The organism is Nostoc sp. (assembly GCF_036919815.1).
Classification (GTDB): domain Bacteria; phylum Cyanobacteriota; class Cyanobacteriia; order Cyanobacteriales; family Nostocaceae; genus Nostoc.
Genome location: NZ_JBALCE010000019.1, coordinates 1 through 57671 on the forward strand (window position 1 = coordinate 1; position 57671 = coordinate 57671).

At 41.8% G+C, this 57671-nt stretch carries 46 protein-coding genes and 4 pseudogenes (1 of these 50 running past the window's edge); 30 read left to right on the forward strand and 20 right to left on the reverse strand.

The features are described 5' to 3' along the window. Positions 1 to 94: 94 nt before the first annotated feature. A pseudogene (locus V7K15_RS05805) lies at positions 95 to 430 on the reverse strand (ammonium transporter); the annotation flags it as partial. Positions 431 to 1499: 1069 nt separating this feature from the next. After that, entirely contained in the window at positions 1500 to 1823 is a 324-nt protein-coding gene (locus V7K15_RS05810; protein ID WP_334903930.1) for a YnfA family protein, read from the reverse strand. Between the two features lie 162 nt (positions 1824 to 1985). Between V7K15_RS05810 and V7K15_RS05815 the strand changes: the two genes are divergently transcribed. From V7K15_RS05815 to V7K15_RS05830, 4 genes are all read left to right on the forward strand, one after another. Then, the gene (locus V7K15_RS05815) at positions 1986 to 6725 is read left to right on the forward strand and encodes a GAF domain-containing protein (protein ID WP_334903836.1); all 4740 of its coding nucleotides are present in this window, start codon (positions 1986 to 1988) and stop codon (positions 6723 to 6725) included. 157 nt (positions 6726 to 6882) lie between these two features. Next, on the forward strand, positions 6883 to 7308 hold the full coding sequence (locus V7K15_RS05820; RefSeq protein WP_334903838.1) for a DUF4363 family protein: 426 nt from the start codon (positions 6883 to 6885) through the stop codon (positions 7306 to 7308). A gap of 123 nt (positions 7309 to 7431) precedes the next feature. Beyond that, a complete protein-coding gene (locus V7K15_RS05825) occupies positions 7432 to 7713 on the forward strand; it encodes a peptidase (protein WP_334903840.1) in 282 nt (93 codons plus the stop codon). Positions 7714 to 8718: 1005 nt separating this feature from the next. After that, on the forward strand, positions 8719 to 9717 hold the full coding sequence (locus V7K15_RS05830) for an RNA polymerase sigma factor, RpoD/SigA family (protein ID WP_334903841.1): 999 nt from the start codon (positions 8719 to 8721) through the stop codon (positions 9715 to 9717). Between the two features lie 531 nt (positions 9718 to 10248). Here V7K15_RS05830 and V7K15_RS05835 read toward each other — a convergent pair. The 3 genes from V7K15_RS05835 to V7K15_RS05845 form a co-directional block, all read right to left on the reverse strand. Beyond that, on the reverse strand, positions 10249 to 11745 hold the full coding sequence (locus V7K15_RS05835; RefSeq protein WP_334903843.1) for an aldehyde dehydrogenase family protein: 1497 nt from the start codon (positions 11743 to 11745) through the stop codon (positions 10249 to 10251). A gap of 94 nt (positions 11746 to 11839) precedes the next feature. Beyond that, the gene (locus V7K15_RS05840) at positions 11840 to 12562 is read right to left on the reverse strand and encodes a cyclase family protein (RefSeq protein ID WP_334903845.1); all 723 of its coding nucleotides are present in this window, start codon (positions 12560 to 12562) and stop codon (positions 11840 to 11842) included. 352 nt (positions 12563 to 12914) lie between these two features. Continuing rightward, complete coding sequence (locus tag V7K15_RS05845) at positions 12915 to 15308, reverse strand: PAS domain S-box protein (protein WP_334903847.1); 2394 nt, start codon at positions 15306 to 15308, stop codon at positions 12915 to 12917. 899 nt (positions 15309 to 16207) lie between these two features. Here V7K15_RS05845 and V7K15_RS05850 point away from each other — a divergent pair. The 3 genes from V7K15_RS05850 (at position 16208) to V7K15_RS05860 (ending at position 23203) form a co-directional block, all read left to right on the forward strand. Further along, positions 16208 to 18748, forward strand: a complete 2541-nt coding sequence (locus tag V7K15_RS05850; RefSeq protein WP_334903849.1) for a proteasome protein — start codon at positions 16208 to 16210, stop codon at positions 18746 to 18748. 198 nt (positions 18749 to 18946) lie between these two features. Then, positions 18947 to 21922, forward strand: a complete 2976-nt coding sequence (locus V7K15_RS05855; protein ID WP_334903851.1) for a molecular chaperone — start codon at positions 18947 to 18949, stop codon at positions 21920 to 21922. Between the two features lie 189 nt (positions 21923 to 22111). Next, positions 22112 to 23203: a hypothetical protein gene (locus V7K15_RS05860; RefSeq protein WP_334903853.1), complete on the forward strand. Its 1092-nt coding sequence runs from the start codon at positions 22112 to 22114 to the stop codon at positions 23201 to 23203. 101 nt (positions 23204 to 23304) lie between these two features. On the opposite strand, the gene V7K15_RS05865 is transcribed toward V7K15_RS05860, so the two are convergent. Continuing rightward, positions 23305 to 23484, reverse strand: a complete 180-nt coding sequence (locus V7K15_RS05865; protein WP_292828999.1) for a high light inducible protein — start codon at positions 23482 to 23484, stop codon at positions 23305 to 23307. Between the two features lie 238 nt (positions 23485 to 23722). Here V7K15_RS05865 and V7K15_RS05870 point away from each other — a divergent pair, with 238 nt between their 5' ends. The 6 genes from V7K15_RS05870 (at position 23723) to trpD (ending at position 27770) form a co-directional block, all read left to right on the forward strand. Continuing rightward, positions 23723 to 24016: a hypothetical protein gene (locus tag V7K15_RS05870; protein ID WP_334903855.1), complete on the forward strand. Its 294-nt coding sequence runs from the start codon at positions 23723 to 23725 to the stop codon at positions 24014 to 24016. Between the two features lie 660 nt (positions 24017 to 24676). Next, positions 24677 to 24859: a hypothetical protein gene (locus V7K15_RS05875; protein ID WP_334903857.1), complete on the forward strand. Its 183-nt coding sequence runs from the start codon at positions 24677 to 24679 to the stop codon at positions 24857 to 24859. Between the two features lie 154 nt (positions 24860 to 25013). Next, positions 25014 to 25307 (forward strand): hypothetical protein, encoded by a 294-nt coding sequence (locus V7K15_RS05880; protein ID WP_334903860.1) that lies wholly within the window; start codon positions 25014 to 25016, stop codon positions 25305 to 25307. Continuing rightward, a complete protein-coding gene (locus V7K15_RS05885; protein WP_334903862.1) occupies positions 25308 to 25712 on the forward strand; it encodes a type II toxin-antitoxin system VapC family toxin in 405 nt (134 codons plus the stop codon). 15 nt (positions 25713 to 25727) lie between these two features. Continuing rightward, a complete protein-coding gene (locus tag V7K15_RS05890) occupies positions 25728 to 26627 on the forward strand; it encodes a DNA adenine methylase (protein ID WP_334903864.1) in 900 nt (299 codons plus the stop codon). Between the two features lie 75 nt (positions 26628 to 26702). Continuing rightward, positions 26703 to 27770, forward strand: coding sequence for an anthranilate phosphoribosyltransferase (gene trpD / locus V7K15_RS05895; protein ID WP_334903866.1), 1068 nt, complete (start codon positions 26703 to 26705; stop codon positions 27768 to 27770). On the opposite strand, the gene V7K15_RS05900 is transcribed toward trpD, so the two are convergent. Further along, positions 27700 to 28749: a retropepsin-like aspartic protease family protein gene (locus V7K15_RS05900; protein ID WP_334903932.1), complete on the reverse strand. Its 1050-nt coding sequence runs from the start codon at positions 28747 to 28749 to the stop codon at positions 27700 to 27702. The two genes, trpD and V7K15_RS05900, sit on opposite strands and share 71 nt — an antisense overlap. A 218-nt stretch (positions 28750 to 28967) precedes the next feature. Here V7K15_RS05900 and carA point away from each other — a divergent pair, with 218 nt between their 5' ends. The 6 genes from carA to V7K15_RS05930 all read left to right on the forward strand — a co-directional run bounded on the left by carA (position 28968) and on the right by V7K15_RS05930 (position 33409). Continuing rightward, positions 28968 to 30137: a glutamine-hydrolyzing carbamoyl-phosphate synthase small subunit gene (carA, locus tag V7K15_RS05905; RefSeq protein WP_334903934.1), complete on the forward strand. Its 1170-nt coding sequence runs from the start codon at positions 28968 to 28970 to the stop codon at positions 30135 to 30137. A 14-nt stretch (positions 30138 to 30151) separates the two neighbouring features. Beyond that, positions 30152 to 30316 (forward strand): hypothetical protein, encoded by a 165-nt coding sequence (locus V7K15_RS05910; protein WP_334903868.1) that lies wholly within the window; start codon positions 30152 to 30154, stop codon positions 30314 to 30316. A 7-nt stretch (positions 30317 to 30323) separates the two neighbouring features. Then, on the forward strand, positions 30324 to 30689 hold the full coding sequence (locus V7K15_RS05915) for an STAS domain-containing protein (protein ID WP_292801745.1): 366 nt from the start codon (positions 30324 to 30326) through the stop codon (positions 30687 to 30689). 580 nt (positions 30690 to 31269) lie between these two features. Then, the gene (locus V7K15_RS05920) at positions 31270 to 31749 is read left to right on the forward strand and encodes a Mini-ribonuclease 3 (protein ID WP_334903870.1); all 480 of its coding nucleotides are present in this window, start codon (positions 31270 to 31272) and stop codon (positions 31747 to 31749) included. A gap of 92 nt (positions 31750 to 31841) precedes the next feature. Next, positions 31842 to 33020, forward strand: coding sequence for a 23S rRNA (guanosine(2251)-2'-O)-methyltransferase RlmB (rlmB, locus tag V7K15_RS05925; RefSeq protein ID WP_334903872.1), 1179 nt, complete (start codon positions 31842 to 31844; stop codon positions 33018 to 33020). Between the two features lie 86 nt (positions 33021 to 33106). Continuing rightward, a complete protein-coding gene (locus V7K15_RS05930) occupies positions 33107 to 33409 on the forward strand; it encodes a DUF1816 domain-containing protein (protein ID WP_334903937.1) in 303 nt (100 codons plus the stop codon). Positions 33410 to 33494: 85 nt separating this feature from the next. Here V7K15_RS05930 and V7K15_RS05935 read toward each other — a convergent pair whose 3' ends face one another. The 6 genes from V7K15_RS05935 to V7K15_RS05960 all read right to left on the reverse strand — a co-directional run bounded on the left by V7K15_RS05935 (position 33495) and on the right by V7K15_RS05960 (position 42295). Then, positions 33495 to 34346, reverse strand: coding sequence for an alpha/beta fold hydrolase (locus V7K15_RS05935; RefSeq protein ID WP_334903874.1), 852 nt, complete (start codon positions 34344 to 34346; stop codon positions 33495 to 33497). An 85-nt stretch (positions 34347 to 34431) separates the two neighbouring features. Beyond that, positions 34432 to 34695: a hypothetical protein gene (locus V7K15_RS05940; protein ID WP_334903876.1), complete on the reverse strand. Its 264-nt coding sequence runs from the start codon at positions 34693 to 34695 to the stop codon at positions 34432 to 34434. 48 nt (positions 34696 to 34743) lie between these two features. After that, positions 34744 to 35628 carry a tRNA pseudouridine(55) synthase TruB gene (gene truB / locus V7K15_RS05945; RefSeq protein ID WP_334903878.1) on the reverse strand — a complete coding sequence of 295 codons (885 nt, stop codon included), beginning with the start codon at positions 35626 to 35628 and terminating at the stop codon, positions 34744 to 34746. 658 nt (positions 35629 to 36286) lie between these two features. Further along, on the reverse strand, positions 36287 to 38692 hold the full coding sequence (locus tag V7K15_RS05950; RefSeq protein ID WP_334903879.1) for a DUF4214 domain-containing protein: 2406 nt from the start codon (positions 38690 to 38692) through the stop codon (positions 36287 to 36289). A gap of 378 nt (positions 38693 to 39070) precedes the next feature. Further along, complete coding sequence (locus V7K15_RS05955) at positions 39071 to 40858, reverse strand: alpha/beta hydrolase (protein WP_334903881.1); 1788 nt, start codon at positions 40856 to 40858, stop codon at positions 39071 to 39073. A gap of 513 nt (positions 40859 to 41371) precedes the next feature. After that, on the reverse strand, positions 41372 to 42295 hold the full coding sequence (locus tag V7K15_RS05960; protein WP_334903883.1) for a DMT family transporter: 924 nt from the start codon (positions 42293 to 42295) through the stop codon (positions 41372 to 41374). A gap of 268 nt (positions 42296 to 42563) precedes the next feature. Here V7K15_RS05960 and V7K15_RS05965 point away from each other — a divergent pair, with 268 nt between their 5' ends. Next, positions 42564 to 44732, forward strand: a complete 2169-nt coding sequence (locus V7K15_RS05965) for a cytochrome-c peroxidase (RefSeq protein WP_442949652.1) — start codon at positions 42564 to 42566, stop codon at positions 44730 to 44732. Between the two features lie 81 nt (positions 44733 to 44813). On the opposite strand, the gene V7K15_RS05970 is transcribed toward V7K15_RS05965, so the two are convergent. Further along, positions 44814 to 45992 (reverse strand): GNAT family N-acetyltransferase, encoded by a 1179-nt coding sequence (locus V7K15_RS05970; RefSeq protein ID WP_334903886.1) that lies wholly within the window; start codon positions 45990 to 45992, stop codon positions 44814 to 44816. Positions 45993 to 46086: 94 nt separating this feature from the next. Further along, complete coding sequence (locus V7K15_RS05975; RefSeq protein WP_334903888.1) at positions 46087 to 46476, reverse strand: hypothetical protein; 390 nt, start codon at positions 46474 to 46476, stop codon at positions 46087 to 46089. Positions 46477 to 46801: 325 nt separating this feature from the next. On the opposite strand from V7K15_RS05975, the gene V7K15_RS05980 reads away from it, so the two are divergent. The 3 genes and pseudogenes from V7K15_RS05980 to V7K15_RS05990 all read left to right on the forward strand — a co-directional run bounded on the left by V7K15_RS05980 (position 46802) and on the right by V7K15_RS05990 (position 48368). Next, on the forward strand, positions 46802 to 47137 hold the full coding sequence (locus V7K15_RS05980) for a hypothetical protein (RefSeq protein WP_334903889.1): 336 nt from the start codon (positions 46802 to 46804) through the stop codon (positions 47135 to 47137). Beyond that, a pseudogene (locus tag V7K15_RS05985) lies at positions 47131 to 47880 on the forward strand (TonB-dependent receptor domain-containing protein); the annotation flags it as partial. The gene V7K15_RS05980 and the pseudogene V7K15_RS05985, both read left to right, overlap by 7 nt. A 191-nt stretch (positions 47881 to 48071) precedes the next feature. Then, complete coding sequence (locus tag V7K15_RS05990; RefSeq protein ID WP_334903891.1) at positions 48072 to 48368, forward strand: hypothetical protein; 297 nt, start codon at positions 48072 to 48074, stop codon at positions 48366 to 48368. A gap of 153 nt (positions 48369 to 48521) precedes the next feature. Here V7K15_RS05990 and V7K15_RS05995 read toward each other — a convergent pair whose 3' ends face one another. The 3 genes from V7K15_RS05995 to V7K15_RS06005 form a co-directional block, all read right to left on the reverse strand. Beyond that, positions 48522 to 49070, reverse strand: coding sequence for a GIY-YIG nuclease family protein (locus V7K15_RS05995; RefSeq protein WP_334903892.1), 549 nt, complete (start codon positions 49068 to 49070; stop codon positions 48522 to 48524). Positions 49071 to 49142: 72 nt separating this feature from the next. Beyond that, the gene (locus V7K15_RS06000) at positions 49143 to 49472 is read right to left on the reverse strand and encodes a hypothetical protein (RefSeq protein WP_334903894.1); all 330 of its coding nucleotides are present in this window, start codon (positions 49470 to 49472) and stop codon (positions 49143 to 49145) included. Between the two features lie 1129 nt (positions 49473 to 50601). After that, entirely contained in the window at positions 50602 to 50802 is a 201-nt protein-coding gene (locus V7K15_RS06005) for a hypothetical protein (RefSeq protein ID WP_334903896.1), read from the reverse strand. A gap of 311 nt (positions 50803 to 51113) precedes the next feature. Here V7K15_RS06005 and V7K15_RS06010 point away from each other — a divergent pair, with 311 nt between their 5' ends. Beyond that, on the forward strand, positions 51114 to 51668 hold the full coding sequence (locus V7K15_RS06010) for a GNAT family N-acetyltransferase (RefSeq protein ID WP_334903898.1): 555 nt from the start codon (positions 51114 to 51116) through the stop codon (positions 51666 to 51668). Here the strand turns inward: V7K15_RS06010 and V7K15_RS06015 are convergent. Then, positions 51636 to 52256, reverse strand: coding sequence for a class I SAM-dependent methyltransferase (locus V7K15_RS06015; protein WP_334903899.1), 621 nt, complete (start codon positions 52254 to 52256; stop codon positions 51636 to 51638). The two genes, V7K15_RS06010 and V7K15_RS06015, sit on opposite strands and share 33 nt — an antisense overlap. Before the next feature lie 311 nt (positions 52257 to 52567). Between V7K15_RS06015 and V7K15_RS06020 the strand changes: the two are divergent. The 6 genes and pseudogenes from V7K15_RS06020 to V7K15_RS06045 all read left to right on the forward strand — a co-directional run. Further along, positions 52568 to 52672, forward strand: a pseudogene (locus V7K15_RS06020) (Mo-dependent nitrogenase C-terminal domain-containing protein); the annotation flags it as partial. Positions 52673 to 52869: 197 nt separating this feature from the next. Then, positions 52870 to 53346, forward strand: a pseudogene (locus V7K15_RS06025) (response regulator transcription factor); the annotation flags it as partial. 255 nt (positions 53347 to 53601) lie between these two features. Further along, positions 53602 to 54570: an arsenosugar biosynthesis arsenite methyltransferase ArsM gene (gene arsM, locus V7K15_RS06030; RefSeq protein WP_334903900.1), complete on the forward strand. Its 969-nt coding sequence runs from the start codon at positions 53602 to 53604 to the stop codon at positions 54568 to 54570. Between the two features lie 51 nt (positions 54571 to 54621). Further along, positions 54622 to 55545, forward strand: coding sequence for an inorganic phosphate transporter (locus tag V7K15_RS06035; RefSeq protein ID WP_334903902.1), 924 nt, complete (start codon positions 54622 to 54624; stop codon positions 55543 to 55545). 286 nt (positions 55546 to 55831) lie between these two features. Next, positions 55832 to 56839, forward strand: a complete 1008-nt coding sequence (gene arsS, locus V7K15_RS06040; protein ID WP_334903904.1) for an arsenosugar biosynthesis radical SAM (seleno)protein ArsS — start codon at positions 55832 to 55834, stop codon at positions 56837 to 56839. Positions 56840 to 56944: 105 nt separating this feature from the next. Then, the gene (locus V7K15_RS06045) at positions 56945 to 57148 is read left to right on the forward strand and encodes a hypothetical protein (protein ID WP_334903906.1); all 204 of its coding nucleotides are present in this window, start codon (positions 56945 to 56947) and stop codon (positions 57146 to 57148) included. 130 nt (positions 57149 to 57278) lie between these two features. Here V7K15_RS06045 and V7K15_RS06050 read toward each other — a convergent pair whose 3' ends face one another. Continuing rightward, positions 57279 to 57671, reverse strand: partial view of a hypothetical protein gene (locus V7K15_RS06050; protein WP_334903908.1) — the 3' portion only. Its footprint extends 45 nt past the window's final position; 393 of the gene's 438 nt are visible here — the last part of the coding sequence; its start codon lies beyond the right edge, outside the window — the gene reads right to left on this strand; the stop codon is at positions 57279 to 57281.

Sequence of the window (57671 nt, forward strand, 5' to 3'; positions counted from 1 at the left end):
CCGAGAGTTCAGCCTTTAATGACAGTAATCTGCTGTCGGGCTGGATTAGTTATTTACGGACTGATTACCGTGATTCACTAACCAACGAATCGCACAACCCAACACCATTCAACCCCAACCATTGCAATCCACCAATGAACGGTAAACCGGGCGCAAAGGCAAGACTATAGCCCCAGAGAATCCAGGTGACACCCACGATCGCCATCAACACAAAGCTCATCATCAATGTGTTTAGGACGTTACGCGATCGCACAAATCCACCATAGAAAAATGCCAATCCTGGTGTCATTAGTAGCACTAGTGCTGCTGAAATCAGCATAAATGCCGTATCTCCAGTATCAGCGGTAGGCACAGCAGGGGCTGGCGTTTGGGCAAAAGCATTGCCCATTAGCGGTACTCCCAAAAACAGTAGGGTGATAGCCGCAATCATCACAACTTTCTTCAACACTTGTTTTTCCTCCTAAGCACCAATGATTTGTATTCTTAACTACATTTGATTACTTTTATTGGCACGTTTTTGTCTTGAAAGATACTTAACCATAATTTTCTGGAAATGTTAACAAAAATATAATCCTGATTGTAGTTGCCGAGATTCAAATAAAGGTGTAAGGATGCAATTATTGCATCTTTTTTTGAAGAATAACATTTTATTCAAGCGCTACAAAATTCCCAATTTTTAGTTACTTATTGTTACAACTAAGCTGAAAAACATCTAATTTGCCTAACCGAATTAAACAGAACTATTGTGGGGTGGGCAGGAAAGCCCGCCCTAATGGGAGCAAGTTAAATGTAGAACAGCTTATTAGAGCAGCAAGCCCAAAATGGGCGTGATCAGAACGCTGCTAAAAATGTTTGTGCAGTCTGGGCATCGACTGTTGGGCGTTGCCCTGAGCTTCGCCGAAGGGTTAGGCGATGTCAGATAGACTACGCCTGCAATTGCTGTTTGATATGATGTCCGGGTAATTACAGCAGTTTCCATGTATTTGAACCACATCTGTCGTAGGGGCACAGAAAAAGCTCATTGGTGTCAACTTAACGTAGAAGTTAGGCTTGGCAAGCTTTCAAGGTTTGACACTCACCCCCAGCTCCTCTCCCAAATTTGGGAGAGGGGAGCAAATTATCTAGTTCCCCTTCTCCCAAGTTGAGAGAAGGGGTTAGGGGATGAGGGCAAAACGTCTTCTCAAAGCAGATTTTTTCTTAAGTTGACACTAATGAGCATTGCTGTGCCCCTACCGCGTGGTCTATTTACCTGAAAATACCTCTAATACCAAGTTGCGATAGATAGTATTATTTGCTCAAAAGTTAGTCCAGTAGCGGTCTTGATTCCAAACAAGACTAACTTTGGCAACTTGGTATAAGCATAATAAATACCCGGAACCCCACTCCGCAAAAGCTGCGCTTTAGCTCCCCTAAGAGCGGGATCTTAGAGAATTATGCGGACATGATTTGAGCCTAGAATCCCACGGCTTTAACGAAGTGGAGCCGTGGGAGTATCTTAATTAAGTTCTGGGTGCAAACATGATAATTAAAACACTCACGAAAGCTAAACAAGCTCCCATTAAGTCGTAGCGGTCTGGAGTTACCCCGTCTACCTTCCAACCCCAAAGCATTGCCATTGCGATAAACACGCCACCGTAAGCCGCATAAACTCTGCCAAAATTTGCCGATTGGAGAGTTGCAATAATCCCATAGAAAGCTAAAGCAATTCCCCCCAATATGCCCCACCAGAAGGGCTTACCTTCACGCAACCACAACCAGATTAGGTAGCCGCCGCCGATTTCAAATAAACCAGCCCACAAAAAATACAGCAGGGACTTAATCATTTGAGCGATTTTTGAATAAGCCGAACTCAGTGAAATTACGCTAACACTTTTAACTAAAGTATTGTCATTAATTAAAGTAAGTTTGTTGAACTGGGCATTGGGCATTGCTTATTTCCTTCCCCCCTGCTTCTTCCCCAGTTCCCATATAGATAAGGCTTAAGGATGAAAGCACCATTACCTGATAACGAAGCACAGAGAATCGAGACGCTTTTGGAGTATAAAATTCTCGATACGCCATCTGAAGCCGCTTTTGACGACCTCACCCATTTAGCCTCGTATATTTGTCAAACTCCTATTGCCTTAATTAGCTTAGTTGATACAAACCGTCAGTGGTTCAAGTCAAAAGTCGGAATGGAAGCTCTAGAAACACATCGAGATTTGGCATTCTGTGCCCATGCTATTTTACAGCCTGATGTTTTGATTGTGCCTGATGCAACAGATGATGAACGGTTCGCTACAAACCCACTGGTAACATCTGATCCAAATATTCGGTTTTATGCTGGTGTACCTCTGAATAACCCTGAGGGATACGCGCTCGGAACCCTATGTGTAATTGACTACGTACCACGAGAACTTACTCCAGAACAAGTGGAGGCATTACGAGCTTTGGGTCGTCAAGTCATGAAGCAACTGGAATTGCGCCGAAATTTAGCAAGTTTGGTACTTGTTACCAAGAAAGACAAACAGGCGCAGAAGGTACGCAAGCAGTTTTTCCAAAAGATTGTAGCAGGTTTTGGTTTGGCGTCGGTAATTTTAGTTCTGATTGGCGTGGTTTCTTATCAAAATACAATAGGATCTACTAATAATCGCAGTATAGCCAAAAAAACGTACCAAAAAATCAAAAGTCTAGATCAATTACTGTCCCAGATCAAGGATGCCCAAACTGGAGAAAGTAGTTACATTCTTAGTGGAGAAAAAAAATATCTAAAACCTTATCAAACAGCAGTTGCGAAGGTCGATCAAGAAATTGCCAATCTGAAGAGTTTAACAGCAGAACAACCGAACCAACAACAGCAGATCGCAACGCTTGAATCTCTGACAACGGCTAAAGTTACTGAACTAAAACAGACGATCAAGTTGCGCCAGAACAAGGGATTAGAATCGACGTTGCAAGTATTACTGAGAAATGATAAACAAAATCTCATGGGTGATATCGACAAGATCATCGATGAGATTAAAAACGAGGAAATGGGGCGGCTTCAGCAACTGTTACAAGCAGCAACGGTTCGGACTCGCAACACAATTTTGACACTTGCGATCGCTATCTGCCTAAGTTTTATCGTTCTTGCTGTAATCTACTACTTCATCTATCGTGAAGTGAGTGAGCGCAAAAGAACAGAAGAAACCTTAAACCAAGAACGCAACTTTATCTCAGCAGTCCTGGATACAGCCAGCGCGTTGGTAATAGTTCTCAATTCTCAAGGGCAAATCGTTCGCTTCAATCAAGCTTGTGAGCAAACAACAGGTTACTCCTTCGAGGAGGTCAGGGATAGGTATTTCTGGAACTTGTTTATAATTCCTGAAGAGGTGGAGCCTGTCAAAGCACTTTTTGAGCAATTGAAAGCTGGTAGAGGCTTGCTGAAGCACGAAAACTATTGGGTAATGAAGGATGGCAGTCGCCGACTGATTGCTTGGTGGAATACCACCTTAAAAGACTATGAAGGAGCAGTGGAATACATTGTTAGCACCGGCATTGACATCACCGATGTCTACGAGGAGCTGCGCTTACGCAAACGATCTGAACGGCTTTTGAGTGTACAATATGCTGCAACCCGCGTTTTAGCAGATTCCGCTACGACGGGCGAAGCCATTCACCAAATCCTGCAAGGAATCTGCGAGAGTTTGGGATGGGATTTGGGTGAAATTTGGATGGTAGATCAGCAAGCAAATGTGCTGCATTTTCTCGATATATGGCATAAATCATCCATTGATGTGCAAGAATTTGAAGCACTGAATCGGCAAACCACGTTTCCAGCAGGAATCGGACTACCTGGCGCTGTTTGGGCGAGTTCTGAACCTGTTTGGATCGCTGATGTCGTTAAAGAACTCAGTTTCTCCCGCTTCCAAATCAGCGATCAAGTACAACTACACGCAGCCTTCGGTTTTCCGATCCGCATCGGTAACAAAATCCTCGGTGTGATTACCTGCTTCAACCAGGAAATCCAGCCACCTGACCAAGATTTGCTCAAAACGCTGAATTCTATCGGTGAGCAAGTGGGGCAGTTTATCCAGCGTAAACAGGCTGAAGAAGAAATACAACGCCAAAACTTGCGATCGCAACTATTTACCGAAATCACCCTGAAGATTCGCCAGTCTTTGCAAATCGAAGAAATTCTCCAAATCACTGTCAAGGAGATGCAAAAGATTCTCCAGGCTGACCGAGTTTTAATTTATCAGTTTTTGCCCGATGAATCTGTAACCACCGTTGTTGAAGCTGTAGTTTCTGGCTTACCAGCAATCAAAGAGCAAAATATCACCGTCCCCTACTTTCAAGCCGAATATCTCCAACAGTACTATCTACAGCAGTACCGCCAAGGACGGATTTTGGGGCTAGCTAACTTGGATCTGCCGGAAGTTGAACAAAGCCATCTAGAATTAATGCAACAGTTTGGGGTCCAATTCAATTTGGTTGTGCCCATTCTGGTGAAAGAAGAACTTCGCGGTTTACTCGTAGTTCATCAGTCTAACGATTCCCACTACTGGTCTAGCTTTGAAACTAATCTCTTGCGCGAAATAGCCGACCAATTAGGTATTGCCTTAGCCCAAGCCCAACTATTAGCAGTACAAACTCGTCAGCGACAAGAACTTGAAATTGCCTATCGCCAAGCCGAAATGGCTTCTCAGATGAAAAGTGCCTTTTTGGCGAATATGAGTCATGAAATTCGCACTCCCATGAATGCTGTATTGGGAATGACCGGTTTAATGTTAGATACTCCCTTAGATGCAGAACAGCGAGATTTTATTGAAACAATTCGTAGTAGTGGAGATGCCCTTTTAAGTTTAATCAACGAGATTTTGGATCTTTCCAAACTTGAGGCTGGAGAGATGGCTCTCGAAACTCTAGATTTTGACCTATCCACTTGTGTAGAAGAAGTGGTGGAATTATTGGCTCCCTCAGCCTATAACAAGGGATTAGAAATTGCCGCACTGATTGAGCATAACGTCCCCATTTACCTCAAAGGAGATGCTGGTAGGCTGCGGCAAATTCTGATGAACTTAATCAGCAACGCGATCAAGTTCACCAGTACTGGCGAAGTATTAGTGCAAGCCGAATTGCGGTCGCTTTCCTCCACTACAGCCACCATCCATTTTGCGATCGCAGATACGGGTCTTGGCATTAGTCCTAAAGACCAACGCAAACTCTTTATGCCATTTACCCAAGTGGATGCTTCTACGACTCGCAAATATGGTGGTACCGGTTTGGGATTAGCCATCTGTAAACAACTTGTAACCTTGATGGGAGGAGTAATTGGCATAGAAAGTCAGATGGGGAAAGGATCTAATTTTTGGTTTGAGGTGCTTTTTCCGAAGCAAGTTGAGCCTGTTTTACCAAAATCCGATGGCTTGTCTGCGACACGCTACGCGAACGGCGATCGCGAACTTTTGCACAATCGCCGCTTGTTAGTGGTGGATAATAACACTACTAATTACAAAATTATCTACCATCAAGCGACTCATTGGGGAATGCAGGTAGATTACGCTGACAGTGTTGCTGCTGCCCTGAAAGCTATTCAGGAAACTGGTCAGCAGGGTAAATCCTATGATGTCGCCTTAGTTGATATGCAAATACCCAAAACAAATGGTATGACAATAGGCCAACAAATTAAAGCCAATTTGACAATTGCTGAGATACCTTTGATTATGCTCACCTCTAGTAATCAACGGGATGAAGTGCAGCAGGCCTTGAAAATCGGAATTGCTGCTTATTTGGTCAAACCCATTAAGGCATCACGACTCCTGAATACGCTCATAACTATTTTAGAAACTCAGCCAGAATCAGAACAAGGGGCTAGAGACTGGAGGCTAGAAGCTAGTGAAGAAATCCAGAGTAGAGATTCAGGCATTATTACTTCCGTTTCCCCCAACCCCTCTACTAAATTCAAGTTAAGAATTCTGCTAGCAGAAGATAATTTGGTGAATCAGAAACTTGCCTTGAAGCAACTCCAGAGTTTGGGCTACAAAGCCGATGTCGTTGCTAATGGAAAGGAAGTTTTGCAGCTATTAAAAAAAATTCCTTACGATTTGATTTTAATGGATTGCCAAATGCCAATTCTCGACGGTTTGGAAACTACAAAAGCAATTCATCGTTGGCAAGAGGATGCTTTTGTCTTGCGTCGTCGTCCTGTGGTGATTGCGATGACGGCTAATGCGATGAAAGAAGACGAACAATTGTGTCTCAATGCCGGAATGGACGACTATTTGAGTAAGCCAGTGTTTAAAGAAAAATTGGCTGCAACTCTAGAGCATTGGACAGACGTGATTCTCTCAAAGCAAGAGGCAGTTGTGCCTGAACAGACAGTTTCCGATGACCTCGCAATTGATTGGGAACACTTGCATCGGATATCGGGAAATGATCAAGAATTTGAATTAAGTCTATTGCAAATATGCGTTCAAGATATGAAACCCCGTTTAGAGATAATTAAAACAGCGATCGCATCTCATGACTTTGGGCAAATTGCGCGAGAAACTCATCACTTTAAAGGTGCTAGTGCCAACATTGGAGCCACAGCTATGTACCTAGTAGCTGACAAATTAGAACAATTGGCTTACTGTCAAGAGCGTAGAGGTACTATCAACTTAGTTTCAGAATTAGAAGAATTTCTCAACCGAATTCAAGACTTTTTAAACAGAAGCAAAGCAATAAATAACACCTTGTTAGCAATTAAAAATGATGCGGCATAAACCCCCAACTAAGATGCAAAAACAGCCTTGATGTACCCGTGTTGCACCATTTGCGCGAACGAAAACCTCTCCAGGAACTTCAAAGGGCAGGTTTGCTGATATAGTAGCTGATACCGTCAGTACTTGGCGATTTATGATTATTCCAGAGGTATTTGTTATGAAACGCTTAATCTACATCATCCCCGTTACTGCAATTGGCTTACTGACATTGGTAGGATGCAACAGCGCTCAAGAATCTGCTACCCAGACTCCTGCTGCCACTCAAACTACTGCGGCAACAACAGTATCCAAAACTCCTAGTGCTACGCAGGGAGGTTTTGATCCTTTGGTCAGTGTAGTTTCAAATACAAAAACTGCGGTGTCAGCCGGAAACTTTGACAAAGCTCAACAGGAATTTGATAAGTTTGAAACCTCTTGGTCTAAGGTTGAGGATGGTGTCAAAACTAAATCTTCAAAAACCTATAATGCGATCGAAGATGCTGCAACCCAGGTGAAGGGTGCGCTGAAAGCAAAAGATAAAGCGAAAGCTCTTAAGGGGTTACAAACACTTGACACAAATATTGCCACTGTTTCTAAAGGTTAATTAACATATCAGCAGGAGTCAAAAGACAGTAAAAAAACAAGCTTTAAATCTGACTTTGAGATAAATAGTTCTGTACCTCATCAAGTTGCAAACTGCTATAGTTTCCACTGGAGAATTTCGATAATGCGTTCATTTCGCAAGTACCACCGGACTCTAGCGATTATTTTGGCTTTACCACTTGCTGTAACATTGTTAACTGGGATTGCAGCTACGCTGGTAGGTGAGTGGTCAGCTAATCTTGGAGTCCCGCGTAGTCTACTGCTTTCGATTCATCGTGGTGAAATCTTCGGTTTAGGGGGAATCTACCCGATTTTGAACGGACTAGGACTATTGGGGTTGTTGGTTACTGGATTAAGTATGACTAGTTTGTTTGGCAGGAAAAGGCCAAAATCCGAGAGGGATTAGAAAAGACATAACTTCACTTAATAACGATCTTTTACTCCATGCCAATGTGTGCCTACGCTGTACACACAAGTCTCTCCGCAATTTACAGTCTATCGAATAGCTCAAATAAACCTCAAAGATTGGTTCTGCTACGCAAAACCTGTCCCTGTCCTTAGTAAGGCTACGGTGTACATACATCTCTGTACACAATGCAAAAAAAACATCGTAAGATCCCCCTAAATCCACGCCACGTGCTACCCTGCGGGTTCTCTGAAGGAGTACAAGTCGGGAAACCGCAAGGGCGCAGTGGCTCCCCTTAAAAAGGGAGACTTTAAGAAGTTTTTGCCCCCCTTTTTAAGGGGGGTTGGGGGGATCAAAAGGCTGTGGGGCAACTGTCCAAGACTTGTGTGTACACCCTCCCCTTACTAAGGAAAGGAATGTCCGTCAGGACAGGGTGAGGTTTTTGTTTTAGGTAATTCGATGACTTGTGTGTACGTCGTCGCAACACTTGCAGGAGTGATTTTTTTGCTTAGATTCCCAAAACGTAACTTGACTTAGGATAAAACTATAAAGAGTTAACCACAGAAGGAAGGAAAAAGTACTTTCATGCGTCATAGTCTACATGATGTCTGGCTAGTTACAGGATAATTCTGAAGTAAAACAAGCTTTATGCCTGGTTTTTAGACTTAGGTTGTGTATTTTACCTTCCTTGAAATCCCCTGGAATTTGGACAGACATAACTTTTTCAATTCTTTGACAAGCTCCTGTCACATCAAGCTCTTAAGTTAACAAATATTAGTTTTGGCAAATAATTATACGTGACAAAAACCAAAAAAATCTTCACAAATTCTTGATTTTTACCTTTGAAAGTCAAGCTACAAAACGATTTCAGCCACAATTTCATTTTGAAACTCTCTTCTCTATGAGACGCTGTGCGTAGCTTGCTTCCCTGTAAGGGTACAATTGTGAATTTTGAATTGTTAATCCCCTCTAAACCAACAAGTATTTCTGAAGGTTCAAATAACGATGAATAATCTATCTAGTCAGTCTCTAGAAGGAAGTAAGAAAAATGAAAAACCTTTATATACTGCTGATACAGTGCGTACTTATCTTCACGAGATTGGACGTATACCTTTATTAACTCCTGAGCAAGAGATTAATTTCGCCAAGCAAGTTCAACAAATGATGGCTTTACTTGCTGCCAAAGAAAAATTAGCTGTTCAATTAAAACGTCAACCGACACAACAAGAGTGGGTAGAAAATATAAATATCGCTGAAAAATCACTGCTGCAACAGCTACATCAGGGACATCAAGCCAAGCAGAAAATGATTCAGGCTAACCTGCGACTTGTGGTGTCTATTGCTAAAAAATATCAAAGACATAACCTAGATTTTCTCGACTTAATTCAAGAAGGAAGTTTAGGTTTAGAGCGAGGAGTTGAGAAATTTGACCCGACTAAAGGGTACAAGTTTTCAACTTATGGCTATTGGTGGATTCGTCAGGCAATTACACGAGCGATCGCCGAAAAAGGACGTATTATCCGCTTGCCTATTCATGTTACAGAAAAACTGAACAAAATCAAGCGTATTCAACGTGAACTAACTCAAAAATTAGGTCGGACTCCTACCGCACTTGATATTGCCGAAGAACTATCTTTAGATCCCAAACAAATCCGAGATTATTTACTTTTAGCACGTCAACCTGTCTCTCTAGAATTGCGAGTTGGCTCAGAAAAAGATACAGAATTACAAGATATGTTGGAGGATGATGGACTATCCCCAGAATTATACGCTGACCAAAAGTTTCTCCAACAAAATATTCAAAATTTATTGTTAAAATTAAATCCTCAGCAACGAGAAATATTAACTTTACGTTTTGGTTTAACAGATGGAAATGAACTTTCTTTAGTGCAGATTGGTCAACGTCTGGGTATTAGTCGAGAACGAGTGCGACAGGTAGAGCAACAAGCTTTGGGTGTTCTACGAAGACATAAGGATAAGATACACAGCTATCTAGCTAGTTAATTCGTAATTCGTAAGTAGGTAGGCGTAATTAAATATAAGATCAAACCTCACCCTCAATCCCTCTGCTTATTAAGGAGAGGGAAGCCTGAGGCAGGGTGAGGTTTTATATTTAATTTGACCCACTTACTTAATTCGTAATTAATTAGTCTGAATGTTCTGGCTACTCTTATTGTTCCATTACACCTACTAAGGATTGCAAGTCAAGTTTTAAAATCTTTAGCAGGATGCGTTACAAGTAACTATAACGTACCCTGATGTACTCTACTTATCATCTCGCACAGGGAAGCGCATATCCAAAATCTCCATCAGCAAATCCAGACAAGAGGGGCGCGTCAGGAGGGGGACGAGGTTTGGCAAGCTATAGTCCAATACGGTTCAGTTAAGTATTTCTTCCTTCTCTTCCTTCTCTTCCTTTGCGTTCTTTGCGTCCTTTGCGGTTCGTTAAAAAAATTGACTTTGACAAAGAGTTAAGCCTTAACTGAACCATATTAAGCTATAGTCTACTCAGCTGAAAATAGCTGTATTCCGAAATTAACTGCGGTTATCTATCTGAGCGCGTTGCAAACTTCCAGAAAAGTCAACATAAACACTTTTCCATTCTGTGAAAACATCCAAAGCAGTAGTTCCAGCTTCTCGGTGTCCGTTACCGGTTTGTTTCACACCACCAAAAGGCAAGTGTACCTCTGCACCAATAGTCGGGCCGTTAATATAGGTGATACCTGCTTCGATGTCACGCATGGCAGTAAAAGCTCGGTTGATATCGCGGGTGTAAACTGAAGAAGAAAGACCGTAATTGCTATCGTTGAGAATTGCGATCGCTTCCTCAAATGAACTAACCTCAATCAATACCACTACTGGCCCAAATATCTCTTCACGCGCAACTCGCATATCACCAGTTACATCATCCAAAATAGTTGGTTGAAAGAAATAACCGTTTTTCAGTAAGCCTTCAGTGGCAATTTCTCCACCAATTAAAACCTTTGCTCCTTCCTCACGGGCGATATCCAAATACTTGCTCACCTGTTGGAGTTGCTTTTCATTGACAATCGGGCCAATATCTGTATTCGGGTCAGTGCCAGCACCCAAGCGTAATTTACTAGTACGCTCATAGAGCATGGTGGTAAATTTTTCTTTGATATCACGATGCAAAATCAGCCGACTGGTAGCCGTACATCGTTGACCGGTTGTCCCAAATGCTCCCCACACTGCACCATCGAGAGCAAGTTCCAAATCCGCATCTTCCATCACCACTTGAGCATTTTTACCCCCCATTTCCAGACAGACGCGCTTGTGAGTGCGCCCGCAAGTAGCGCCGACAAAGGCACCCGTTTCTGAAGAACCAGTAAACGATACCAAATCTACATTGGGATGCTCAACTAAAGCTTTCCCCGCCTCTTCTCCCACACCATGCACCAAGTTAATTACTCCTGGTGGTAAACCTGCTTGTTGGAAAATTTCAATCAATTTAGTTGCACAGGCGGAGGTATCTTCAGCAGGTTTGAGGATGACTGTATTGCCACACACCAAGGCTGGCATAGCTTTCCAGCAAGGAATTGCCACTGGGAAATTCCAGGGAGTAATTAAGGCACAGACTCCTATGGGCATCCGCACAGTCATGGCGAATTTATTGGACATTTCCGACGGTGTGGTTTGTCCAAATAGTCGTCGCCCTTCGCCAGCACTGTAAAAGGCGCAGTCAATACCTTCTTGCACATCTCCCCTGGCTTCTGTCAGAGGCTTACCCATTTCCCGACTGATTAACTGGGCAAGTTCTTCTTTATGCTGGAGTAATATTTCCCCAACCCGAAAGATGTATTCTGCCCTAGCTGGGGCTGGGACTTTGCGCCAATTGTGGTAGGCTTTACGGGCTGCGGCTACTGCTGTATCTACATCGTTGGCTTGAGAACGGGGAAATGTGGCAACAACTTCGGTTTTGTCAGCAGGGTTGCGGCTTTCTAGGGTTGCTTCCTCTATAGCACTCAACCATTTACCGTCGATGTAATTGCGGCAAGATAGCGGAGTTGTCATCTTGAAAATCTCCGGCTGATGATCGACTGAAACTTGTGTATTAAGTTTGCTTGCTTTCTAGGTTATCCTCAAGTTGATAAAATTGGCATAAAAATTAAGGGACGAACGCCAACACCCCCACAGGAGAACCAGAACCACCACGTAATCTCAGAACTGCGATCGCTAGAGTAGTACCTTTAGGTGGCAGTTGATCCAAATTTGTTAGATTCTCCAACACAATGCGCGGTTTTTCTAAAACTAAGCGGTTAATCGCAAAACTGTTATCCTGTCCAGTATCTACGCCATGAGTATCAATTCCTACCCCTGCTATTTGCCGTTCATCCAGTAAGAATTCAGTCGCAGCGCTACCAAACCCAGGAAAGTGGGCAATTCCTTGAGCATCATGATTGAGGAATGCACTTTTATCAAACCACTTTTTTTGCCAACCAGTATTCAGTATAACTACGCATCCACCAGAAATTTTACCGTATTGTTTTTCCCAAGCCCGAACATCAGCAATAGTCAGGGCATAATCAGAATTAGCGTCTGTGGCTTGGCGAATATCTATGACTACCGCAGGTACAACCAAAGACTGGGCTGGGTATTGGTCAATTCCCATCGCATAACTATGAAAACTATTAGGGGCATTGATATGGGTAGCACTATGTTCTCCCAAGGAGAAACGCCGCAGGTAATAGCCATCATTATTTAGTTCAGCTACAGTTTCAAATTCTACTGTGGGATCTCCAGACCATTGGGGAATATCTATGTCAATTACATGACTTAGGTGGATAACGCGTGTGTAGGTGATACTATTTTGACTTTGGGGTTGTATCATCCCAGCCTTCTATTTTATTTGTACTCAGGGATTTTTTCAAAAGTGCGATGCCCTTCTCTACGAGACGCTGCGCGTAGCTTGCTTCCCCGGAGGGGTACGGCGCAGGCTCAGGGTAAGACCTGGGTTAGGCGATGCCGGAGCAAAGATAGTACTACCATTAGAACGGTTTTTAATCGATTCAACTGCAAAATTTCTACTTCTAATTCCCTATAATAACAAAAATAATCTCCCCAATTCCTATAAATTCTAGGTTTTTGAGGAGGTTCAAATGTTGCAGCAAAAAGTGAATTAATCTTAGTTAACAACGAATAGGTTAAATTTTAATTAATCATAGATTAAACTTATGTGATGTCTACGTTGAGAGTTGCTCGTGTAGTGGAATCACGATGATAAACTCGGCACCTTCTCCTGGTGCTGAAATACACTGGATTTGCCCACGGTGTTTTTTGACAACAATTTGGTAGCTAATTGATAAGCCCATGCCAGTGCCTTTACCCACAGGTTTTGTAGTGAAGAAGGGGTCAAATAGGCGTTTGCCTATTTCCTCAGTCATGCCTAGACCATTGTCGGCAATGCTAATGATTACACGGTCTTCTTGGATGAGGGTGCGAATCCGAATTGTGGGGATTGGGCATGGGGTATTTAGAAAACTTTTCCCCATTTTCCACTCCCGTTCGGCTACGCTCACGGCAAGCCCACTGCCCACTCCCTCCTCTAAAACATCGATCGCATTTGTCAACAGATTCATAAACACCTGATTCATCTGTCCGGCGTGACACACTATCAGTGGCAGGTTGCCGTAGTCTCGGATGACTTGGATTTCGGGATGTCCTGGTTTGGCTTTCAGGCGATTTTGCAACAGCAGCAAGGTGCTATCCATACCTTGATGAATATCCACTGCCTTGGTACCGTCTTCATCAAGGCGAGAAAAATTACGTAAAGATAGGACAATCTGCCGAATGCGTTCGGCTCCTATCTTCATAGAATCCAGGATTTTGGGCAAATCGTGCTTGATAAAGTCTAAATCAATGGTGTAGATTTGTTCGTGAATCTCTGGTGTCGGTGGACAGTAGCTCTGTTGATAAAGTTCTATCAAGTCCAGCAAATCCTTGGTATATTCATGGGCGTGGCTAATATTGCCGTAGATAAAATTGACGGGATTATTGATTTCGTGGGCAATACCTGCAACCAACTGTCCTAAACTGGACATTTTTTCAGTTTGAATCAGTTGCGCTTGGGTTTGTTGAAGTTCTAGCAATGCCGCTTCTAGTTGCTGGGCTTTATCTTGGGCAATTTGGGCAGCAATGCGACTTTGGGTGTAAAGTTTAGCTTGGTCAATGGCGATCGCTAATTGAACTGTAACTGCTTGTAATAATTCTACTTCGTTATCCTGCCAAGACCGAAAGCCACTACAATAACCACAGCTAAAGGTGCCAATTTCACCAGATTGGGTGTGTACGGGCAGCGACATAAAGGCAGTTAAACCAAAATCCTGCAAAAACTGCCGTGCAGTGCCATCGCCCACAGTCTCAGCATCATCAATGCGGATGATTTCTCTATTCAAGGTTTTGGCTGCGATTAGTTCGATTTCTGCATTAGTTGCTTCTTGGTCGTTAAGCAGACAGGGTAAAAAGGAACTTTTCGCTTCATATACTCTCTCCCAGTAGGGTATGTCAGTGTCTTGCCGGTACCAAAAGAAGGCGCAGCGATCAATTTGGAATAAGTTGCGAATCTCCTGCACTGCGGTTTCCACAATATGATTGAGATCCAAAGAAGCTCGAATTTGGCTAGAAAGACGATTAAGTAGTGCTTCTCGTTGGGCGCTTTCTCTGAGTGCAACTTCTGCTTGTTTACGGTCAGTGGTGTCATAGCAAATACCAACGAAGTTTAAAATATTACCATTGGTGTCTCTAATCGCAGATGAGTTGCTTGTATGCCATCGCCAACTACCATTTTTGTGTTTTACTCGATATTCAATTGCCTCTTGTTTTTCCCTTGTTATCAAAAGTCTTTGAAAATAATCGGCACAGATATGCACATCGTCAGGATGTACGAAGGGAATAAAAGATTTGCCTTCAACTTCTGCAACCTCATGCCCAAAAATTTCAGTCCAGTTAGGAGAAACGTAGGAAAATATCCCTTCAAGTGTCAGGGAAAAAATAACGTTATTGCCATTTTCAACAATGCTGCGAAACTTGGTATCGCTTTCTATCAATACTGCTTGGTTGTTGTCGCGGACAATAACTATGATTTGGTGGTTTGGTAATGGTAACAATCTAGCTTCAAAATTATTGTTTTCTTCTGGTAGGGATAAGGTATATTCAAAACTGACTAGGGATTGAGTTTTAAGTACTTGAGTTATTGCTTGGTGGAAGCGATCGCCTACAGCAGTTGGTAGGCATTCTCGCAAACCCTTGCCCAGACAATCTCCTGTTGGAATATATAGATTTTCTATCAATCCTTGCTTGTAATCCAGAATAGTTCCATCAGCATCAAGATGAAAGTATAAATCAGGAAGCACTTGCAAAATCGCGGCAAATTCTGATGTTTTTTGGCATAACTTTGCTTCAACTGCTTGCAGTTGCTTTAGTGCTTTTTGTTTTCGTGTAATTTTACGCAGGCGGTAAGAGGAATTTGTCGATGCCGAGTAGCTTTCTGTTAGGCAAAATACTTTTTCATCCTCTTGTATTTCTTTCTCTTCAACTATGATTTGGTTAATGTAGCTCTCCACCTTTTTAGAAAACACTTTTGTTTGCCTGCCTGCTCTGTCTAAATTATTAAGTTAATAGTCTGAAAATAGGATTTATTAATAAATGGATATCATCCTCATCCCAACCTATTATTTATCTTAATACTTTATTGATTTTTATATTTGCAAGAATTCCTCTTTTACTGTAAATAAATTTAATAAATGCTGAAGTTATGATTAAGATTAACTTCAGATTTTTTTTAATTTAAGTTATCTAAATAAGTCGGCATGATAAAACCCAGGTATGTTTAGTTTTGTAAAGATTCTGAAATTACTGACTTAATAAGCTGTTCGCTGATTTTAGATTTCGTTACATAGGTTAATTTTTTAACGCCGACTTACTTATGTATCAGGGAAGTTGTTTGACTTTGTTTCTTCTTAAAATCCCCGATAAATTCATCTTAGCTATGTAATTGGATTGCTCAAAAACCTGGTTTAGCTTCACGGAAACTAGATAATTTTCTGTAAGGCGCTGATGTCTTTATAATAAATTTACAATACTAAAGAATTTCATACCAAATAAATATTGATTTTTTATCAAGAAGAATTCAGCATGAATTATAGTCCGGCTGCTCGATGTAGCTTGCTTAAAATCTGGGGTATAAAAGGGTTTAATACTCACATCTATACTAAGGAGTATATAGTCATTTTCTGGTATAAAACCCCACTTTGTTCCTTCGTAAACCTGGATTATGACAAATGTATTCTTTGTTAATTTTCCCAGCAAAATCCGATTTTCCCAAATTGTCTTGACCGTTCAAAATGCCTTATACCAAAATCGCAAATTAAATGATAGAAATGCTAAATGTGAGATCAACACGTTGCAACAATGGCTAGCAATCGCATTTTATATGTTATAAAGCTCAGAGAAATTCATGTTAGGCGGAAACTACTCTATGGAACCAGATAAACTAGGCCGTTTTAAGGAGTACGGCGATTTCATCCTCCGGAAGATAGATTCTGTGCCCCAGTTCCCTTCTAAACAAGAAGATTGGGTTCCAGCTAGTCTGGATGACTGTCTCCTGCGTCTGCGGTCAGCTGCCCAGAAAACTGTAGACTTGGCAACTTCGCCTGTCAAAATTGGGGTGATGGGGGAATTTAGTAGTGGGAAAACTTTACTTTTAGGCAGTCTCATTGGATATGCAGATGGTTTGCCAGTGAGTGAAAACCCTACTACAGGTAATGTTACCGCCATACATATCATCCCGCAAGAGGAGTTCGCAACGACTCAATTAAGTAATTTTACGGTGAAGTATCTTTCTCATGAAGGAGTACATGAGTGTCTACGCTTCATGCTAGGGGAAGCAAATAAACGAACAGCAGCAGCCGGACTTCCTCCTATACCAGTGTCGAAACTCAACTCTGGTAAAGATATTATTAGCTGGTGTGAGGAAGCATGGAATAGTAGTAACAATTTGGAGCTACGTTATTTACTGCGGGAGTTGGTATTATTCCTGCGGGCTTATCAGGCGTATGGGGAAGTTATGTGTGGTGGGCGCTACCAGATTGATGCTACCACCGCCCAGGAGGGGCTACAGCTAGTCGAACAGCCAATGGCAATCCAAACTCTGAAATTTGAGGATTTACCCCCAGCGCACATCCGATTACCGAGTCCACCCCAAAGGCTACCAACAAAGTTATTACAAAACAGTTTCCCACTGATCCGCCGCGTAGATATCGATGTGAAAATATCACGGGAAATTTGGGATTTTGCAGACGCAGCTAAATTTATTCTGATCGACTTTCCGGGATTGGGGGCTGCTAATTCGGGGGCTAGGGATACCTTTTTGTCACTGCAGGAATTGGCAGAAGTACAGACGATTTTGGTATTGCTAAATGGTAAATCTCCCGGTAGCGATCGCGCCAACAAAATCTTTACGATGATGCAGCAGCAGCGACCGGGACAAGACCTGAAAGATTTAATTCTCGTAGGTGTGGGTCGCTTCGATCAACTACCCCTAGACAGCGAGGGTGGCGAAAGAGAACTTGACCAACTGATTGAAGATAACCATTTGCAGGAAGAAACCGTTTTCCAAAAACTCAAAGTTCTGCAAACTACCATTGAGGGTGCAGAAGCGTTTACAACCCAAAAAGACCGCATCGTTTTACTGTCGCCACTGTTGGGATTGGTTGAATTAGCAAAACGTTCTACTACAGTGAAAGCAGGTTCACCAGAGTTTTTAGCTAACTTAGACTATCCTGATTATTTAGATCGGTCTAAACGGCTGCAAGATAAATGGGAGGGATTAAGTGAACGGCTGCTAGAATCTGATCCCCGCAGCAATTTGGGCAGACAGTTAGGTTACTTTGGTCAAGATGGGGGTCTTGGTAAGCTGCGGGAATTGATTCAAACCCACGTTGCTACTCATGGTTTGAAGCAACTCTATGAAGATACTAAAAGAGCTGCTGATGTGGTGAGTCAGCAACAAGATCACTTGAAAGACATCATAGATGAAATTCACGAGCAAGGCATCCCTACAGGAGACAGTCCCGCTTTTATCGAATTGCGCTTCGTGGTCGAAAGTTTGGATAAAATCTACAGGAATTTCCAAAAAAATATCGGGAAAGAACCACTCAAAGATCGGCGCGGTGTTGTCGTCAGTGATGTAGTGAAAGACGAACTCACCTTTAGAATACTTAATTGGAATCAGTGGACTTTACTCTTCAACAAAGCCAACAATGGAGCGATCGCTCTGGCAGAATCTAAAGGTGCAGCTGGGAAATTATTTGACCGAGGAAACCGCGTAAATAGTTCCTTACCGACTAAGAGCGATGATTTTTATCCAGTATTTGAGAAAACTGTTAAAGAAGTAGAAGATTTTGCCCGCGATCGCATCCATCAAGCAGTGGTAGATTTGTTAAACCAATTATCAAATCATGTAGCCCCAGAACGCGAACAATTACAAGCATTTTTTCATCCAGAAATGGAGCAAGAAATCGAAGAAAAATTTGGTTTTGAAGATGCTGATCTCTTTTACAAATTATTATTAGGATGTGATCCTAACGAATGGAAAGAAGCAATCATCTCCGAAATTAGTAGTAAAGACAAAAGCGTTGCACCCGAAATCATCTTTCCTTTAGCGCGTCAGGACGATAAACACAATGTTGGTCAAATCTTTGATTGGGCACCAGAGAAAAGCCAAGGTTTACCCAGATCGAGCAATCACCAACTTTTAGTACTGCGACTGCGAGATGAAATCACTGCTAGCGCCAGCCTCCATCTTGTGCAGTATGTTAGCGAAGTTAATCAGCAAATTAATTCCGAATTAGCAGGCATTTTGGATCAAATTATTCCGAGTTTGCAAAACCTTTCAAAAAAAGAAACATTGCTGAGATATTTAGCGGCGGGAGACTTGCCATCTGAGATAGCAATTCCGACTTGGTTGCAGATTCTTTCAGAAATTGCCGCTATTTCTGACTCAGATGATTTGAGATAAGCTAACTCAGAAAAAGACTGATTGCGATCGGGTACGGATATGAGGATGTATTTGTGAGACGTGATGCGATTTTTTCAACATGGTTGTGGGGTGGGCATCTTGCCCACCCTAATAATACAAGTTGTATAAGTAACAGCTTAACTGCCGCGATCGCGCTAGATAAAAAACCAGTGATCAACAGAATCATTTAATACTATAATGAACCCTTTCCAATTGAACAACTATACTGAGCAACAACCAAGCGAGAAACAACAAAAAAGATTTCCAGGGTGGTTTGCTTTAGATTTTGGTACGTCAAATTCGACAGTCACACTTTTCGATCCCATTGAAGTACCGATCGCCGAAATTTTACCCAAAGAACAAGAAATACGCTTACGCGATCGCTTATCACAATGGCTAAGTTCTCCCGCATCTGTAGCTTTACCAGATGTCAGCGCAGATGATTGGGAAAAGTTTATCGCAGAAATTAGTAAAAACCTGGAGATAGAACCAAGAAATTTGAGTGAAGTTTTTGAAAGTGATAATAAAGAGCGATTTTTAGAAGCAATTCGCCAAATTGAACTTTCTTTAGGAAACAGCGAGAGATTCCGCCGTGCTGTCAGCAAAAAACTTTACCAAATTTATCATGAGGTGTTCCGCGTTCCTACCCTAGAGTCGCAAAATCTGATCCCAGTTGTGCTGGATATCGATCGCCGCGATACGGAAATTCCTAGCGAGTCGGAAATTTCGCAGTTAGGGGACTTAAAACTGCGGATGGGTAGGGAAGCTAGAGATAACAGAAAAAAAGCGATCTCTCAAGGTACAAGCGGTTCTTTAAAGGAAATTATCAGCAGGTTTCACCATTCACCCAAACGCTATTTTGGTCAGGAGCGATCGTTTTCAGTTATTTTGGATGGTGAAGAAGAAACAATTACCGCAAATCAACTAATTCAATCTGCTTGGGCGCATTTAATCGAGTTAACTGAAGATTATCGCCAACGCGCACAACGCAGGTTTTCAGAAGGGAATTTTTTAACAGCAGTTGTCACTTACCCCACTGTCGCCCCACCGGTTGTTCGCAAGGAAGTTAAGGAATTAGTTGAGCAGTTGGGGATCGATGATGTGCAAACTGCTTATGATGAAGCCGTTTCTGTGGCGATATTCTTTTTGTGGCGAGAATTTGGCGGTAATCTCAACATTGGTATTGAGTCATTCAAAACTCGTTGTCGCCAAGCCGGAAGCAAATGGTCACAAAATGTTCTCGTCTTGGATATCGGCGGCGGAACCACAGACTTAGCTTTAATTGAACTGACTTTAGAAGATAAAACCCCTAGCTTTGCTGATTATGAAGACCGAGGTTTAGGAGGACGTTACTATAAACTCACCCCCAAACTATTAGGTTCCTCTGGTCATTTACAATTAGGTGGTGAGTTAATTACACTGCGAATATTTAGATTATTAAAAGTTGCGATCACCGACTTTTTATTGACATCAGTAACAACAGGTGATCTTGAAAGCGAAAAGCTAGAAGATTTAATTAACTCTGAGTTAAACGAGCGCTTCTTGGAACAAGGTAAATTCAAAACTGGCAGTCTTTTAAAATGTCTGGACAGAGAGAATCCAGAAGGCGATATTACTTACAAAGATGCTCTAGATACTGCTGAGAAAGTATTGCCCACTCGTTGGCAACAAGCACCTCAACGCCTGCAATCCTTTTATCTTCTCTGGGATCATGCAGAAGTAGCTAAACTTAAACTTGGACAAAAGCCACCAGCCGAAAATTCTCTATTAACCTTCACACTTTCTGAGCAGCAAATTTCTGAACTGCTCACCCAAAGCGCCGTTAAATTGCAAGTAAAAGATCCAAATAGCATCTGTGTCACCCTAGATAACCAGCAATTTGAACGAGCCGCCGCTTCTGGAATTAAAGAAGCGATCGGTATTGCCAAAGGATTAATGGAAAGTCGTTTACGTCCCGATGATATCACCAAAGATTCTTGGAATTCCCAAAAAGTTGATTGGTTAATTTTGTCTGGGAAAACTTGTAATTTAGACATAGTGCAGCGCCAAATCTACCAGGAATTTAGTAAGTCTCCATATTTTGTCTGGAATCCAGAACGGATTACCTTTGTGTTGGAATTTACCAAGCTAGCCACCTCCGCTGGTGCTTGCTATGCCGAGAAACTGCGAAGATTAAGATTCGATCCAGAAGAGTCTAAAAGCTTGCTGCGTAAGGGAGCTAACCAGCTAGAAATTGATGTCAAAAACCTGTTTTATTATTTGCCCTGCAACTTCAAACGCAAAACCCAAAGCAACGATTTATTAACTATATTCAAAGCTGGACAAGAACTTTATCAACTAGCACCTGGGGAAAGTGTCGCCAAAGTTCGTACTCGCTGGCAAGGAATGCAATTAACTAACATTATCTATCGTCAAGACTACGAGGATGGAGATTTACGACTATGGGGTAGCTTTGACGGCAAAAACCTGATGAAGAAACTAGGAATGGAAGAAGTAGAGTTTCTGAAAAAAATCAAAGTCCAGTTTGAGATTGACCAAACCCTCGAATTTAACGTGTTAATTTGTCAGGGAAATCCCCATTATTTAATTGACATTCCTGGTATTGATTTGGGAGCGGTAGTTTCAGAAACATCAGCCTTATTTACTGATGGTAAATTGAACTGGAATATTGCTGTTGAACGCTTCAATAAAGACTTGAATGATGGTGATATTGCCGTCAATGTTATCGAGTCAGCAACTGTTGATCAACCAGATGCCTATCATCTTGTATTTGAAGTAGGAAATGATGGTAGTAGAAGATTTCAAAAATTTCACTATTTGCGCGATGGGGTGACGCAACCAGGAACCGGATTAATTAGTAATCCTTTACCTCCCTTCCCGCAAACTGGCCAGCACACTTTCTATGTTTATCAAACAGATGTAGAAACCAACAGTAAAAAATGGATAAGAATTGGCGCACTCAGCAAACCAGATGTCACTACAGATTATCCTTGCCAATATCGTGTAACTCTCGATGATCAAGGCATTCTGCGGATGCACGCTGGGGAAGTCCCTTACTGGACATCAAAAAGTCAGGAATGCCTGAAGGAAGAGGGATGTGTTTATGTTGCTGAATTAGAGTTGCAGCCCAACGAAGTTGATAAAGAACGTGATCCATTTTGCGGCATACATTAATTGCATTAAACCTTTGCGTTCCTCTGCGTAAACCTTCTCTACGAGACGTTTTGCGAATGCGTTCCTCTGCGTTGAAAAAATTAAGATTTTTAAACGCAAAGGGGCGCGGAGTAAACGCAAAGGGGCGCAGAGGTTTGCAAGTTTAATTCGCTAAGAATCACATACAAGTAATATTTGGAGGTGAGATTCATGCAGCACTTGCGTCAATTATTAGAGATAGAAAACTCAGAGTTAGCCAAATTACTGCGGTTTAGTTTGTATGGATTAAAGGCTACTTTAAATCAGGCTCGCGCAGAATTTCCACTAGATCCAGGAGCCAAGGTATGCGATGATGTGCTGCAAGAACTTCATTGCCTGTTGCAACCTGCACCCCCACAGCAAAATACTGGTTGGGAAGATGCGCCAGATGATTTAAAACTAATTCGCCTCCGAGAAGCTTTCGATTCAGATACAGAACTTAGTTATTATCTGGGTAATTCCCAACTGCAAAGCCAAACAGACTCAGATTTGTGGAATGAAATTCAATGCAAACTGCTGCGGATACCAAAGGATTTGGCTGCATCTTGGCGATCGCGCACTTTGGATATGGCTCAAGAAGTTGGTGCGATCGCAGATAATTCTAATGTCTTTCAACTTCCCTTTATCCGCGATGAAATTATCTACCCCGGTCTGAGTGGTATTATTCAGACTCAGGGATTGAGTTTATCTCAACAAGCACTTTTAAATTATAAAGTTACCCAAGATAATACATCAGATATATTAGCAGGATTCCTATATTTATATCTAAAATTTATTGAAATTGACCCGGATTTACATCATGCTTTAAAAAGCGTTTTTAGTTTCGATGTTATCTCTTTACACTCCAAACCAGAACAGCGACATCAATATATTGATGCTTTAAGCGATCGCTTCCAACGCACCCAAAAAGCTGAGGAAAATACTGATCCTCTATCAATCCTGCGTGCCTGGATTGACATGGACGAAGCGATACATTCCCTAGTATTCGTACCACCAGCTGAACGCTATTCTTGGTGGGGAAAGCTACAACACGAATCACGACGCATCCTGAAACAAGTCACTGATGAGGCAAATAATGCAGGTAATGAAGTGCGAATTCGTCAATTATCGGGACTTTATGCAGATATCTGTGCTTTATCTAAGGATGACTTACAACTAGACTGTGGTGGTATTCCTGGCGAAGTCTTAACTTGTCTTCGGGTATATGCGCGAATTAATCAAGAAGAATCTCCAGGTCGTGTAATATTTCGCTCATCACGCTAGTTGCTGGCAAGTTTTCTAATTCTTGAGATTATGAGGCAAGGCAGATGATTTTGCGATCGCCGCCTTGCCTCATAATCTAATGAAGGTAAAAACGTTTAAATCTAGAGGATGCCCCAGAAGTGTAAAATCCCTTGACCAGAAAAGGCTTCAAGTAGAACGACAGATAAAAAACCAATCATTGCAAAACGGCCGTTCCAGTTTTCGCTCTGAGGAGTGAAGCCCCAGCGCAAAGCATTAGGATCTTCTGGAACCGAAAGCGTAGTCTTTTTAACGTCTGCCATAAATAATACTCCGAGCTTTTATGTTGTTACAGTTATGACTGCCTGTAAAGTAATGTAACAGAATTTTACAAAAATGCAACATAAACTCAATACAAAAATTAGTTAGGGAATATATATTACGTATACGTAATTTTATATTAGCAGGTTTGCCTAATTCTTGCCTGATCATTTATATGGTTTAATAGCCAAAGTTGAGCTAAACTCTGGCAATGACAAATATTAAGAAAAGTTTGAAGATATGGCAGCAGTTCTGCATTTTACAGGATTTCTCAAGGGAGTGACCTATAAAACTTGTTTAAGTGAAAATTTAAGTACGATTAATTTAGATGTATTTGATGTCAACAAAGAAAGGAGTTATGGATTAATAAAGTCACCTACAACTGAAATTGCTTATTCAAAATGGGTATCTCCTAAGAGAACTAGAAGTTATCCATTTGCCAGAATTTACAATACATATAATTCCTCGAAAGTTATAACTATTATCCCGGTGATTAAAGATGAGGGAAAAGATGGTGATATAGATAAAATTTAATACTCTACAATTTCTTGGATGAATTTGCTTAATATCTATATAGTACTTGCTTATTACGAAACAGCAAAAAAAAGTACCAACCAGAAGCATATTAATAAGAATAGATTGGATAATCAGAAATTTGCTAATGATTTTGTTAAATGTCAAATAAGTTAAATATTAGCATATCACCAAAGCGCACTCCATTGGAATAAGAATTTATTTGAAGAAAGATTTACACAAACTTTTGAAAAAGCTCTAGATTCTTATGATTCTATTTCTAATCAAACTGGAGTAATAATTCACTCACGAGAAGGATTAGATAAATATTTACATAAAATCAGAGAAGAGTTCGAAGAATTTAAGAATATTTCTCTTAAAGGTTCTCAGAGTGCTAGTAAGAGAGAAGCGCTGACTTCTCATAAGCTAGAATATTTAGTGGATGGATTAAAAGCAACTTTTAGTATTAAAAACTATCTGGGGGGAATTTACTATTTGACTCCTGATGAGATAATGTTTGAGAATAATATGTATATTATACAAGAGTCAAAAAATACTTAAAAGACATCTTTGCCACAACTCCCTGATATTAAAGATGGTTTATTCAAGCTAATTTTATTTTCTAATTTAGATTCTTTAATACTAAATGGTCAATAAGTATTATTTGTTGCAAAACTAAAGTTGACAGGTAATAACGTTGTTGGTTCTATTGTTTTTCCAGAAGCATCAGCAGAAGAGCTAGAATATTTTTTAGGAGCTAACATTAAAAATTTTAATCCTAATCAAAAAGCAATTATCAAAAAATTAGCTTTAGAAGCTCAAAATAATCAGAAACTTAAAATAGAAGTATCCAGTAATTTTTAGACATTATAATTTTTAATTATGCTCAAAAGCCTGCTCCATTATCCTGGTGGTAGAGTTGAGACAATCGTGGGTTAGGATAAAAAGGTCATGTGTTGTCAAGAAACTAAGCTAATATGACATTCATGCTTACATATAGTAGCTGAGGTATAGTGCGGTGAGTCAGGTTTTAAGCTTGGAATTAAGTGATGAAGTCTACGCGGCATTGCAGCAACAAGCCGAGGTTGCAGGCGTATCTCTTGCAGAATTGGTAGCTACTTCCATAGAACAGAAGTATGGTTCTCTAAGACATGAAAAGTCGCAAACTGAAATAGAGAAAGAAGTCGCTCGTCAACGCTTCCGAAGTCAAGCTGGAAGCATTAACCTCGGTTACGCTACAGGAGCAGATAATGAAAGCATTGATGCTGATTTGCTCAAAGCATATAGTGATATCTCTGAGGAAACAAATTGAGTGCTTCTACTTGATACATCGGGGCTACTTTGCTATGTCCAGAGTGGTAAACCAGAACATCAAAAAGCAGTTGATTTTCTGGATAGTGTTAGTGGAAGTTTAACTCACAGCTATGTTTTAGCAGAGTTTATTGCGCTAGCTCAGGTTCGTCGCTTTCCACGTTCAGTAGCACTAAAATTTATTATTGATTTGTTAGATAATCCAGATATAGAGACGGTGTGGATCAATGAGTTGTTGCATCGAGAAGCTGTTAAACTTCTAATGGTGCGGCAAGACAAGACTTACTCTCTATGTGATGCTGTTAGCTTTGTGTTGATGCGTCAGCGTGGCGTCACCGAGGCACTAACTACCGACCGCCATTTTGAGCAGGAGGGCTTTCGACGTTTATTATTACCCCAAGTGTGACGATTTCTACGAATTATGCTCAAAAGTCCCCTACGATATCCTGGTGGTAAGTCAAAAGCAATCAATCAAATAGTTGAATATTTACCAGAGAGCTTCATTTCGGCTTCGCTCAATGCAAGTTCTGAATTTCGAGAGCCTTTTGTCGGTGGTGGTTCTGTATTCATTTATTTAAGACAAAAGTTTCCTGATCTCAAAATTTGGATTAACGATTTAAACCGTGAACTCTTCTTATTTTGGAAGTATGCTCAATCTGATCTAGCTCAGTTAGTTAAAGAAGTTCGACATATTAAAGTTAAATATACAGATGGCAAATTACTCTTTGCAGAATTGGCTAATGTAGATGTCAATAATTTATCTGACTTAGAAAGAGCCATTCGCTTTTTTGTCCTTAACAGAATTACTTTTTCTGGAACTGTAGAATCAGGTGGCTTTTCTGAAGAAGCTTTTCATAAAAGATTTACTGATTCTTCAATAGAACGACTAGAAAAGTTAGAAGATATTTTGTCAAACAATGTTCAAATTACTAATTTTGATTACAGCCACCTATTAAAATCAGAAGCAGAAGATGTATTTCTATTTTTAGATCCGCCATATTTTAGTGCTAACAAATCAAAGCTATATGGCAAAAGGGGTGACTTGCACACCTCATTTGAACATCAGAGATTTGCTGAACTTTTGCAACAATGTCATCATCACTGGCTAATTACCTACGACAACTCACCGCAAATTCGAGAAAATTTTCAATGGGCTAATATCTCAGAGTGGGAATTACAGTATGGGATGAATAACTATAGACAGAGTGGTGCGGCTAAAGGAAAAGAGTTATTCATTACTAATTACTATTTGGATAAAAAAGCCCAAAATCAGAACCTTGTGAATCCAGCTTTGCAGTTAAGCCTTGATTTTTTAACCTGACTTTGATAGCTTCCAATTTTCCGGTAGGATAACTCCCATAGCTCTCAATATAGCTACAACATACAAACCTTAGCTATGACAACTTCCCCAATCCCTGCTCAAGAATCCTCTGTTAGCTGGTCTATCCTGCTGCAACAATTAATAGATGGCCAATCATTGTCCCGTACTCAAGCTGCTGAATTGATGCAAGGATGGCTCAGTGAAGCGGTTCCCCCAGAGTTATCAGGGGCTATTTTAACAGCGCTGAACTTTAGAGGCATTTCTGCCGACGAGTTGACTGGCATGGCTGAAGTATTACAATCTCAATCTTCCCCACTCAGCGCTCAGAAATCAGCACTTAGCACTGTAATAGATACCTGTGGCACTGGTGGAGATGGTTCATCAACCTTTAATATTTCTACAGCAGTTGCATTTGTTGCTGCTGCTTATGGTGTACCCGTCGCCAAACACGGCAATCGTTCAGCCTCAAGTCTTACCGGAAGTGCAGATGTCTTGGAAGCCTTGGGTGTAAACTTGAATGCCTCTAGTGAAAAGGTGCAAGCAGCACTACAAGAAGTGGGGATCACTTTCTTGTTTGCCCCTGGTTGGCATCCAGCACTCAAGGCGGTTGCCCAATTGCGGCGGACTTTAAAGATCAGAACGGTGTTTAATTTGCTTGGGCCTTTAGTAAATCCCTTGCGTCCAACTGGGCAGGTGGTAGGGTTATATACTCCCAAACTTTTGACAACTGTTGCCCAAGCTTTACAGAATTTGGGCAAGGAAAAGGCGATTGTGCTGCATGGGCGAGAAAAACTTGATGAGGCTGGGTTAGGAGATGAAACTGATTTAGCGGTGTTATCAGATGGAGAAGTGCAGGTAACTACGATTAATCCCCTAGATTTGGATTTAACGCCTGCTACCATAGGTATGCTTCGGGGTGGGGATGTCCAAGAGAATGCGGTGATTCTGAAGGCGGTATTGCAAGGAAAGGGAACTCAGGCACAACAGGACGCAGTAGCGTTAAATGCATCGTTAGCGCTGCAAGTAGCGGGTGTAATATCGTTGCTCGATCACGCCGAGGGGATTAAAATCGCTAAGGATATCCTACAAAGTGGCGCGGCTTGGACAAAGTTGGAGGAGTTAGTTGAGTTTCTGGGGAATTGATTGGCGATCGCAATTGCGGGCGAAACTCTACAATATTACGTTTGATGGTCACATCGTAGTTACCAAAAAAGTCATGTCCTAAAAGTCCAGTTTCAAGTTCCGTACCGGCGATCGCTACTGGTATTTTATTCACTATTACTCCGCCAACTGCCATCGAATTAACATAGCCCACAGGAAATTCTACAGCTCTTGAACTAGCAGTGTTTGCCTTCGCTTTCCCCACTGGCACGATTCCCAAAGCATCGGCCATCTGTTGGGTGATTACAGTGCCACTGGCTCCTGTATCCACAATCATCTCAAATTGTTGCTGGCCATTGAAGGTGACTTCGACAATTGGCGTGCCACCAATCCGCCTTTTAATCGGGGCTGTAAATACTGCTTGATCGGGAATCAGCACTACTGATGAGGGCAAACCTGGCTCTGGTGATAACCGTTTTATTGCTACAGGAGGTAATGAACGTAAGTTAAACTTTGGTGTGGTTGCCATCTGGGGAACAACAACCACTACCCTCTTGGGTGCAGCAACAGGCACAGGGCGAGGATTAGCTTGCTGTTGGGCATATTTAATTTGCCGCCGATATTCAGTAATTTTGGTTTGAGCGATCGCAAATTCGACGCTTTGTCGCCGCACTTTTCGCATCAGCGCGATCGCATCCTGGTACTGACTCACGACCAAATTCCAATCCTCTGGAGATTGAGCAGATTGGCTAATACTCCAAGCGCCAACAGCTTTGTCTCGCCCCATCTCAAAAAGACTTGGTTCACTTTCAGACGGCTCTAGCGGCTGCGCTTTTGGGATAGCTACTGGTGTTACTGATTTGACAGTCGGCTGTACTGATGCTAGATCCCCAATTGGCGTGGGTTGCTCATTGCCACCAGTCACAGTGTTCCGTTTGTCTTCACTACAGGCAACACACAAAACCGCTAGAGCGCTTGATAGAAAAATTAGGGTTGCACGGGATAAAAAAGACTGAAGCATAATTAATTCTAACTGCCCAAGCTTTGCCAAATCCATTCCCGCTACTTTATTTAATTCCCTTTTAATTTTAATTAATTATCCTCAAAATTTACAATTGCTCAAATTGTGGGATAATTAACAATTGCAGTATTGGGGAATGGAAAGTAGGGAATAGGGAAGACTTTTCCCAATGCCCAATGCCCAATGCCCAATGCCCGATCCCCACTCCCCAATCTACTATGCCCCTGACTGACGCAATACCAGCTTTATTTGTCCTGGCAGATGGAACCACTTATCGCGGTTGGTCTTTCGGTGCTACGGGAACCGCGATCGGAGAAGTAGTATTCAACACTGGGATGACGGGCTATCAAGAAGTCCTGACTGACCCTAGTTACTCCGGTCAGATTGTGATTTTTACCTATCCTGAATTAGGCAATACTGGCGTCAATCCTGAAGATGAGGAATCAGATCGGCCTAAAGTGCGGGGTGCGATCGCGCGTAATATTTGTCAGCGACCAAGTAACTGGCGATCGACACAATCCTTACCAGACTACCTTAAACAAAACCAAGTACCAGGGATCTACGGCATCGATACCCGCGCCCTCACCCGCAAAATTCGGATGTTCGGAGCGATGAACGGTGGCATTTCCACAGACATTCTCGATGAAGCGGAATTGCTAGAGCAGGTACAGGCGGCTCCCAACATGGCAGGATTGAATCTGGTTGGTGAAGTCACCACCCCAACGGCTTATGAATGGTCAGATGCCACAATTCCAGCTTGGGAATTCAACTCGGAAGCTGCGGAAAATCTTGGGGAACCTTTTACTGTTGTTGCCCTTGACTTTGGCGTAAAACGTAATATTTTGCGTCGCCTTACAAGTTACGGTTGTCGGGTGATTGTTGTGCCTGCTGATACCTCACCAGAAGAAGTTCTCAACTACAATCCAGATGGTGTGTTTCTTTCTAATGGTCCGGGCGATCCTGCTGCCGTCACCCAAGGGATTGCAACTGCAAAAGCGCTTTTATTAAGTCAAAAACCCATCTTTGGTATTTGTATGGGACACCAAATTTTAGGTCATGCACTAGGAGCAGAAACCTATAAACTCAAATTTGGTCATCGTGGTTTGAATCAGCCTGCTGGCTCACAACAACGGGTAGAAATTACCAGCCAAAACCATAGTTTTGCTATTGCTCCAGATTCTTTACCTACGGCAGTTGTGGAAATCAGCCACCTGAACTTAAACGATCGCACTATTGCCGGGATACGTCACAAATCTCTACCTGTCTTCTCCGTACAGTATCACCCAGAAGCTAGTCCTGGCCCCCACGATGCTGATTACTTGTTTGAGCAATTTGTTCAAGCCATGCGAACAGCACGTCAAGCTGTGGCAGAGGTGAGGTATAAATAAATGGGGAATAGGGCATGGAGAATGGGGTATGGGGCATGGGGAGCAGGCAGCAAGGAGAAGAATTTTCCCCTCTGCCTGTTTTCAATGCCCAATGCCCAATGCCCAATGCCCTATTCCAGCAGATTGTAGACAATTTGCTCAAAAACCATCTATACTTGAGCGTTCACTTTCACTCATGAGGAGGGAATTATTGCTGAACCACTAAATCTAACCGTTAGCCTGAGGGGCACTCGTGAAGTCCGGGATAACTGTCAGCTATTCCGCCTCACAGGTTTGTTAGATGCCTTTTCTGAGCCGACATTTCGCAAGACACTTGGCAGCAAGATTGACGAGGGACCTAAGCACATTATTTTGGATCTCTCACAAATCGACTTTATTGATAGCTCTGGCTTGGGTGCTCTGGTGCAGCTAGCCAAGCAGGCTCAAACTGCTGAGGGCACTTTGCAAATTGTCACGAATGCCCGCGTAACTCAAACGGTCAAGCTTGTTCGTCTAGAGAAGTTTCTCTCCCTGCAAAAATCAGTTGAAGACGCTCTAGAAAACGTCAAGTAGTATTGATTGCTTGAACCGAGAGATCAATTCAGCTATCCAGATTCAACATCGGATAGCTTGATTTTTAAAACTTCTGGCAGGAAACCTCTCTCCTTGTGGGAGAGGCACAAAGCCAGTTTAGCTATTATGTTTAAAGTTGAGCAATAACAAAGATATAGATACCCAGTTCTGCGGTATGGAAAAAGTTGGCTAGAATATTCGGATAAACAATCAAGTCTGAAAAAGTTGTCAGAAATACAAAGCCAGCAGATTTATCTATAGGTTAACTTGACTTGATACTGTATAATTAAAAATTGTCACTTAGTAAGTAAGCATGGCAATGGGATCAAGTAAGAGGGTGAGTTTGATGTCCGAATTTTACATTGTCTTAGGCGCAGACCACAAGAAATAGGCGAAATTTGGTTTATGGGCGTTGACATCAGGGTGATTTAAAATACCAAATCTCAATCAAAAAGAGGAAATTAGTAAGTAGTTATGATAGTATTGATTATACTAAGTATATTATCATGGCATACTTTAAAAAAATCAGTCTTTGCGAAGAATACTTGCCAAATGTAGTCCGTCAAGGAATGATTTATTTGTGAAGTCAGAGGAGGAAGAGCTATCAGATGGACAAGATGAACAGGGCAAACAGAGTTTATCTTGGAATCAAGCACTCTTAGCAACCACAGCCCCATTCCAACAGATTTCCTTCTCCCAAGTGCAAAAAATTTCTCCTAGTGCTTTAGCATATTTGGGGGATGCAATTTATGAGTTGTATGTTAGAATTTTCTATCTAGTGCCATTGCAGCGCTCAGGAATTTACCATCGTCTGGTAGTGGAGCAGGTAAGAGCGGAAACCCAAGCGCTACATTTGCGATCGCTGATTCCTCATCTCAGGGATACCGAATTAGAAATTGTCCGACGGGGTAGAAACGCCGCTACAGGACGCCCTAAGCGACTTAATCCCGAAATTTATCAACAGGCAACTAGTCTAGAAACCTTAATTGGCTACTTATATCTCACCGATTACCAGCGTCTAACCGAACTGTTGCAAATACTTCATGTAGAAAAAGAGTGAGAACTCAATTTCACCATGGCCACAAGAGTAGATTAGGCTCAATAAATTCAGGTAATCGGGATAATCAACCATACGCTATATCCATAACTAAAATGCAGAATAAACCAAGAAAAATCAGAACTTCTAGCGAACCTAATCGTGGACAACCCGTAAAAATTAAAGGTAAGCGTGTTGTTACTAATCCGACTCGCAATCCTAGAAAAATAGATAGCAATCCGATTTCTGTTACTAATCCGACTCGCAATCCCAGAAAAATAGATAGCAATCCGATTTCTGTTGCTAATCCCACTCGCAATCCCAGGAAAATAGATAGCAATCCGATTTCTGTTGCTAATCCGACTCGTAATCCCAGGAAAATAGATAGCAATCCCATTTCTGTTGCTAATCCGACTCGCAATCCCAGGAAAATAGATAGCAACGCGATTTCTGGCAACTACCGAGAACGAAATAGCAACTTATCGCAGCCGTCTGTATCTACAGAATCGACAGAAGATAGCGATCTCATCTACGGTCGTTATCCGGTATTGAGTGCGTTGCAAAATCAGCGCAATCTTAACCGTCTCTGGATTACTACCCGTCTGCGCTACGATCCCAGCTTTCACCATTTTCTGCTGCAAGCCAAGGAAAATGGCACAGTTATTGATGAAGTTGAACCCAAGCGCTTAGACCATATCACCAATGGAGCCAATCATCAAGGTGTGGCGGCACAAATTGCTCCTTACGGCTACATCGAATTGGCGGATTTAATTGAGCAGTCCAAATCTGTAACTGATGCCGTAATTGTCGTGGCTGACGGAATCACTGATCCCCACAACTTGGGAGCAATTATTCGCACTGCCGAAGCCATAGGCGCTCAAGGATTGGTGATTCCTCAAAGAAGGGCATCTGGGATCACTTCCACTGTCATGAAAGTGGCAGCAGGCGCTTTAGAAAGTTTTGCTGTATCTAGAGTTATCAACCTTGGCCGCGCTTTAGAAGAATTAAAAGAAGCTGGTTTTTGGATTTACGGCACGGCTGCAAGTGGGAGCGAACCCGTGCATACAATCAATTTCACTGGCCCAATCGTTTTGGTAATCGGCTCAGAAGGTGAAGGTCTGAGTATGTTAACTCAACGCTCTTGTGATTTCTTAGTATCGATTCCTCTACAAGGTAAGACTCCCAGCCTCAATGCTTCAGTAGCGGCGGGTATGGCGCTTTATGAAATTTATCGCCAGCGATCGCTAAATACGCTGTACTTAGATAAAATACAAAAAATCTCTTTGAAAAAATAACGGTAACAGAGTATAAAGAAATGTAAAAGATAATCAAGTAGCATATCCTTTAAAATCCTGTAGCACTTTATAAATTGGCGAAAACCATGAAAACCATTTGGCATAACCTCAAGGAAGTGTTGATTAACACATTTGACTACCTCGGCTTGGCTTGGTGGGTAGAGATTGTGACGCAGAATCCCCGGTGCACGTATTACTTCGGACCATTTCTAAGTTCTTCTGATGCCAGATTGTCAAGCATTGGATATATAGAAGATTTGGAGATCGAAGGAGCACAGGGAATTGCTGTGCATGTCAAGCGCTGCAAACCTAATACCTTAACAATCGCTGAAGACCTGGGGGAAAGATTTGACCGCAAAGTACAGCCTGCCTTTGGCGGTCAAATGTAAGTTAGGCAAGAGTTAACATAATTCGTAATTTGTAATTTCGAGTTCTAATTACGAATTATCTTCTTGAGAGTCAAAAACTCTGGGATTATTGACTACCAATTACCTGTGGATGTTCTTCCAGCCAATGGTCAATATCATTCAGCACCAGTTGGGGAACTTCCCACGGGAAAAGATGGGCGGTGTTGCGATAGCACTGCCACTGAGAATTTTGGAGATGTTGAGCAGTTTCTAAGCTGGAATCAACCGTAATGTGGCGGTCTTGTTCACCCGCAAGTACTAGACTAGGACATTTTATTTGTTGCAAATCTGGAAGTCGGTTATATCCCGATTCAATTGCACTATAGAGGGCGCGAGTAGCAGCACCAGAGGTTTGCAAATAAGCTGGTACTGCAACACTTGCGATGTAGTTGTAACTGGTAGATGTATGTTGTTGGATTAGGTAGCGGAAAAGCGATCGCTTGCTAAAAGTTTCAATATTCCATTGCCAACCCGGTTTTATATAGTTTAGTAGGCCAGCAACGCCAGTATATAAATTATCTTGCCAAGTGATGGCCGGATGACTGCCACGGGGTTTTGCGGCTGTCGCCACCAAAATCAGCCCAGTAACGCGCTTTGGCAAACGTAATGCCAGTTCCATTGCCAGAATGCCCCCAAGAGACCATCCCAATATTAGGCACTTTTCAATCTCAAAGCGGTCTAGCAGCGCTTCTAAATCAGTCAAATGGTCATTCATATCAAAATTGCCATTGCAGCGACTTTTGCCGTATCCACGTAAATCAGGGGTAAAAGTTTGATAACGTTTTGATAAATGATTGGTAAAGACAGAAAGACTACGACCAGTACCAGGATGACCATGTAAGCCCAAAATGGGGAATCCTTGACCTTGGATGTAGACATTTAGACGTGTAGCAGTAGTATGATTATGGCGATCGCTCATTACCCTTCTCAATTAGACTTAAAAACACAAATTTCCTAAGTTTGATTAATGTAAAAAAACTAACATTTAATGCTTTAAATAGTATTCAGGTAGAGTTAAGTTTTATATCGAAAAAAGCAGAATCAATATCTAAAAGCCAATTTTCATCTACAAATCCCAGATTTTCATCATAGACAAGAACCAACTCACCAATTTTTAGAGCGTTATGACTTGGCTTATCTGTAGCATCAATACCAGAGGCAGTCAAGACAAACTTTAGTTTTAGAAAGGGTTTTTTGTGACTAAAGCAAATAGAACTACTAACTAACTCTATTTCGAGAGTACGAGGCAAAGTGATAATTTTATACATTCTGGAGAAACTCTGTATTCAAATTAAATCCTTCAATTTACCATAGTTTCAAGAAATAGGTTCATAAACCATTTGGGGAATCAACACTTCGTCTTGTAATTGCCCAATACCTAAAAAGCGAGTCTCTTCATCGTAAACTCGCACTATTTCAGAAACATCGAAAGTTAGAGAAATTCGCTGACCTTGACACCATTTTTGAGCAGATGTTGCTGCTAAAGTCACAGATGACAAATGTTGTAAGGCTGCATCAGGTAGAAAAGGTTGGAATGTCTCAGCTTGGAGTTTAGTTTCTAAGTCTGTGAAAGTGAGACTATCTCTTAAATCGAAACCACTGCTTTGGGTGCGGTTCAAAGCCGCAAGAGTGCCACCAGTTTCTAAGATTGCGCCTAAGTCACGAGCGATCGCTCTAATATATGTACCAGAACCACAGGCGATCGCCACATCCAATTCGGGAAAATCTCCTTCTCTCCAGTCTAAAATATCTATCTGAAAAACTTCTACTGTTCGCACTGGAACTTCTACCGTTTTTCCTTGGCGTGCTAAGTCGTAGAGACGTTTACCATCCACTTGGATTGCACTATAACTCGGTGGTATTTGCTCAATCTTGCCTTCAAATTGTGCCAGTGCAGTTTTCACTTCTGCTAAATTCAATCCCGCACAAGGTTGAGAAGTAATGATTTCACCTTCTAAATCATCGGTTGTAGTACGCACACCCAGCCGAATGGTAGCCTTGTAAGCTTTGTTTTCTGGCAGATATTGTAATAATCTTGTAGCTTTACCAAGTGCGATCGGTAACACCCCAGTAGCTGCTGGGTCTAAAGTTCCTGCGTGTCCCACACGTTTGAGGCGCAACAATTTTCGCACCCGCGCCACGCAGTCGTGGGAAGTCCAGCCAAATGGTTTGTTTAAGTTGAGAAAACCTTGAAATAACACAAAATCAATCGTTACAGCTTCTAAATTCTATAAAATACTTATCAATATGATGCTTAAAACATCAATATTCAGCATTTAATACTTTATAAAGCATTAATTTATACGCATTAACCAGGATTAAGAGATACTCTTAGCGTCTTACCGAATAATACACAAAAAACGCAGATAACGCCGAGCATTTTCCGCAAATATCACGATGTAACTTATAAGTTTAAATCTATAAAACTGTAAAAATAGAGAAATATCATAAAAAACTTAATAAAAATGATTATAACCCTTACAGCATGGTCTATTTACTATCAAAGGATAATTAAGAAAAGCCTGAAATAACCTATTTTCGTTAATTCACATCACCATGAATTTATCATAAATGAGTTACGACCAAAAAGATCCCCGACTTCTTCAAGAAGTCGGGGATCTTAGCCTCTCGATAGAGAGCAAATCAAAATAGGATTGCTATAAGCTAAACTCATATCTAGTTTGCATAATTTGAAATTGTACATTTCTTGTGGAGTGGGCGTCTCACCCGCTCAAGATATGCAAGTTAAATATGGAATAGCTGATCATCAAAAAACTAAAATGGTATTAGCATAGGAAGCCAAAAAAAAGGACTAACCGTAATAGTTCAGTCCTTTCTTTTTTCAAACAAGAGTGATGATTAGGAGAATATAAAGTCCCCAGCAGACAGCGTCGTAGTGCCGGCGAGTTTAATCAGTAGATCGCTTTGATTCGGAGAACCTACAGTGGCATCATTACCCAAGATATAGGTATTAGCCCCGAATGTGAAAGAACCAAATTTGCTAGCGCCGATTGCCGTAGCAGCACTTCCAAGTGCGGCGCTCAAGGTGCTTGCACTACCGACGGCTGTCTGTACCGACGACTGACTAATCAAACTACCGCTATTGAATATGCCTCCGCTGAGTTCGATTTTATCTGTTCCTGGCGTGAAAGAATTAACGGTATCATAGGTATAGGTATCGGTAACAGGCGGCGTTAAGCTTCCTGCATTGGAACCTGCGATCGAGAAAACGAAGGTGTCAGTACCAGCACCACCTGTTAATACGTCTATACCAGAAGCACCTACTAATCTATTAGTAGTACCAGCACCACCACCTGTTAAGATGTCATTACCATCACCACCTATTAATGTGTTAGTACCACCAGTACCACTACCAGTAGCGGTTAAAGCCCCTTTGAAACCAGTAGCGTCAATGTTTACATTGCTGGTGGGCGGTGTAATTGTGAGGGCGCTGTCACCTGTCACTTTGATCGCCACAGTACTAGTAGTCGCAGTGCCGAGACCAGTGCCTAGTGTGATCGAATTACTAGCAGTTGTAGCATCCTTCTTCTTAGATTCTATGTTGAGGGTAGTAACGCCAGTTAAGTTTAAAGCGCTGATTGTCGCAGTATCTTGAAGTGCGATATTAGCAGCACCAGTACCGGTGAGAGCGAATATACTAGCTGGAGAACCTGTTACAGTAGACCCACTACCTGCCAAGGTAAAGGTATTGGTTGCAGTCGCCCCAGTAACTGCGATATTACCTGCTGCCGTTAGTGTGAATATATCATTAGCAGGAAGCTTACTGGCATCGACTGTTATACCAGTACCTGATAAGTTCAGGACTTCAAAATTATTGACAGCGTTGATAGCTGTATATGGGACGGTGGAAGCAGCAGTTAAACCCGTAAGTATTAATGTATCCGTTGTGCCAGCACCACCGTCAAGCTTATCGCTGGCGTCGAAATCGGTTAATGCAGAGCTAAAGGTATCATTTCCACTACCACCCGTGAAGGTAGCATTCACAGTACCAACTGCCACCTTAACACCGCCTGTGTTGGCGCTGGCATCAATCGTTGCTACTGTCGTCGGGGTAGTACTACCTAAATCTAGTGTGCCGGCACCGGTAATTTTCAGGGTTGTCGTCGCCGCTGGTAGTGTCAATGTCGGAATCGAATTCTTCCCTAAACCATCAGTGGCAATGTTAAGGGTAGTGAGTGCAGCGTTGATAGTGCCTGTCTTTAGATCAGCCGTAGTCACTGCGGCATCCTTAATGGACAAGTTTGCACTGGTGGTCGTAGAACCAAAATCAGCCGTGAGCGTCGTGACAGTTGTGGTAGGGGTGGCACCGGCGGTAAGGGTGGTACCTTCAACACCAAGGCTAATACCACTAAGTCCCTTGGCGGTAAAAGCGGCTAGAGTGGGACTAGAGAGACCTTTAATCGTGACTTGTTGAAGACCTGTAGTTTTGCCAGTGAAGTCAATTGTGGTACCACTAGTAGGACTTAAAAGTTCTACTTTTTCAACATTTGATAGAGTTGGCACAGCAGCAGTACCATTAGCACCACTGTATTGGAAGGTATCTATGCCTGCACCACCATCTATCTTGTCAGTGCCTTGGACTAAATCTGTTGCTGATGTACCAGTGTTAGCGCCTGCGATCGTGTCATTATTCGCTGTACCTATTAAGTTGTCAAATAGGGAGGTAGTCAGAGCAGTGGTTGTACCGGTTGTCGCTGCTGATGCGTAACTAGCGATCTTTGTATCAACCGCCGTATTACCTGCTGTAAGTGATGTTGGGTCAGAGGTAATCGAATTGAGAATAGTTGTTGAATCTGTAAATGTCTGCGGGGGGGCTGAGATAATATTATTATTGAGCAGTCCATTGGTAAACCGCGAGGCAATGGTAATCTTATTTTGCAAAGCTGTTATGTCTGCACCCCCAGCACTTTGGATTAATGTAAGGATAAAGGTCGAAGCTTGACCCGATCCTTGAGTCTTCAACTGATCAACCCAATAGTCCAATCCTGCCTGCTCTGCCTGCCGACCGAAAGCATTGACGTAGATTGAGTTGACGAATGCAGTCGGATCGGAGATATTAGGAAAGGCTAGGTAAGTATATTTATTTTTGGTCTCTTGTGCACTACCAAAAGTATCGGCTATGGTTTCGAGCGATACGTTTTGATTGCCTTGTCCTACCCAATAATTCAGACCAAAGAGATCAGGGGCACGATCAAAGTAGCTCACATAAAGCTTAGTAATTAAATCCCTGGTTGCTGTAGTCATAAGTTCTATTTCACTCTTTATTAACTTCAAGACTGTTTTTAGTTTTAGCTAGTTCACTTTTTGAATAGCTAGTTGATAGTTTGCCAAACTAAAGGATAAAATCATCCAGTGGTTATACTGAACTGTTTTGCCAGAGAGTTTTTATAATTAAGTAGTTTTACGGTTGATTTTATAATAGAAGTAGTTGAACGGTTGATTTTAGAACACAAGATTTGATTTTTGTGAAACTAATCGAGTAGATATTCTGTATTCTCCGCTTCTAGTTACAGTGGAAGCAGCAGCCCTGTGATTAGGCTAATAAAAAGACCTCTCCCTGGTTAGGCTACGCAAAACCTGTCCCTCTCCGATGCGGAGAGGGACGGGGGTAAACTTTTAGACTTAAATAAAAATCGTTACATGTAGCATTGCAACGCCGACATCCAACATCCAAAATCCAAAGTTGAGTATGGAGTTAGGGGCATTTTTTTGATAATATTGAGCTTTGTGGCGATCGCTAGCAAGTGCTTGTGCTAATTCGGTCTTACTCAGCGACTGGACGAGACTCAATCCCAGAGATTTACTAGAAATGCTTTGGGTGTAAGCGGCGTTGAGGTAAGAGACGTATTTTGGTCTTCCGGCGACGTAAGTTTGGAAGAAAGGTAAACTCAAAACGTTCATGTAACGACGCGCTTGAGAAGCATCGCCAATCATATCCGCAGGTAATGCTACTTGCTGATTTCCAGGGTTGCCATTGCCAATGGTGGAGAAGTGGGTAGCACCTAGAAGCATGACGAGATACTTTTGTGAGTTCGCAAACCAGGAAAAAGGTAGAATTTGCTCGGATAAAGCTGGTGCTACTGTATCATCACTACTGCCAACGATCATCACCGGAGTTTGAATTTGACTTAAGCCCGCTTTGCCGAAAATAGAACTAGTAATGGGATTAACTGCGATCGCGGCTTTCACTCTCTCATCCCGCAGGTTATAATCCTTACCAGACTTGCTGATGCTCAATTCCAAAGCGCGACACTGGAGCAGTAAAGACATATTCCAGGTATTTTGTAGTGCTGCTGGTTGACAATCTTGTTTTAGTTGCTCAAAGTTGATTTTAGCACCTGCCAAGGCCAAGGCTGTGTAGCCTCCTAAAGATTGACCAAATACTCCGACTTGTTGCAGATTTAACCGCTTTTTAAAGCGTGAATCAGATTGATTAGCTTTTTCCAATTGATTCAATATATATGTTACATCCAAAGGTCGGTCTTTAAATTCACTTGGTTCTGCTATTTCAATGGCGTGTCCATTTAGCAGAGAACGCAATTGTTTAGCATCACTACCAGGATGATTGGGAACGACGACGGCAAATCCGTAGGAAGCTAGATGAGTGGCTAAATATTGAAAGTTGCTGCTGTCTAAACCCAAGCCGTGAGAAATCACAATTACGGGTGCAGCATTCTGGACTTTGGGAATATAAACATCAGTTAATAAAAGCCGATTGCGCGTTGAGTCGAAAAAATTCAGGGTGTATTTTTGCGACTTCAACTTTCCCGGAACCTGTAAATCGGGCAATTGTGATAAATTTGGTTGTGAAATCGTAGCAGCTTCTATTTTAGACTTTTGCGAAACTGCTGCGATCGCCCGATGGGTTTGGTTAACAAGTTTCTCCAATTCTGTAGCTATTTCCAAAGTCCCTGCTACATCAAGGCGAATGCTGCTGGCGGGATATTTACGTAACACATTCAAAAGTGTCAAGCCGGATGATTCCGCAGAGGCTAAAATTAGCGCCGAACGCAAAGCCCCAAATTCTGGTTTTGGCTGAGAAGATTTGACTGTAATCACTTGCGCCAAACGATGCAACAAAAATTCTCCTTGCGGTGTGTAGAGAAGTTGCGAAACTACTACCGGACTAACTTTCACACGATTGAGTAAAATCCGCCGCAATTCTTGAAGCTGTTGTAGAGGCAAATATTGCTGATACGCTGCCAAGTCTTCGTTAATTACACCTGTTTTGGCGTAGTTTTCTAAAGTGCTGACTGAAATCGAAAGCTCTAAAGCTGAATAAGATGCATAAATCCGCTCTGCTGCCAAGACAGAATTACTCATTCCAAATGTTGGCAGCACCATTGAAAGAACCAGCAATAGGGAGTTTTTTCTGAGGCTGCTGGCCCAATTACCAAACAAACTATTCATCGCTCAACTGTTTCGGTGGTCTGGTTTGATCAGGTGTTGGCTTTGGTAGTTATTCGGGCACCCTGTTTGGTTTACTTAAAGTTATTAGCCTCAATTTTATCAAAACAGAATTTAGGAGTCAGAAGTTATAATTCACGATAAATTATATATGACTTGGGGATGTAGCTGGCTTTAGATCAGAGTTAGAAATGGCTTGCCAATTCCTACCAAGTCATAGATTTTGTAGTCAAAACAAGTAGTTTTTCCCAATCCCCCAGTAATTAATTCTGACTCCTGAATTCTGATTTCTTCTTCAAGGATTTTTCTTGGCTATAAGCTCAAAAATTAAAGACTACGGAGTTACACAGATGGGTAAAGTATCCATCTTGCAAGAGGCTAACTCCAGTAGTTTGCCTTCACTATCAAATCATAACAAATAAAAAATACTCTGCCTCAGTATTTATATTGTAGCTTTGAATATCACACAAATTCACTAGATGAAAAACCCAGTAAAAATCCTGAAAATCATTTCGATTAATTAGCTTTCCCCAAGGCGATCGCTACTGAACCTGTGACGACTAAACCCGCTCCTAACATTGCTGTGAAACTCAAGTGTTCTGGTGATATCAAAGAAGGTGCAATAACTGATAAAACTGCAAGTAATATTAATGTCACAATCGGAGCTAAAGCTAATACTGCACTCACTCGTGATGCTTCCCAATGTTCTAATGATTCGGCAAAAGCACCGTAAGCAATTAAAGTATTCAAAGCGCAAAAAATCAACATTCCTAAATGTAAATAATCAAGTATAAAAAGTGATTTTACTCTGGCTATAGGAGTGAATAATAAAGCACAGCCCCCATAAATAATCAACATGATGCTAGAGGAAGATAAAGATTGTAATAACTGCTTTTGTGCCAAAGCATAAATAGCCCATGCTGCTGCTGCTAGGACAATCAGGACAGTACCTAGTATATATGTGCTATGCGCTGTAATTAAATTTGTTAGTTGTTCACGAAAAAATAAAAGATAACCGCAAGTCATTATACTTACACCAATCCATTGATACAGCCGGTAACGTTCTTTAAAAATCACTAACCCTCCCAAACCTAATAAAAGGGTACATAATTGAATGAGAACTTGAGCGTTAGCAGGCGATGTTAGTGCTAAACCTTGCATGAACAGAAAGTAATTAATCCCTAATAAGAGTGTAGCGATCGCTAATAACTTCCAAGAAGCAGAACGCAATTGTTCTAACTTTGGTAATTTACCACGTATTCCTAAATACATAGCAAGCAGTAAAAAAGATACCAAAAAGCGAAACCAAATGACGGTATAGACATCAACTGCTTCAAGAGTCACCGTCAGAGCAATAGGTAAAATTCCCCATAATAAGACCGTCAATAGCGACAAGGCTAGCCCTAAGCGCCACTGGCCAGAACTTTGATGTAGTGACATTCAAATATCCTACTCAAAGTAGGGCTGATCATAAGCTAAGATATATCTAAATTTTATAAAACTCTTGTGTATTAAGCATCTTAACACCCTAGTTAATGCCAGCTAAATGTAAAATAGCTTACCTACCCTCCGGAATTTATTTGTAGTCTATGGCGTTTTTTGTTTACATAAAATTCGTAAATTGCGTAATTACTTTACATGAATAATAAATTTAAAACTTGTTCATAAATGTATAATCTTTTCCAATGTTATTTTATCACAAAAAACTATGGGGATCATACCCATAATAAGCTTAGTAGTCTTTATTACTGGCTTATCAACTTACTTGCTACTGACCTCAAAAGGTCGATTTTTGCTCAAATCTTTGGTGACAAAAATAAAGCACCAAGGGTGGAGATTCAGAACTGGCCAGCTTAACTACCTGAGATCAAGATTTTCAAAGACTATAACAATTGCTGCCATTATTATGGTTGCAGTAATAGCTGGAAATACTGTATCGGCGCAGGTTACGGCATCGCCTCCAGTTTCGCTCAAGAGCGTATCAGTTCCAGAGCCTGACAATCTTGGAGACTTCGTAAAAGATAAAGTAGCTGCAATCAAGTTAGGAAAGACTCTTTTTTGGGATATGCAGGTTGGGAGCGACGGACAGACTTCCTGTGCTAGTTGTCACTTCCATGCTGGAGCCGACAATAGATCCAAAAATCAGATTAATCCTGGGCTTTTGCGGGTCAACGCCGATGGTACACCGAATCCAGATACAGCTTTTGATGTAGGTGGCGCACCAAACTACCAGCTCAAGCCGGGAGATTTTCCTTTCCACAAGCTGTCGAACCCCAATGATCCTACGACTCTTGTATCTGACCGTAACGATGTTAGCTCATCTCAAGGAGCCTTCAATACGAAGTTTGTTAATGTCACACCTGGTACTGCGGAAGACCAAGTAACAAACGAACCTGATCCGGTGTTTAATGTCAAAGGTACGAATGTACGCCGTGTCCAGTCGCGTAACACGCCAACTGTAATTAATGCAGCATTCAACTTCCGCAACTTCTGGGACGGAAGGGCGCAAAACATCTTTAATGGGGTGAATCCCTTCGGTTTAAGAGATCCTAACGCCTTTATTGTCAAAGCACAAAACCCCAAGCAGCTCGAATTTGTCAAAATCAGTCTGAATAATTCGTCTTTGGCTTCTCAGGCGGTCGGACCGCCACTCAGTTCTAGCGAGTTGTCCGCCGATGGTCGCACTTTTCAAAAAATTGGTGATAAGTTCGGGCGAATTGGCAGAATATCTCTGAGCGATCTGCTGCAAGGTCTTCTGTCAATTAACGGTACAAGCCTCCCGCGAGACCTGGCACAAAAGTTATCTCGCCTCCAACCGCTAGCCAAACAGGTTGTGCATCCACAAGATAGCGTTTTAGGTGCAGACAGTAAATGGCCTAAACCCGGACTGAACTATAGCAGCTACAATCAGCTGATTCAAGATGCCTTTAAGCCGGAGTGGTGGGACTCTAAGCTACTGATCCAAGTTGATGCTGAAGGTAGACGGACTTTTGTCAAGCACCCTGATTACTCTTCCAAAACCCAAGAGTACAGGCTGTTGGACTATAACTTCTCGCTCTTCTTCGGGCTGGCGATTCAGTTGTACGAGGCTACACTCATTGCTAACGATACACCCTACGATCGCTTCTTGGAAGGAAACACCAACGCCCTCACCGTGCAGCAGCAACAAGGGAAGAAACTATTCGAGGGCAAGGGGTGCATCGGTTGCCATAGTGGGTTGGAATTAACAGGTGCTTCGGTGAGCAACGTGGCTAAAACCGGACGAATCGGACGCGTGCCGTTCGGTGCAAAAGCCCCTGAAGACACTGGTTTCTTCAAGATTGGCGTCAGACCTGCCACGGACGATGCCGGTTTGGGTGGTAATGACCCTTTATCTGTTAACGGCCAAGGTAATCCACTCTCCGAGGCACGGTTGGCTCAACTGGGGAAATTTAAGAGTCTTCTAGGCCAAGACCCCCCTATCCTTACTCCACCGTTGAATTCAAGTGAGAGCGTAGTTGCAGATGGAGCCTTTAAAGCACCTGGGCTTCGCAATGTGGAACTCACTGCTCCCTACTTTCACAACGGAGGTCAGGCGACTCTAGAGCAAGTGGTTGATTTTTACAGTCGCGGTGGTGACTTTGGAGGTCTTCCAATATTGAATTTGTCACCAGTGGAAAAACAGCAATTGGTCGCCTTTTTAAAAGGACTCACCGATGAGCGAGTTCTCCATGACAAAGCGCCCTTTGATCATCCGCAACTGTTTGTTCCTAATGGACATCCGGGTAACTCTAGCTCTGTTACCAATGATGGTACTGGCAACGCTACAGATAGCCTACTGGAAATTCCTGCCGTTGGTAGGAATGGTGGTACTGGCACTCCAAATTTCCTGAACTAACTAGCAATTTGAGTTAGTAACTCAGGTGTGGGGAGATAAGGGAGATGAGGAAAACTTTTAACTCCTAACTCCCCACTCCCCTTAAAAGAAATCAGCCATCCAAGGAGAGCTACCTGCAAAGATTTGCGTAGCTGCTAAGATAGCTGTTTCTGTACCATGCAGTTTTCCCACTTGTTGCAAATAGTAGGGGGTGAACAAACTTGTATACAATGGTGTCAATTCCCGGATATCTAGCTGCAACTCACCCTTTCCGCCTTTTGTGACTTCACCGCGTCCATTGGCGACAGAAAGGATAAATTTACCATTATTTCCAGTTAGCAAATTATCTTGAATTTCTAAGTGCAGTTCAGCTTCGATTCCCGGTGGATAACCCCGCGCCTCTAGCGCCTTGACTACATCTATTACCCGCAGCAGCCAACGACTCTCACGCCATATCTTGGCAGTTTGCTCTGGTAGTAGCAATGTCAGGGAATCAATCGCAGAACTCTTCCATCGTACTTGGTGAATTTGAAAGCGATGATTTGCTAGAAAAGACCAGAAAGTTTGTGCAGCAGCAAGTGTGCGGAGTACCCAATCTTTCACCCAGAGGATTTCACCATCCTCTGTTCGCTCTTGAGTGAAGATAATGTAACCTTGGGGTTGGTCTTTAGTACCAATAAAATAGGCATAAACTATTTCTTTCTCATCTGGTTGGATTAAGCGCTCCCAGATTGCAGGATGTCGGTCTAAATATCCAGGCGTTTGTCTCGCCTGCTGCTGATATAGTTCATGAAAGACTTGATGATTAATCGGAACTACCGGTTCCAAAGGTAGAGGTTGCTCCCGCACTTGGATATTCCTGGTAGCAACTTCCCAAATACACCAGCTACCCCCCTGTTCGTACCCAAGTTTTCGGTACAGGCTTTGAATGGCTGGATAAAGAGCGGAAATTGCTACGCCCCTAGCATAAAGTTCTTTGAGGGTGTGCTGCATGAGAGCGATCGCAGCTCCCGAACCACGATATTCTGGAGCAATACCTACTACGGCAATTCCTGTCATTGGTACACGCACACCACCCCACCACTGACCCATATCCAGAGTTGCCAATCCACCAGCTACTTGCTGCAATTTATGGATTATGCGGAAATTTTCTACGCCAATCAGATTGATGTAAACTTCCTCGCCACCAAGTCCGCTGATAAAACATTGCTCAAGGATATACCCAAGCTGTTGAATATCCTGTGGATGGGCAAGAGTGCTGTATTCAAATTGAGGCATCATCTCTTATACCATTGGTAGTGCAAAACCACCATCATACTATTGCAGCCCTTGCAATTGCTTTATTCCGCTTCGCCATTCACTTAACTGATAACTGTTAAAATCTTATTCCCAGTTGCCCGTTAAAGCCACGAATAGAATTGTAACCAGCACCAACAAAAACGTTATCAGTCGCACGTACCTGAACGCCACCTGAAACTGCAACACCTTTATCTTCTGAATAAAGTCCAACTCCTACATAGGGTGAAATGACAGGTAAGCTGATAAATTTCAAAACATCTACTCCCGTAGCACCATCAGGGCCAGCTCCTAGCTCAACCCCAAAATTAAAAGCCCTAGCTCCGACTGCATAAGTTATATCACCATCTTTTCCACCGACTGAAACCCAAGGTTGCGGTATGAGTTGAGCGGAGACTTTACTTGGGGCAAATAAAGCTAACAAACCGATGGATGTAATTAATGTTTTAGTAATAATCGCTATTTTCACGTTGTTCTCCTATACTAAGTACTGCATCTTAATTGTTTTCTCACAGCTACCCCGGCTTCAACTAGAGTTTGTCCATGATGGCTAATTGTGACGGATTAAACCTCATTGAGTGCCCGATGAGTGCAAGCATTATTTTGCGAATGTAATATTAATTACAGCAGTTTTCATGTATTTGAACCACATCTGTTGTAGGTTTAACCCATAGTGAATTTACCAACAGTCTCATCTGAACTGTGGAAATATGACAGCGTGTCTTTTGACATGATTTTACTATTAGAGCAACAATCCTACTTAGTGACTATTTTTACTTGCTGTGAAAGAGAACGTGAAAAAGAATTTTTTGTTGCTAAAAGTTGCTTTACCGAGTTTATTGATATCGTTTCCTAGCTTTGCTGCTGAGAGTGAAATTAAGCAGATAAATACTGATAAATCAACCGAAGTCATTTTAGCTATTCCGAGTTTGAGTGAAATCGAGCTCCCCACTACTAATGTCGAATTATTAACTCAACAATTTAGACCGAGTGAAATTAACCCAGAGAATCAGCCAGAAACAGAGCAAACTCCGAGCGATGATCCAGACATTTCCATAGAAGCGATCGCAGAACCAGATAACCTACCTGAGTCTACTCCAACTTACGTAATTGATCAAGAAGAGGGCTAAGGCAAAGCTTTGACAGCCAGTTTGGAAATTATTTCAACCCTAGTGTTGGGTTACGTTATGCCGTCACACCAATAGTAGCAGTGCGCGGAAGTTGGGCAGGGGGACAACGCAATCCTGGGTTAGATCAGTTGTATATTTATGATACAGTTCATGGTTGGGACCCTAATCCTGATTTAAGACCGGAAACTGGCTCTACTTGGAGTGCGGGAGTAGATGTCAATTTTTCAGAAAACCTGATTGGACAGTTTACTTACTTTGGTAGTAGTATAGGCGATCGCTTGGGAGTTATCGCCGGAAAATGGGCAAACATTGGGCTAGTAGATACCAATGGTTTAGAGGCAGCTTTGCAATTAAAAATTGCGGCTAGCTGGTCAACTTTCCTCAACTATACTTATACAGAGTCCCAAATAAAAACAGGCTCAGAAAAAGGTTTACAGTTAGGTTTGATTCCCTATTCTGTACTTCAAACTGGTGTGGGTTATCAAAATACAGGTTGGCAAGCTAACTTATATGTTACTTATAATAGTGGCGCTCGTAGATCCATCTTTGCTAACCCTGGTGACAAGAGTACAGACTTTGCGCCATCTTTTGTGAATTTAGATTTGAGCGGTCGTATACCTCTAACTAGCAATTTAGGACTAACAGTATATTTAGAAAATTTACTCGGTGAGCAATATGAACGAGTTAATCGCATATATAGCCCTGGATTCACTTTTCGTCTGGGTTTAAGCGCCAATTTTTAGGTATTAAATGTAGAGATTTTGTGATTGCAAAGTCTCTACATTATTGGGATAAATAGTATTATTTGAGATTCTTGAAACAGTTTTTTGGTAAAGACGATGCACCACCATACAAGATGGTGCGTTAGGCTTTAGCCGTAATCCGCCCTACTTAAGATTTACTTTTAATCTAAAATCTAAAATCCAAAATTGCTATGAGAGCCAAAATAGAAAATAAAGTCCTTTTTATCCATCACGAAGATTTACCAGAGTTTAAGAAAGGTGGCTCTGTAGTGAGAAATTCATATTTCTGGGCGCTACGTTCAATTGCCGGTAAAGCTTCGCGTTATCGTGATTGGGAATATGAACCGGAGGTTTGGCTAGCACTTTCGAGAATGCTTTTGTCGTTTGCTGAATCTGGGTATTTGGGTTATAGAGAAACCTTGCTAGAGTTTCCCTTATCTCAAGGGGAAATTCCTAATTTGCTACGAGATGCCTCCACTTGGGAGTAGCTAGGGATGCATAGCATTTAAAACTGGCCTCATCCCCCACCCCAAGATGAACATTTTTATACAGAGTTATTTATACTCTTAGAGGTATTGACAAAATTCACTTGTTTTGAATTTGTTCCAAATACTCTAAGAGAGTTTTTCCCATAACTACCTTCATTTCAAATCTAGTAAACCTTCTTCTTTCAATTTAGGATTGAAGCGAATTTGCATTTGCAAACCACGCACTTCTACCAATTGCGTTGAAATTTCTGCTTCTACTCTCCGTGCCACATTTTTAATAATTTTTATTTGTGCTAATTCATCATTAGCTGGATGTTGATAATTTACCTGTTCTTCAGGTGTCATTATCAGTTTGACATCAATGGGATGAGTCCATCTTTCCTTATTATCTCCATTTCCCCAAGGCACACTGCCATTTTCCGCAATCCAAGCATTTTCAGTATTTTCTAAAATTGTGCGACTAGGACGTTCAATAGTTTCAACTTTCACCCAATAGCATTGCTGTGGCTGACGGACTAAATGCTGCTTGAGACTGAGATAAACATCACGGGAGTATCCGACAAATTGAAGTACTTTTTCTTGGTCAAAGATAGCATATACCCCGATTTTACTCTGAAATTGTTCGGGTAACTGACCGCGATCGTCAATGTAAGGAATGTATTCCAGGGATGCCAAAGAAGAAAGATTCGTTTCAAGAGCCATACATCAAATATCAAACTTACTATTTGCCTTCAGAATTGAGAATTGCTAATTAGGAAAAAATTATCTTCAAAATTATCCATGACCAAATTTTTGGTAAATTGCACAAAGGCGACTGGGTTTAAAAATCTTAGCACTAAACATGAAATTTGGTGGGACGTTGATGATCGCATATTGATCAGATTCATGGTATTTTTCAAATTCTCCTGGCATTCCTTTAGTGGTAGTTAAGCTGTAAGGAACTGGTTGGAAAAGTAATTCTGTAAATTTAATTTGCTCACACTGCAACTGTTGACAAATTTGGTTTAAGAAAGCAACGCTTGTCAATAAATCGAATAGAGTTTCTTGAGCTTGTGCTTCAAGAGTGAAACTGCTATCAAAGTTCTGGACGATTTTAAGAGGCATTTTCTGTATAGGTAGTTATTCAGGATTAAGTGATCAGAGAAAATAGGTAACATATTGCACATACTGATCAAAAACTGCTAGTCAACCAAGCCTACCTTTTTATGCAGATGAGCTTTGTGAAAAATCACCACTTTCAGATCAGCCTATTGGATTGTAGGACTTCTGTTAGCCACACGAGGAAGCTGTCATGATTAAGAATCGTGAAGCTTAGCAGATTTATGGATAAAGTCGAGCTTCAAAGGGGTTCAGAAATATCGAGACTTGATGTTGGGTTTCACTTTGTTCTACCCAACCTACGAATGATTAAATTCCATACCCTTTTTGTAGTGTTATGTACTAAGTGCCAGAAAAATCATAGGAATATATGGGATGCGGGAAACTCAGACACTTCTCCCTTGGCGCTAGCCACGCGCGTGAGGGAGAAGGGGAGAGGCTAGCACGTGCTGCCAGGGTTGCGGCATTTCGGCAAGCTCAATGACCACACGAGGGATTTTAATCCCCGTGGTATTTTATGTTAAAATGAGATTGTGAGTAAGAAGAAAAACATCTACGTGTTGAAGCATCCTAGTACGGAGAAATCCCGGCTCCGGTGAAACAACGGTTAGGTTTTAGTCCTGGCGCAGTCTGACAAGAAAGAGCAAATAAAGGCAGGTTGCGGAGCGTACCGCGTTTTGGCTTAGTGATGGATTCTGAAAGCATTAAAACAATAAAAGTAAACGCGATTACAACATTGGCAATGTCGGTAGTTGTTTTAAGTGTTTAGGCGGCGTTTGACGGTCGCAGCGAGAGTTTACTCTGTCCGCAGAATCTCAGTGTCTTTAGACCTGAGAGTGTCAATTCTTCAGTATGGAGTCAAATAAAAGATCAGCTAATGTACTTTTAATTTGCATAACCAGGGCGGGCTTTCCGGCCCACCCCACAAGAGTTTTACTTCCAGGTAATATGCAACATTTTTATGTCCAACAGCTTCACTTACCACACCAGCCTCACTCTCTCTAAACGATTCTTACAAACAAAAATGAGTGGATAATCGTGATATAAACCACAACTATCCACTCAAAGTTTACTAAATCCGGGTTATTAGAAAAAGCCTAATTAGATTATTGAAACTTGAGAAAATTCAAACCAATTAACGTGACTGAGTTCCCTGATTGGGGCTACCTGCTATCGGATCTTCGCCTGGTGCTTCTGGTGTAGCAGTGGGTTTAGCATCACTCTTTTCAGCATCACCAGTTTTGCGGATACTTTCGTCGATGGGGGTTTGGTAGCCACCAGAAGCAGTAGGTGTACTTTCTTGATTATTAGGTTTTTGTTTTTCTTGTTCAGCCATGATTACATCCCTAATCATTTATTCTTACCATTATTTTAAGAAAATTTGGGGTTTGAGTGTATCTATCCAGAATCTAGTTATGGCTGATTCGCCCCTCTATCGGAAGTATTGTTTCTTACTACTCATGTATGCTGACAAAAATCCCTAAATATGGAATTTGTTAAGCTGAAAACGCTTGCTGTGGTTAAAGGAGAACTTAGAACGGGTTTGATGTCGAAGTTGCTTTATTGATAGTTGACAGGAAATGGCAAATGAGCTAAAGGAATAATATGGTGTGATGATTGTAAGATAAATTATCAAAGTATAAATTAATGAACCAGAGCAATCTATCGTTACCATCTGGATGTGTCCTTCGCAAGGCAAGCTTGGCGGATCAGTGGTCGATTCGATTGCTGGTATTCTCAGCGAAACTCGACCCAACTCAATTAAACTGGCGGCAATTTTGGGTAATTGAATGCGATGCCTACGGCGGGCAAAGCCTACGCAATCTGGTAGCTTGTGGACAGTTACGCAATTTCTCAGGGGCACAAGAACTTGGTAGTTTGGTGGTTGCATCAGCTTGGAGAGGTCGCGGTTTGGCTACTTTGCTAACGCAGCATTTGATTAAGACAGCAACACAGCCACTTTATCTGGAATGTTTAGGTCAGCGACTGGCGGAGTTTTACGGTCGCTTTGGTTTTGTGCCAATATCTTTTGAAGACTTGCCACAATTTCCTCAGACAAGTGGCTTATCTACGCTCAAGGGAAAATTTAGATTCTCGCAATTGGCTAAAAGGCTGCTCAGAGTTCCTGTGGTGTTTATGGAATATCGAGGTCAGTTAGGGCTTTATCCATCAATCCAACGGAGGTTTAGCAAAAATCGTTAGTAAGACTGGCCCTAGTAAATAGTGGTGATTCAAACACAATAATCCGCCAGAGGAGCCAAGAAGTTGACGTTGATTAGGGCTGTAGAGTCTAATTCCCTGGGGAGAGACTGGCAAGAATTGAGGTTCTGTCTCTTTTTTGGAGGTAATGTCAACCAAATAAAAACGTCCACCGGGAGAAAGTACCCGTGCTATTTCACTAACTACTTGTTTAGGTTCCAAATAGTGCAAGAAGCTGATAGTGCTGAAAACAGCATCGAATTGACCATCAGCAAAGGGAAGAGACTCAGCTTTGCCCTCAATATAAATTAAACGTGGACGGTGGCGGTTGCTCTGTCTTGCTACCCGCAACATATTAGCAGATAAATCTAATCCGGTGGCTCGCAGGTCGGGAAATTGAGTAGCAAGGCGGTCAAGTAAACGTCCAGTACCACAGCCGATATCAAGTACATTTGCTGGCTCTGGTAAATCGACGTACTGCAATAACTGTTTGTGAACGGCTCGATAAAACACTGAAGGAAAGAGCCAGTCGTAACTTGGTGCCCATCGGTCAAAAAGTAGCTTTTTGTTACTGAAAAAGTCATAAGTCATTAGTTTTCGCAGCTTCCCGGAAGCTTGATGCTTTTTTAGGGTAGTTTAGCTGCGCCTCCAATAAGTTGGTTAACAACATAAGTTAAATATAGCGGTTCTGAATTGTTTGTAATCAGGACTTACGCAAACAATAGCCCAAACCGTGATTGTCAGGTAGGGGCAATTCATGTAGCTTTAGCTGACCGCAGGGTATTGCCCCTACAGCGTGTCATTTTGCGTAAGTCATAGTAATGGATTGCTATAGCTAAAGGCGCTCATCTTGCTCACCCCGCAAGTAGTAGTAATTTATTTGTTGGAAATCCCTTACTTGAATGTGTAAATTAAATCCCGTATACGAGGAAGTGGTTGGTTTGCGTTGTCAAGCGCTCTGTTATCTTGCTGATGAATGGGGTGAGGATGTCACAGCCTATTGCTAATAGCCAGTTGGATCGTTTTTTGATCAAGCAGCGATCGCTAATTGCAGACTTACGGTTGTTACTTACTCAGGTTTATACTAAGCTAGCGTACACCTAATTAGATGTTTGGCTATTCAGTAGCTAGCACCTCAATCAAGTGTTTCCTTTCCAGACCTTATAGTTGCTTACCGTACCTTGCTGAAATCATTAACATGATCATGACGCACATCTTACTGGTTGAAGATGATGTCAAACTGGCACGATTTGTCGAATTGGAATTGAATTATGAAGGCTATCAAGTCAGTATTGCCTACGATGGATTAACTGCACTGACCGCAGCGCGTGAGCTACATCTAGATTTAGTAATTTTGGACTGGATGTTGCCAGGTTTGTCGGGGTTGGAAATTTGCCGCCGCCTGCGAAGTATTGGTGATCAAGTGCCGATAATCTTATTAACCGTTAAAGATGAAGTGAGCGATCGCATTGCAGGCATAGAGGCTGGTGCTGATGATTACCTCGTTAACCCCTTCAGCGTTGATGAATTATTAGCCAGAGTCCGCACCCACCTGCGAAGAAGCCAGCAAGCAGACGGTACAGATATTTTAGAATTTGAAGACTTGAGTTGAAATCGTCGCACGCGGGAAGTCTACCGAGATCATCGGTTAATTCAGTTAACTGCTAAGGAATTTGATTTACACCTTAGACATCTCCAGTAATTAAATATACGTTACCCAGAACCCTTGTAGAGACGTAGCAGTGCGACGTCAAAACAATTCTTTTTCACTTCTATGTCTCTTGGATGATTAAGTCTAGATTAACGCAGATGCCCCAAAGTCTCTTGTTTTATGAAGATTTGGGGTTTTTGCTGAGATTGCCAAAAACTCATCCAACTCGGAGTTTTAATTAGACTATGATGCACAAAACTATGATCATCTAATATCTAAAATGGCATGACCTATCTAGAAACAGCAGCGCAATTCTACCGCGAAGTTGCCCAAACCCCGCAAGTTGGACTTTGTTGTGTGCAAAGTACACCCCTGCAACTACCAGGATTAAAAATTCCTTTGTTAATGCAGGAAATGAACTATGGTTGTGGCACCACTGTTCACCCCACCGAACTAGGAAATCAACCAACTGTGCTGTATGTGGGCGTTGGCGGTGGCTTAGAAGCGTTGCAATTTGCTTATTTTTCCCGCCATGCAAGTGCTGTAATTGCCGTTGAACCAGTCGCAGCCATGCGGTCAGCCGCCGCACGTAATCTAGAAATTGCTGCTGAAGAAAATCCCTGGTTTGACATCAGTTTTGTAGAAATCCGTGAAGGCGATGCTTTTAACTTACCCGTTGCTGATGCTAGCGTCGATATCGTGGCGCAAAATTGCCTTTTCAATATCTTTGAACCAGAAGATTTGACCCGTGCTTTAAAAGAAGCTTATCGGGTATTAAAACCAGGCGGACGCTTACAGATGAGCGATCCAATTGCGACTAGTCAAATTCCAACACATCTTCAACAAGATGAACGACTCAGAGCCATGTGTTTATCAGGTGCACTCACCTATCAAGAGTATACTGAACGGATTATAAATGCTGGCTTTGGTCAAGTTGAAATTCGCGCTCGTCGTCCTTATCGTCTTCTAGATTCCCAAAGTTATAATTTAGAAGAACACCTACTTTTAGAAAGCCTGGATTCTGTCTCTTTTAAAGTTGCTATTCCCGAAGATGGTGCTTGCATTTTCACTGGGAAAACAGCAACTTACGCTGGCTTGGAACCCTGCTTTGACGATTCAGCAGGTCATCTACTTCAGCGAGGTATTCCGGCAGCAGTGTGTGATAAAACTGCTGCTAAACTTGCGGCTATAAAGCCATTAGAAATCATTGTGACCAATTCAACTTGGCACTATAGCGGTGGTGGTTGCTGTTAATTTATAAACCCCAAGATGTTGTTAATTAGTCTGTTTTTAGCTACGCTTTTTTTGGCATATTCAAATGGTGCAAATGACAATTTTCAAGGGGTAGCAACGCTATTTGGTAGCAGAACCACCAGCTATCAAACAGCAATTTTATGGGCAAGTTTTACAACTTTGGCTGGTGCGGTAGCTGCGACTTTTTTAGCAAGTACACTAGTTAAAAACTTCTCTGGAAAAGGACTAGTACCAGATGCGATCGCTAATAGCCCAGAGTTTCATATAGCAGTGGCGATCGCAGCTGGTTTAACTGTACTCATAGCCGCCCTCATGGGGTTTCCCATTTCCACAACTCACAGTTTAACAGGTGCTATTATTGGTGCTGCATTAGTAGCGATCGGACTCAAAGTTAATTTTTCAGCTTTGGGAACTTCCTTTATTTTGCCTCTATTACTCAGTCCAATCATTGCTATTCCCTTGGGAGCAGGAATTTACAGCTTATCTGGCTATATCAATTCTAAATTTAAGCTACCAGTCAATCAGAAAATGATTGATACTTACCATTTTATCAGCGCTGGAATTGTCAGTTTTACTAGAGGATTAAATGACACTCCTAAGATTGTTTCACTCATTTTGATTATTGAGTATTTCTCGATTCGGGGAGGAATGATCACGATAGCGATCGCAATGGCACTTGGCGGTTTACTCAACTCCCAAAAAGTTGCTGTTACCATGAGTACAAAAATTACCTCAATGAATCAGACTCAAGGCTTATCAGCAAATATAGTAACTGGAGTTCTAGTAATTGCAGCTAGTCTGTTTGGGCTTCCGGTTTCCACCAATTATGTTTCAGTCGCTTCGATTTTTGGAGTAGGACTAATTGCTAAAAAAGTGAATATACAGGTTTCTTATCAGATAGTATTATCGTGGCTTTTAACTTTACCTACTGCTGCAATTATTAGTGGAATAACTTACAGATTATTGCAAGCTTAGAAAATTTGAAGATATTTGCTTATGGTATATTTAATACAATTGTGTATGAAGATGCGCTAAAACATATTTAAGTACAATAAAGAAAAACGAACCGCAAAGGACGCAAAGGACGCAAAGAAAGAAGTTAAAATGGTTTGGCGCAGCCTCACAAAGAAATGGTATAGCGTTTATTAGTCAGATGAGGTACATCATAGCCCCCTCTCGAAGAGCGGGGAGGGGGTTGGGGGTGGGGTTCTTCTACCTCACAAGGAAGGGCTGAGAACCGCTATATAAGAAGTAGTAAATAATGCAAACTCAACCAAAAGTTATCCTAAATACAACAGTCACATCATTTAACCACAAACTAAATTCACCTTTGACAAAAAAGGGAATCACTGTTTTACAAATTAATCTAGGTAAGCGTTGTAACCTTGCCTGTACACACTGTCATGTCGAAGCCAGCCCAAAACGTACAGAAGAACTTTCTCCTGAAATTTGCGAACAATTGATTTCGCTAATTCACAGATTCCCCGAAATTCAAATTGTGGATTTGACTGGTGGCGCACCAGAAATGAATTATGGATTTAAACCACTGGTAGAAGCAGCAAGAGCAACTGGTAAACAAGTGATTGTCCGATCTAATTTGACCATTTATTTTGAAGATGGATTTACTGATTTACCAGAATACTTTGCTCAACACCAAATAAGAGTTGTGGCTTCCCTACCCTGCTACCTAGCAGATAATGTTGATAAAATGCGCGGTGCTGGTGTTTTTGATAGTTCAGTTAAAGCTTTGCAGTTGCTTAACCAACTCGGCTATGCTAAAGAGCCAAATTTAACTTTGGACTTAGTATTTAATCCCCAGTTACCCACCGATGAAAAATTTTCCTTAGCTCCCGAACAGAGTAACCTAGAACGAGATTACAAAATGTTCTTACAAGAACATTTTAATATTGTGTTTAACAACCTCTTCACCATTACCAACCTACCAGTTGGTAGAACAAAAATGCATTTAGAACGGAGAAAACTGTACAGCAGCTATTTGCAGTTTTTAGAGTCGCATTTTAATTCCAGCACACTTGAACATTTAATGTGTCGTGATCAACTTTCAATTGACTATCTGGGTAATGTATATGATTGTGACTTTAACCAAATGATGAATTTGCCTGCGAAAAATCGCAATGCTGAAACCTTGACAGTTAGCCAACTCTTAGAAGCTGGCAGTTTAGACGTGATTAGTGAGATACAAACTGCTGCTTATTGTTATGGTTGCACTGCTGGGTGTGGTTCTAGTTGTGGTGGTGCTTTGGTCTAAGGTTGTTAAAAAAAGTCTGTTACCAAAATTGTTACGAGTGCGTTGTTGTTGGGCTGTTACTTTATGATGATATTTAGTTAAGCTCCTTACACCACACTGAAAACCGTGAAACTTGATGTTTCACGGTTTTTTCCTTTTCTGTTGTACAGTGGTAAATTGATTGCCGCTTATCTCAATCTCATCCGGCACAGTCACCAAGATATAGTCCCTGGTTTGATTAACCTTAAATACCCAGACGCATCTATTGAGCTTCCGGCTAACTTTCGTGATGTAGCTAAGACACCCAGATTTTTATATGGCGATGCCTAGGTTGGACTCTCTACCCAAAGGAATACTGACTGGGGTAGTGTCATCGGTCGATTTTATAGCTTTGCTTGCGATCGCCTAATTTCCTCAATTAGACTGAGACTGAGTAATAGATAAAGCGCGAATTTGTGGATTATTGCAGCAAAGCAGTTGTGCCATTACCGTTAGTTGACGCATTCGCAATTGCAGCTTGAGTAGGTTGAGTGGCAAGAACCGCTACAACTGGAGTAACTTTTGAACTAGATTGTTTATTTCGTTTTCGATTAGAGCCGCCAGCTTTGGAATACTCTATACTGTTTTTGCCGTAGACAGTAGCAACTCCACTTAGCATTCGTTCAGATATTTCGGAGAGGGCTTTATCCATCTGGGTTACTGTTTTACGCGATTCTTCCAGATTGGACACCAGCGTATTATTAGCTTCTACCATCGCCCGGGTAGTGTTGATTAGGCGGTTGTAGGCTTCAATAGTTAACCCATGTCCTAAATCCAGATTTTCATCAATAGATTTAAGCAAGGCGAGACGAAG

What these genes read in the sequence shown, in the direction of transcription:
- V7K15_RS05890 (WP_334903864.1), top strand. Translation starts at nt 25,728, where the DNA reads ATGCTCAAAAGTCCCCTACGATATCCTGGTGGTAAGTCAAAAGCAATC.
- V7K15_RS05995 (WP_334903892.1), bottom strand. Translation starts at nt 49,070, where the DNA reads ATGGCTCTTGAAACGAATCTTTCTTCTTTGGCATCCCTGGAATACATT.
- V7K15_RS05855 (WP_334903851.1), top strand. Translation starts at nt 18,947, where the DNA reads ATGAACCCTTTCCAATTGAACAACTATACTGAGCAACAACCAAGCGAG.
- V7K15_RS05835 (WP_334903843.1), bottom strand. Translation starts at nt 11,745, where the DNA reads ATGACAACTCCGCTATCTTGCCGCAATTACATCGACGGTAAATGGTTG.
- V7K15_RS05930 (WP_334903937.1), top strand. Translation starts at nt 33,107, where the DNA reads ATGAAAACCATTTGGCATAACCTCAAGGAAGTGTTGATTAACACATTT.
- trpD (WP_334903866.1), top strand. Translation starts at nt 26,703, where the DNA reads ATGACAACTTCCCCAATCCCTGCTCAAGAATCCTCTGTTAGCTGGTCT.
- V7K15_RS05955 (WP_334903881.1), bottom strand. Translation starts at nt 40,858, where the DNA reads ATGAATAGTTTGTTTGGTAATTGGGCCAGCAGCCTCAGAAAAAACTCC.
- rlmB (WP_334903872.1), top strand. Translation starts at nt 31,842, where the DNA reads ATGCAGAATAAACCAAGAAAAATCAGAACTTCTAGCGAACCTAATCGT.
- V7K15_RS05940 (WP_334903876.1), bottom strand. Translation starts at nt 34,695, where the DNA reads ATGTATAAAATTATCACTTTGCCTCGTACTCTCGAAATAGAGTTAGTT.
- V7K15_RS05870 (WP_334903855.1), top strand. Translation starts at nt 23,723, where the DNA reads ATGGCAGCAGTTCTGCATTTTACAGGATTTCTCAAGGGAGTGACCTAT.
- V7K15_RS05910 (WP_334903868.1), top strand. Translation starts at nt 30,152, where the DNA reads ATGGAGAATGGGGTATGGGGCATGGGGAGCAGGCAGCAAGGAGAAGAA.
- arsM (WP_334903900.1), top strand. Translation starts at nt 53,602, where the DNA reads ATGACCTATCTAGAAACAGCAGCGCAATTCTACCGCGAAGTTGCCCAA.
- V7K15_RS05850 (WP_334903849.1), top strand. Translation starts at nt 16,208, where the DNA reads ATGGAACCAGATAAACTAGGCCGTTTTAAGGAGTACGGCGATTTCATC.
- V7K15_RS05820 (WP_334903838.1), top strand. Translation starts at nt 6,883, where the DNA reads ATGAAACGCTTAATCTACATCATCCCCGTTACTGCAATTGGCTTACTG.
- V7K15_RS05810 (WP_334903930.1), bottom strand. Translation starts at nt 1,823, where the DNA reads ATGATTAAGTCCCTGCTGTATTTTTTGTGGGCTGGTTTATTTGAAATC.
- V7K15_RS05990 (WP_334903891.1), top strand. Translation starts at nt 48,072, where the DNA reads ATGAGAGCCAAAATAGAAAATAAAGTCCTTTTTATCCATCACGAAGAT.
- arsS (WP_334903904.1), top strand. Translation starts at nt 55,832, where the DNA reads ATGCAAACTCAACCAAAAGTTATCCTAAATACAACAGTCACATCATTT.
- V7K15_RS05840 (WP_334903845.1), bottom strand. Translation starts at nt 12,562, where the DNA reads ATGATACAACCCCAAAGTCAAAATAGTATCACCTACACACGCGTTATC.
- V7K15_RS05970 (WP_334903886.1), bottom strand. Translation starts at nt 45,992, where the DNA reads ATGATGCCTCAATTTGAATACAGCACTCTTGCCCATCCACAGGATATT.
- V7K15_RS06005 (WP_334903896.1), bottom strand. Translation starts at nt 50,802, where the DNA reads ATGGCTGAACAAGAAAAACAAAAACCTAATAATCAAGAAAGTACACCT.
- V7K15_RS05950 (WP_334903879.1), bottom strand. Translation starts at nt 38,692, where the DNA reads ATGACTACAGCAACCAGGGATTTAATTACTAAGCTTTATGTGAGCTAC.
- V7K15_RS06015 (WP_334903899.1), bottom strand. Translation starts at nt 52,256, where the DNA reads ATGACTTATGACTTTTTCAGTAACAAAAAGCTACTTTTTGACCGATGG.
- V7K15_RS05935 (WP_334903874.1), bottom strand. Translation starts at nt 34,346, where the DNA reads ATGAGCGATCGCCATAATCATACTACTGCTACACGTCTAAATGTCTAC.
- V7K15_RS06000 (WP_334903894.1), bottom strand. Translation starts at nt 49,472, where the DNA reads ATGCCTCTTAAAATCGTCCAGAACTTTGATAGCAGTTTCACTCTTGAA.
- V7K15_RS05815 (WP_334903836.1), top strand. Translation starts at nt 1,986, where the DNA reads ATGAAAGCACCATTACCTGATAACGAAGCACAGAGAATCGAGACGCTT.
- V7K15_RS05960 (WP_334903883.1), bottom strand. Translation starts at nt 42,295, where the DNA reads ATGTCACTACATCAAAGTTCTGGCCAGTGGCGCTTAGGGCTAGCCTTG.
- V7K15_RS05965 (WP_442949652.1), top strand. Translation starts at nt 42,564, where the DNA reads ATGGGGATCATACCCATAATAAGCTTAGTAGTCTTTATTACTGGCTTA.
- V7K15_RS05900 (WP_334903932.1), bottom strand. Translation starts at nt 28,749, where the DNA reads ATGCTTCAGTCTTTTTTATCCCGTGCAACCCTAATTTTTCTATCAAGC.
- carA (WP_334903934.1), top strand. Translation starts at nt 28,968, where the DNA reads ATGCCCCTGACTGACGCAATACCAGCTTTATTTGTCCTGGCAGATGGA.
- V7K15_RS05860 (WP_334903853.1), top strand. Translation starts at nt 22,112, where the DNA reads ATGCAGCACTTGCGTCAATTATTAGAGATAGAAAACTCAGAGTTAGCC.
- V7K15_RS05825 (WP_334903840.1), top strand. Translation starts at nt 7,432, where the DNA reads ATGCGTTCATTTCGCAAGTACCACCGGACTCTAGCGATTATTTTGGCT.
- V7K15_RS06010 (WP_334903898.1), top strand. Translation starts at nt 51,114, where the DNA reads ATGAACCAGAGCAATCTATCGTTACCATCTGGATGTGTCCTTCGCAAG.
- V7K15_RS05865 (WP_292828999.1), bottom strand. Translation starts at nt 23,484, where the DNA reads ATGGCAGACGTTAAAAAGACTACGCTTTCGGTTCCAGAAGATCCTAAT.
- V7K15_RS05830 (WP_334903841.1), top strand. Translation starts at nt 8,719, where the DNA reads ATGAATAATCTATCTAGTCAGTCTCTAGAAGGAAGTAAGAAAAATGAA.